A 57,671-nucleotide genomic window follows, 5' to 3' on the forward strand; every position below is an offset into this window, starting at 1 on the left:
GATCGCCCGAAGATGGCGTCGTTGTTCAAGACGATGAGTCCGGAATCGTTGACGTTGGATGATGCGTTGCGTCTGCTGAGCTTGCCGCGTGAAATCGGTTCGTATGAAGAGGTGGATGCGCAGACCGGTGAAGTGCAGACGGTTACCGTGCAGGCCAATAATGGTCGTTACGGTCCGTATTTGACGAAGACTGGTGCCGATGGCAAGTCGGATACGCGTTCGCTCGCTTCGGAAGATGAGATTTTCACGGTTGATTTGGATAAGGCGAAGGAACTGTTCGCCCAGCCGAAGTATGGCCGTGGGCGCGGTCGTGGCGCTGCCAAGCCACCGCTGCGTGAACTGGGCGTCGATCCGGAAACGCAAAAGCAGGTGACCATCAAGGAAGGCTTCTACGGCGCGTATATCACCGATGGTGAAACGAACCGTACGTTGCCGAAGCAGTATGCTCCCGAGTCGATCGAGCCGGCTGAGGCGTTCCGTCTGCTGGCGGAGAAGCGTGCGCAGGGTCCGTCGAAGAGGCGTGGACGCAAGGGTGCTGCTGGCAAGGGTGGTGCTAAGAAGACTGCTGCTAAGGGTGCTAAGGCTTCTGCTGATCAAGTTCGTGCCGATCGCCGTGCCAAGGTGCGCGAGTTGGCCGATAAGGGTTGGGCCAACACCCGTATCGCCAAGGAGATCGGTTCCACGCCGACCACGGTGAAGGCCGATGTGGAATGGCTCGCTGTCAACGAAGGCTACACCCGTCCCGCCGTAGTTCCCGCCCGGTGATGAACAGTCCGGTGGACTGTTCGTAGCAGTGAGCAGCGGTAGCGTTGCGAACGCCGCAATGTAGAGTGATGAATATGCAAGGCATATTCATCTCCTTTGAAGGTGTAGACGGCGTCGGCAAAACCACGCAGGTCGAACGGTTGCGTGCGTACGTTGAGGCGCAGGGGCGCGAATGCGTGGTCACGCGCGAGCCGGGCGGTACTGTGCTTGGTGTGGCGATTCGCAAGCTGCTGCTTGGCGGTGTGGAAGGTTCCGACGCGGATATTGCTCCGCGTGCGGAGGCGTTGCTGTTCGCCGCCGACCGTGCCCAGCATGTTGCCGAGGTGATTCGCCCTGCGCTGGAACGCGGTGCCGTGGTAATTACCGATCGGTACCTTGATTCTTCTCTTGCATACCAGGCTGGCGGCCGCGAATTGACGGCAGGTGAAATCCGCGACTTAAGTATGTGGGCAACGTGCGAGCTATTGCCGAATCGCACGTATCTACTGGATCTTGACCCTGTGCAATCGCATGCACGACTACAGCATGATGAAGATCGCATGGAATCTGCAGGAAACGATTTCCAACGTCGTACACGACAGGCGTTTCTTGACTTGGCAAAGGCGGAATCACAACGTTTCCGCGTGATTGATGCCAGCCAATCCATCGATGAAGTATGGTCGCATATTCAAGACGATTTTGCACAAATCAGCCAAACGAAAACTTTCCAATCGGAGGCCGCCCAGTGAGCGTGTGGGATTCGATTGTCGGCCAGCAGCGGGTTGTCGAACAACTCAAAGCCATCGCAAGTGGCGATCCGAAAGCCATTGCGCAATCCTGGCTAATCTGCGGTCCTCCAGGATCGGGCCGTTCCAATGTGGCGCGCGCGTTTGCGGCGGCGCTGGAGAGCCCCGATCATGGTCTTGGCGACGAGCCGACCAAAGCCGTGCAGCAGGTGCTTGCCGGCACTCATCCCGACGTGACCGTGCTTGCCACCAACAAAGTGACCATCGGCATCGACGAGGTGCGAGACATCATCACCACTTCCGAACAGATGCCGAGCACTGCGCCGTGGCGCATCATCATTATCGAAGATGTCGATCGCATGCTGGAACGCACCACCAACGTGCTGCTCAAGGAGATTGAGGAGCCGAGCGCGCACACGATTTGGCTCTTGTGCGCGCCGAGTGCGCAGGATGTGTTGCCGACGATTCGCTCGCGCACTCGCATCGTCAATCTTGCTGTGCCTTCCACGCAGGCAGTGGCCGCATTTCTGGAACAAAATGGCGGATTTGAGCCGAAAATCGCGGTACGTGCCGCACGCCTTGCAGAAGGGCATATCGGCATTGCGCGCTTGTATGCGGAGAATGAGCAGGTGATGTCTGACCGTGACGAGCTGATTGTGGGTGTGCTTGGATTGCGTCGCGCATCGGATGCGGTGCTGCTTGCCGGCAATCTTATCGACAATGCGAAAGTGCAGGCCGAAGCGGAGGTGAAGGTCAAGGCGGCAGAGGCGGAAGCTGATTTTCGTAGGATCAATGGGCTTGGGGCGAAGGATCGTATTCCTCCGAAACTGCGTGGCGCGTACAATGCGATCGCCAAAAAAGACGAGCTGAAGCGCCAGACTACGCGACTTACGCGTGATGTGCTTGACCGTGCGTTGAACTCGATTGCCAGTATTTACCGTGATGTGGCTGTGCTGCAGAACAATGCCGAGGATTCGGTGGGACTGATCAATTTGGAGAATCGTTCATCGATCACCGAACTGTCGGTGCGGCTTACGCGTGGGGGAGCGGTGCGGCGGCTGGAGGATATTGCCGTTGCGCGTCGCCGCCTGGCCGGCAATGGCAATCCCGTACTGGTCTTTGAAGCTCTCTTCTGCTCCCTCATCGCCAGCTAGGGCTAGCGGCGTTGGCACATACTGTTTTCCGAGGGCAGATTCTTCCAGCGGGTGGGGAAATGGTTGTTTGGCTGTATGATTCTGGCTTGCTATCGTGCGATAACTGCCGGCAAAATTGCAAAAATTGCGATTTAGCGCTGGCAGTTGGTGGATTCGCGGACGATGAGTTGCGGCGCGAGTGAGATGTGCGCGGGGCTGCCGGGGGCGTCGTTGAGTAGGCGTAGCGCTTCGGAGACGATTTGTTTGAACGGCGGGCGCACGCTGGTCAGCGCCGGCATGGTGGTGCGTGCAATCGGCGAATCGTTGTAGCCAACCACCAGCACATCTTGAGGCACGCGAAGCCCGAGCGAATGCAACGCCACCATCACACCGAATGCGATCGAATCGTCGGCACACACCACTGCCTCCGGCTGCACGAGTGGTTCGGAGAACAGTCGCATGGCGCAGTCGAAACCGCGTTGCACGCTACGATCGCCGAACTTGTTCCATTCGGCTTCGGTGTTCAAGTGGTGCGCGCGCACCTGCGTGTGGAACATGGCGAACAGTTCCGCCGATTCGAAGGAGATTTCCTTGCCGGCCATGTATGCCACGGATGCGATGCCACGTTCGGCCAAATGCCTGATCACGATTTCCATGGCGGCGTTTTCGTCGATGCTCACCATGGATGTGCGGGATGAGCATCGACGGCCGCCCACCTGCACAATCGGCAATGTGGAGGCGTAATGTTCAAGTTCCTCGGAAAGGTAGGCTCCCCAGGCGGGCAGTACGATCAGCCCGTCAACATGGCGGTCCACCAACGATTCGATGCGTTGGATCTGCGTGGCCTGATCGCCGCCGATGCCGAGCAGCAGTTGCTGCGAATCCACATCGATGACGGGTTCGATTTCGTCAAGCAGTTGCGCGCAGAACGGGTCGGTGGCGGTTGGAATCACCAGTCCGATGGTGTTGGTGACGGTGCTGCGCAATGCGCTCGCCGCATAATTGACCGAATAGTTGAGGTGTGCCGCGGCGGCTCTCACACGTCGTGCGATGTCGTCGTCTTTGGTGCGTTTTCCGGAAAGCACGCGGGAGACGGTGGCGATGGAGACGTTGGCCAGCGCGGCGACGTTCGTGATTGAACTGTTCGCCGAAGTAGCCGAAGCCGAGGCGTTGTCGGTTGTGCGTGCCATGCTCTCCTCCCAAAATCATTCGAAGTATTGGATTATTCGAATTGCTGCCGTGTCTCAATCGCGTATTCAGGAATAAAACAGCCACCCGTCGAATGCGGCAGGTGGCTGAAGCAAGTATCGCAATCATGCATATGGAATTGCGATCGCATTGCGATTTCGTAACTGAAGATTGTTGAATATCTTGCGAAATCCTCGAAAATCTTCAGAAAAGAAGATCACTCGGCGTTGACGAGGATGTTCAGCAGGTTGTCTGCCACGGTTTCGTCGTCGGCGCCCTGCACGTCGATGACCACGGAATCGCCCTGCTTGATGCCCAGGCCCATGATGGACAGGATGGAGCCTGCCGGAACCGGGTTGCCGCCTTCCTTGGCGATGGTGACGGTGCAGCCGGAGGCGGTGACGGCCTGGGAGAACTGTGCGGCCGGACGAGCGTGGATACCGACGGGATCGTTGATGACGGTGGTGCGGGTTGCCATGATGGACACTCCTTTGAGTCGTTATTGTTGATTGTTTTCTGTTGTGTTATTTGAAAGTCGTGCTGCTTGCCGAGTGAAATGCATCGGTGCGCCGCTGGTGATTACTATAGCACTTTTTCCACGAAACGCAGAAAACGTTTACTGGTTGTGTGTTGCGGTTTAAAGCGTGTATACTGTGGGCAGGCTGAAAATGATTTACCGGCAAAGACGGTGGAAATCATTGCGGTAACTCAACGCGCAAGGCAGGCGCGGAAATCACAAGAACACGTTCGGCTCGCGTTCCTTTCGCGAGCAAACAACAAACGCAAACGACAAAACAAGGAAACAGGTCAAAGGAGTTCACATGATCATCAAGGGTGTTGGCATTGGTCGCGGCGTTGCAGTCGGCCCGGTCATCCGTATGGCGCAGCCGCTGCCGGAACCGTCGGACGCCCCGCGTGCGGAAGGCATTGCCGCCGAAAGCGAAATCGCCCGCGTGGAAAAGTCCCTCGCACTGGTGAACGCCGACCTGAACCGTCGCGCCGAAGAGGCCGCCAATGGTGACGAAGGCGCCAAGCAGGCCGCTCCGATTCTGCAGGCCATCGCCATGTTCGCTTCCGATCCGTCGCTGGCCGAATCCATCAAGGGGCTGATCCAGCAGGGCAAGACCGCCGAACGCGCGGTGCTCGAAGGCTTCGCCGCGGTGGAAGACATGTTCCGCGCCATCGGTGGATATCAGGCCGAGCGTGCCGCCGATCTGCATGATGTCGGCCAGCGCGTGATCGCCGACCTTATGGGCGCTCCCGCACCGGGCCTGCCGCAGAGCGAAACCCCGTTCGTGCTCGTTGCCGAAGATCTTTCCCCCGCCGACACCGCGGCGCTCGACATGAGCAAGACCCTCGCCATCGTCACCTCGCAGGGCGGCCCGACCTCGCACACCGCCATCCTGGCCCGTGCCCGCGGCATCGTGGCGGTTGTTTCCGCAGCCGAAGCCGAGAATCTGACCGACGGCACCACCGTGGTCGTCAATGCGGCCAAGGGCGAACTGGTCGTCGACCCGACCGAAGAGGAGATCGCCGCAGCCGAAGCCGCCAAGTCCCGCGCGGCCGCAGCCAAGGAACTGCGCGGCAATCCGGGCTCCACCAAGGACGGCCACCTCATTCCGCTGCTCGCCAACGTGGGCAAGCCGGCCGACGCAGCTAAGGCGCTGGAATATGGCGCTGAAGGCGTTGGTCTGTTCCGTACTGAATTCCTGTTCATCGGCAACTCCGAGCCGCCGACCGTCGAAGAGCAGACCCGCGCTTACACCGAGCTGTTGAGCCAGTTCCCGGGCAAGAAGGTCGTGATTCGTATGCTCGATGCCGGCGCTGACAAGCCGCTGCCGTTCCTCACTCCGGAAGACGAGCCGAATCCGGCTCTCGGCCTGCGCGGTCTGCGCACCCTGCGCGCCCACATGGACGTGCTCGAAGGCCAGCTCAAGGCGCTCGCCGCAGCCGATGCCGCCACCGACGCGAACCTGTGGGTCATGGCCCCGATGGTTGCCGACCAGCATGAGGCTGACTATTTCGTGAAGCTTGGCAAGAGCTTCGGTCTGAAGTTCGTGGGTGCGATGGCTGAGGTGCCGTCGATCGCGCTTATGGCTGATAAGGTGGCCGACGTGGCCGACTTCGTGTCGATCGGCACCAACGATCTGACCCAGTACACGCTGGCCGCCGACCGTACGCTCGGTTCCGTTGCCAACTATCAGACCGCCTGGCATCCGGCGGTGCTGCGTGCCATCAAGATGATCTGCGACGCGGGCAACGCCAAGGGCATGCCGGTGGGCGTGTGCGGCGAGGCCGCTGCCGATCCGGACTTGGCCGTAGTGCTGGCCGGTCTTGGCGTGAACTCCCTGTCCATGACTCCGGTGGCACTCGACGACGTGCGTGCCTCCCTTGCCGAAGTCACCTTCGAAGAGGCTCAGGCCCGTGCCGAAGCCGCCCTCAACGGCGACTTCTACCACCCGGCCAACTGAGCCGTACTAGCTGTGCCTATCGCCTGTAACGCCTTGTTTTTCAAGCGATGTGAGGTCTGATAGGCCCTGTTTCCCGGACCGACCCCTGCCCGCGTGCCCCACAGGCTCGCCGCAGGGGTCGTTTCGTTATGTTTCGTTATGCCGTCAATTGAAACCTTGTATGAGTCAGACGCTTGAGGGATACTGGGTGCATGAAGATTTCCGCAGATTTCACCGTCATTCCCGACGCGTTTGCCAAGGCGGCGCCGCCTGAGAACTGCATCGACGGTACGCCGATTGTTTCCTTCCCCTTCTACATTGATGCGCTTGATCCTGCAGTGCAGTTCCTGCATTGGGAATTCGTTGATCCGGATTCAATTCCGGTATGCGGTTTCCAGTGGAATCATTGGTCCCTCGCGAACCTGCCCGTGGATGCGCTGATGTACGATTTCAACGATTCTCACGCGCTCGCGATTCCGGCTGATTTCTCGCGCACGGTTTCTGCGATGATTCCTGAAACGGTTCAGGGACGCACGTCCGCCGCCTCGCCGTTGCTGCAGGGCCGCAGCAGTGATCCCGCAGTGACGATGCGTTACAACGGTCCATATCCGCCAGATCAGGATCATGACTACTATCTGCATGTGTGGGGTACCACGGCTCCGCTCGCCGGCCTCAATCAGGGATTCTGGCTCAACGAAATGGAACGTGCGCTGCGTACTTCCGGTACAATCGTTGATCAGGGCGCTATTTTCCTCACTGGAAAAGCCTGATTTGTGAAAGAGGATCTCAAGTAAGGCCAGAAATTTGATTTCCGCAGCAATATAACGATATAAAGATGCGGAAATCAGAAATATATCCGACGAAAACGTATTGACAATAATCGAAAGGATTGCTGAATAATTATGGCGTGCACCACGATTTTGGTTGGCAAAGACGCAAGTTATGACGGATCGACCATCATCGCCCGTAATGAAGATAGTGCAAATGGTGAGTTTTGCCCGAAGCGCTTCATCGTAGTCAAGCCTGAAGATCAGCCGCGCAAGTACAAGAGCGTGCTTTCGCATGTTGAAATCGATCTTCCTGACAATCCGCTGCAGTATACGGCTGTGCCGAATGCCGATCTGAAGGAAGGCATTTGGGGCGAAGCTGGCGTGAACGAAGCGAACGTTGCCATGAGCGCCACCGAAACGCTCACCACCAATGAGCGTGTGCTCGGTGCCGATCCGTTCGTGGAACTCACGCCGGCCAAAGGCAAGGAAGGCGAAGAGGGCTATGAGCCGGAAGTCGCCGGTGGCATTGGCGAAGAGGATTTCCTTACTCTCGTGCTGCCGTACGTCACCACCGCCCGTGAGGGTGTGGAACGTTTGGGCGCTCTGCTTGAGGAGTATGGCACGTATGAGATGAACGGCGTTGCTTTCTCCGACGTCGACGAGATCTGGTGGCTGGAAACCGTTGGCGGCCATCATTGGATCGCCAAGCGTGTGCCGGACGAAGCGTATGTGACCATGCCGAACCAGCTGGGCATTGACGAATTTGATCTTGAAGATGCGTTTGGCGAGCAGGAGGACCACATGTGCTCCGCCGATCTGACCGAGTTCATCGAACGCAACCATCTTGACCTGTCGGTGGAGAATTCCACTCCGTTCAACCCGCGTGACGCGTTCGGCTCCCACTCCGATTCCGACCACGTGTACAACACTCCGCGTGCCTGGTACATGCAGCGTTTCCTTAACCCGTACGACGAGCAGTGGGATGGTCAGGATGCCGATCATAAGCCGGTTTCCGACGATATTCCGTGGGCTCGCCAGCCGGAACGCAAAATCACCATCGAAGATGTGAAGTATGTGCTGAGCTCCCACTATCAGGGCACTCCGTACGATCCGTATGGAAAGCTTGGCGACCAGCGCACCCGCCACATGTTCCGCCCGATCGGCATCAACCGTCAGAGCCAGCTTGCGGTGATGCAGATCCGCCCGTACCGCCCGCAGGTGAGCCGTGCGATCCAGTGGATCGCCTATGGTTCCAATCCGTTCAACACGCTCGTGCCGTTCTTCCCGAACGTCAACTCCACGCCGAAGTATTTGGAAGACACCACCACGCGCGTCACGTCCGAAAACTTCTATTGGGAGAACCGCATCATCGCGGCCCTGTGCGATTCCAGCTTCGCCGACACCGCCAACGCCGTGGAACGCTATCAGGAGAAGACTGGCGCGATGGGCCACCGCATGGTTGCCTCTACCGACGAGCAGATCGAACGTTTGGTGGGTGACGTGACCGACGAATTCGATGCGGAAGACGAAATCGGCGATGTTCAGCCTATGGAACCGGATGAAATCATCGAAGCCGTGCGCAACGGCGAAGCCCGTGAAATCCTTGCCGCAGCCAACGAGACCATGGCCGCGCAGCTCAAGGAGGAAACCGACAAGCTTCTTGATTCCGTGCTGTACACCGCCAGCATGAACATGAAGAACGGCTTCCACATGTCGGACTTCTAAAATCTCACTATTCGGCTCTCGTGACCACGTTGCGGGAGCCAATTATTTTCCGCAATACAACATCGTTAGAATGGCGTGCATTCCAATTTGAAGAAAGGAAACCCCAGTGACCAGCATTGAGGATTTCACCAGCCAGTACGGCTTGGTGCAGAAGATTGATGCGTTCGGCTATCTCGATTATTTGAAGAATGATCCGGATGCTCCACGCAAGCATGGCAAGGTCGTGCTCGTCACCGCCGATACTCCGCTGAAGGCGTCTCGCGGCGAGGGCAAGACCACCACCACGATCGCGCTGATCGACGCGTTGCGTGAGCGTGGCATTGATGCGGCCGCAGTGCTCCGTCAGCCGAGCATGGGCATTACCGCTGCCGGTTCCAAGGGCGGCGCTTCGGGCGGCGGCAAGGCTTCCCTGACCCACCCTGAGCTGATCGACTGGGGTCTGTGCGGCGAAATGGGCGCTATCGAAGCGGCCCAGAACCTGCTGGTTTCCTTCGCTGAGAAGGCCATCGACGACGGCAAGCTCGACGATATCGCCGTGCCGCGCGTTTCCGAAGTGCCGTCCCGTTCGCTGCGTCAGATCGCGGTGGACCGCGGCAAGGGCAATGTGGCCGAGCGTGTGGTGCTCACTCCGACCTGCGAGCTCATGCAGATCGTGGTGCTCTCCCGTTCCATGGATGAGATCGCCGAGCGCGTTGCCAAGATGATTGCCGGCACGAAGGACGGCAAGGCCGTTACGTTCGGTGAATTCGTTGATTTGTGGCGTATTACCGGCATTCTTTCCGATGCGGTGAAGCCGGCGAAGACGGAAACGGTGAATGGTTCTCCCGTGTATGTGCACGGCGGTCCGTTCGCGAACGTGTCGATCGGCATTCCGACGCTGGTTTCCGTGGAAATGGCGTGCGCCCTGCATGATGTGGTGATCGTCGAGGCCGGTTACGGTGCTGACGCGGGCGCTCAGAAGTGGCTTGACATTGCTTGCCGCGAGTATGGCGCACAGTGGCCGTCCGCCGCGATTGTGGTGACCCGCGCTTCCACTTGGCGTGACGATCCGGCGCTTGCCTGGCGTTACCCGTTCCACGTGCAGCGTTTGGAAGGTCTTGATATTCCTACGTTCCCGCTGATTAACCTGTGGGATGGCGAAGACGATCAAATTCCGGCGTTGCAGCAGACCGCCAAGGATCTGGAGTTCCGCGAGCCGATTATCGGCAACCTGTATCGCGATGGTGGCGATGCGCTCGCCCCGCAGCTTGACGCGTTCGTTGACGCGGTGGTGAATGGTTCCATGCCGGCCACGCCGCACAGCCACAAGGGTATGGCTCTGGTGGAGAACGTGCGTTGGGTTGCCGAAAATGCGTATGGTGTTCCGGCAGATCGCGTGATCCTGAAGGACGGTTTTGCTGAATCGCTTAATAAGGCGGTGGACCTGTGCGCCAGCGCCGGTATTGATTTCGGTTCGCTTGCACTGGTTGCGGTGAAGTCTCCGGCCACGATGACTGACAACGATTCCGCTCCGGCTGAAGAGCGTACGGTGACGTTGAAGAAGGTTGAAGTGCATTCCGGTGCCGGTTTGGTGCATGTGAATCTCACCGTTTCGCTGACCACGCCGATGCCGAAGATCGTGTGATAAACGAGTCGTAGCGTTCTGATCGCAACATTTTAGGGCGGTCACTTGCGTATATGCGTAGGTGACCGCCTTTTTGCACCTTAATTTCGGCGGTTTCTAGCGAACGTCGCAACGCCATGACCTCGAAGGAACGGAGGTAACTTCGTCAGAAGTTGCCGCCCCGAACCGTGAGGCGGGAAACACGGTGTGTTTCCCCGTAGGTGAGGTGAGAGGTTCGCAATATGGGCGAACCTCGAAGGAACGGTGGAAACTTCGTCAGAAGTTGCCGCCCCGAACCGTGAGGCGGGAAACACGGTGTGTTTCCCCGTAGGTGAGGTGAGAGGTTCGCAATATGGGCGAACCTCGAAGGAACGGTGGAAACTTCGTCAGAAGTTGCCGCCGTTCCAGCCCCAGTCGGTGGTGGCGGTGTAGCGGATGTACGTGCGGTCGGCCGGAATGCCCAGTTCCTTCTCCAACGCGGCCATGATCTGCTCGGTCAGCTTCTCCCAAGCAGAACCGGGCACGGAACGACCGAACACGTTCACCTCGACGTATGCGGCCGGCTTGGAATCGTCACCGCCGAAATAAATCGGCATATTGTCTTCAAACGGGCACATCAGCCAGCCTTCAGACTTGCCGGGAACGGCGGTGATCGCCTTGCCGTATGCGGACTTCAGCGCCTCGCGCTGCTCGGCGGTGGTGGAAACGGAAACATGAGTGTGGATGACTGGCATGATGCTCTCCTTAAATTGTTGGAATCAGCCTTTGCGGTTCACCTCCAGTCTAGGCGTCGAACGGCGCAGTCGGGGTGGCTGTGTGAGAAATTTTGGGCTTTGCCTGAACGGCTGCCAAGGTGGTCTGCGTGCGCGTGTTAAATATTCGTTGTGAGAAAACTGATTGAACAGCTTATGAAATTTGGCCTCGTTGGCGTGATCGCCTTCATTATCGACTGGGGCATTCTGAATCTTCTCGTCGGCGTATTCCGCATGCACAACGTGCTCGCCGCAACCATCTCGTTCATTATTTCCCTGATTTTCAACTACATTGCCAGCATGAAACTGGTGTTCAAGCACCGTGACGACATGGCCCGCTGGATGGAAATCCTCATTTTCGTGATTGGCGCGCTGATCGGCCTGTTCATGAACGACGCCATTATCTGGATCTCCACGTATGGCATGAACCATGATGCCTACGTGTCGCAGAGCACCGAATACCTGATCCGCACCAACGTCGGCAAGCTCATCGCCACCGCCGTGGTGATGGTGTGGAACTTCCTGACACGCAAATGGTTGCTCGACGATACGCACACCAACGCCATGAACCGTTTGCGCAAAGCCGACAACCGCCTCACGCCGGAAGAGCTGGAAGCCAAGTGGCAGAACAGCTTCTCGCACAAGCTTGGCATATGGTCGCTGGAACACACTCCCAACGGTTGGCCCAAGTAGTCCTGAATTCGGAAAATCTGCCTGCACAACCCGGAAATCTGCCCTGATCAAATCTGCCCTGATTCCCGACTCGCGCAGACGGCCGGACAGTCCTGAATATGAAAAGGCGGTGCTTACACCTATAAAGGTATAAGCACCGCCTTTTCGTATGCTCTGCATGCTTTACGTGCGAAAGGTCACACGCTTACGGTGGTAAGCATGGGCTGCTCGGTGGAGTCCTTGATCTGCTTGAAGCCGAACAGGGCGATCGCCAGCGAGGTGAGCGCCAGAGCCGTCACTACAATGAAACCACCGTGTGATCCCATACGGTCGATGAACTGGCCGGCAATCGCCGAGCCGACGGAACCGCCGATTGAGTTCATCGCACCCATCCAGGCCATGCCTTCGGTGAAGCGTGTGGGCGGCACCAAGTGCAGCATCAGCTGGTTGCCGTTCACCCACGTCGGTGCCTGGCATACGCCGATGAACAGGTAGATGATCATGATCACCCACAGATGTTTGGCGAACATGAACGAGCCGATGCCTAGATCGACCACGGCAAGGCAGAAGTAGAAACGCTTCCACAGCGGAATAGTCCAATTCTTTGCGCCATACACGAGCGCGCCGATCAGCGAGCTGAACGAGAAGCAGGCGAACACGAAACCGGTGTACTGCTTCATATTCGCTTCCGTGGCGAACGCGACGATCGAAATGCTGGCGGCCGACTGGAACGCGCCCAAACCGAACCACGTCACGCATACGGCGATTAGGCCCGGCCCCCAAATCGATTCCTTGCGCCCGGCATTCACATCGGCGGCGGCCTGATCCATGGCGGCCTGCACTTCCGCAGCCGTTTTGCCTTCGGAACGTGCGCGATCGCGAGCGTACTCAATGGCCGCTTCCGCCTGCAACGCCTTGGAACGGGCGGCTTCGCGCTCACGGTATTCCTTGCGGGTCATGCCCGCTTCGCGAGCCAGCTGCGTCTGCGATTTCGGCTCGGTGGAAAGTTCGGTGAGGAACATGAGCGCGCCGACCACCACACACACGCCAGTGAATGAGAATGCCAACAGCCCGGAAATCACGGCCAGTGTGGAGGCGAGCGGATTGCCGATCACCCACATGCATTCGTCGAACACGCCGGAAAGCGAAAGCGCGCGGTTGGTTTTCTCCGTGTCACCTTTAAGCAGCGTGGTCCAACGCTGACGGCTCATCGCGCCCCACGGCGGAATCGCCGCCATGAACGGTACGATACAGAACAGAATCCACGACGGCACTCGGGCGGTGATACAGGAAACCAGTGCGGTCGCCGCAATCATCCACACGATGATTGTCGGAATCGACACCTGACGCTGGCCGAACTTGTCAACCAGCTTGCCGAGCACCGGGCTCGCAACGGCCAGCGCGATCGCCTGCACGGCCGTCAGCGCGCCTGCCAGCGAATAATTGCCGTAATAATGCTGCACGGAAATCGTAATCGTCATGCCGACCATCGGGAACGGCATGCATGCGATCACTGAACCGACCGAAAATCGGGCGGTGTGCGGTATGCGAAGAAGCTCCGCGTACCCTCCGAAAAGATGTTGGCCGATGCTTTTGGCGCCGGCGAGGACTGAATTGGTCATGTTTTGCCGCTCCTTTCTGCTCACGGTTGGTGCTTGCGTCCGCTGCGTTGCGTTGCCGCGGACCGCTTGATATACCCTCGTTCTGTCTTGATTGTTTGCTCTCCAGCCCCAGTCTCTCACTTCAACCTTGCTTGAACGTCAATCGATTGACGTTCAAGCGTGTTGCATAGGGGGTGGAGACTGGTTGTGTGCCATTTTCTTGAACTAGACAACTTTATGCGGAGGTACTGTCGCAACACGCGGTGCATTGAGGTTGGCAGACATAATTCGATTGGCTATTTTGTAAGTACTCACCACACGTTCACTTGGTGGACGAAAAGATGTCCGGCGGGCGAAAGACGGTTGTTGCAAAATGGTTGCGCAACGCTTCCAAAGCTTGCGATTGCAGAATTTTCGTTCCATCGGTCAACGTCAGCAGTCCGGCAGCATCTTGCGGAAAGGCGGTAGGGATGCCCGCAACAACCATCCATTTCGTACGTCACGGCAAAGTCGAAAATCCAGGGCATTTGCTCTACGAACGACTGCCCGGATTCCACCTGTCGGAAGTGGGTGTGCGCATGGCGCAGGCGACCGCGCACTACATTGCCGTCAATCCACGACTCAACACAGTTTCCGCCATCTACTCGTCGCCGCTGGAACGCACGCGCGAAACGGCCGGCGAAATCCTCACCGCACTCAACGAAGTGCGTGAAACCCGTGGCGAGGAGCCGCTGAAACTCACCACCGACGAGCGCATCATCGAAGCGCGCAACGAATTCCGCGGCACGCGCATCGGCTACGGCGAAGGCGCACTCTGGAAAAACGGCAACTGGAAGCTGGTACGCAACCTGTGGAAGCCAAGCTGGGGTGAAAGCTACCAGTCGATCGCGCATCGTGTGCAAGCGTTCGCCCTCGAAAAAGTGGGGGAGCATCCCGGCGAGCAAATCATCGTAGTCAGCCATGAATCGCCCATCTGGAGCTACAGGCACATGCTGGAAACCGGGCACCCGGAACATAATATGCTGCTACGCCATACGGCACTCGCCTCCATCACTTCCATTACGTACGATTGCGATACACGCAAAGTATTGTCGATCGCTTACGTCGATCCCGCGGCCGACGTGAAATAGCGCATAATGCGGCATGGAATCGCCGGATTGGAAACTTTTGACCGAGACACGCGACAATGAGTGCGGCGGTTGTTGAAAGAACGGGGATTCCATGCAATCATGGAAGGGCTGGATGCTGTTGGGTCCAGTGAGGAAAACAAAATGTCGAAGCTGCAAAGGGGCACGCATGGCTTTCACTATCAACAACGGAGCGCTTTATCAATTATTCGATAGGCCTCATATGAAAATTGCCATCGAAAGCTGTGTTGGAGTGGTGGAATTATGGCCGCTGCAAACCGTTCAGGAGATGGAGAATGACGCAAAGTACACGGAAGATCTGCAAGTAAGATTCTCCTGCACCATGGCAAGGGCAATGCTGCGATTGTCCCACGGGATTAACCCGTCCGTGGCGGAAGCCGTGTACGAGGGAATGGACGAGATTCCGGGTTGCGATCCGGAAATTGTGCAAGCGCTCACGCGGGCCAATCAGGCATACGATGTGATGCGCAATTATTCCGAAACCAACAATGCCGACCTGTTCTTCGAAGCGGCCGACATTCTGGGCATCTTCATCGACGCCCATGTCGAGACGGAAGTCCGCAATATACTGCAAAAGATCGTGGAGTACATTCGGCAGAGCGTCAGCCTGGGCTTCGACGGCGGAGCGCTGGAAGATGTCAACTACTGCTACGCTTTCACCACGACCCCAAGGACGCTCACCGGGCGATTCCTCGCGGCGCTCGCGGTGGGTGACGGTCTGATGAATCTCATGTGCGAAGGCATTGACGATGTGGACGAACAGACCGTGCGCGTGCTGCCGGTGATGCTGTACATCAACGAGTTGTGCGAGCAGATGGCTGTTCCGCCGATCTATGTCGGCGACGTGACCTTGTCTCGAATGGTTGCGCTGCGTAATGCTGTGCGTGAGGCGGGCAGGGCAACGCCACTCGAGGAGAATTCCTTCTGCGACAACACATTCACCATAACCGCGGACAATGTCATTCCGTGCGCGGGCATGGAGTGGGATCATCATGCGGAGTGCCTGCGTTGGGATCCGAAGAGGGCCGAGCAGGAAGCCAAAGATGAGGATGAACGTAAGAGCAAGGAAGCGCTCGCTGAAAAGTTCAATTTGATGACGGACGCTATGAAAAGTATGAGCTACATGGATGATTCCGATGATTCTGGTGATTCAGGCGAAGGTGCGGATGCTGCGTGACGTGGGCAATCCGAGATAATCCGAATTAGTGGGAATTATCGATATAGGAATAAGAAAATCCCGGCACTTGCGATTGCGGTGCCGGGATTTTCTTTATGTAGTACTGATTATTGCAAGTTCGGTTCTTAAGTTCAGTGCTGAACAGGCATATTTCGTCAGTGCTGTATGTTGCCGTACGCGGTAGGATCGTCGGAATCGTCGGAATCGTCGGATCCGTACGGGGTCTGGCCCTGCGAATCGTTGCCGAACGTGGGGCGATCGAACTGCGTCTGGTCAAGCTGGGTGGACTGTTCCGGAACCGTAGGCAGCGGAGGCATGCTCGGCATGGAAGGGGCTTCGGGTGCCGGGGCTGCATGCGGAGTTGCCGGGGCGGCCGGAGTGTACTGGGCGGCTGGAGCGGCTGGCATCGCAGGTGCTGCGTACTGATCGGTCGGAGTTCCGTAAGGAGCGCCATACGGGTTGCCGTACGGAGTGTTGGTGGCTGCCGGGGCTGGGGTCGGAGCGCCATACGGGTCTGCGGTGGGCATTGCCGGAGTCGGCGCAGGCATTGCAGGTGCCGGAGCGGCTGCCGTATACGGATCAGCGGTTGGCGTCGGAACAGCCGCTGCGTACGGGTCGGCGACCGGTGCCGGAGTGCCGTTCGGGGCGTATTGTGCGGTTGCGGTCGGTGGCATGCCCGGGGCTGGGGCGTAGCCGTTGCCGGCTGCCGGATCGTCGAAGCGTGCGCCGGCTGGATCGGTCTTCTTGGCCATGAGCACAATGAGCACGATCGACGTGGCCAGGCATGCGATGAAACCGATGATCAACAGGAGTATGCCGGCTACGCCAGTCGAGCTCGATCCGCCACCGATTACGGAAATGGCGCCAAGTCCCGTCATGACGAGGCCGACGCTCAGCAGAACGCCACCGATGAAGTCAATCGCGTAGAGGATGACCAGCGTGGTGCCGGCCTTGTTGGTGTCGTGCAGGCGGCGAACGGAAAGCGCAAGGGATGGAACAATCGTTGCCAGTGCCCAAATGGTGTTGACGAAGCTTCGCATTCCATTGGCTGTATTGCTGTCGATGATGGCGCCCAACACCGCGAAGATGACGGCAAACGCGATCTGGATGATGAATGTGCACAGAACCCACCACCAGAATTCGCCGCGGGAGGCGCGGCCCTTGAACGTGGCGTACTTTTTCCAGAAGCGGATGAACGCCTCGCCGATGGTGCAGTTGTAGGCCGGCTGGTCGAGCGGAGCGGTCAGTGCGAAGAAGCTGCCGGACCCCTGTGGCTGAGGTTGCGGTGCGCCGTATTGCGGCTGCTGCTGGTTGTATCCGGCCGCATTGCCGTATTGCGGTGCGCTGTATTGAGGCGCGCCATACTGCGGTGCCTGCTGGCCGTAATCATTCTGACCGTAGGAGCCGTAACCGCCATATTGCTGGGCCTGCTGCGGGTTCTGCGGATTATATTGGTTGGGGTCCGTCATTAGATTACCCTTTCGGAAAGTGAATCGACATCAAAAAAGTGAAGTCGATTAACACAATACTCTTGCATCGCCAAAAATACCGAAAAATATTGCAGTGTGGGACAATCCCGACAGACCCCGCAAAAATCCCCTTTGACGTGGGGCATCTTCTGACGCGTTGGGGAAGTCCGTCGATGGCGCGGCTCATGCCCAGCATGGTGTTGTAAGGATTGGTGGCTGCGATCATCGGGTCAATTAGCTGCAGGATGTTCATGACCGCGAAAAGCGAGTTGGTGCGTGGGACTGGATGGCACGTCCGGTTTGCGGGGCACAATGGAGCTTATGACTGAAGCTGAAAACACCAAACCAGAACTTCCTGAGCATGTTCGCGTGCGTTTCTGCCCGTCCCCGACCGGCATTCCGCACGTCGGCATGGTCCGCACCGCACTGTTCAACTGGGCTGAGGCCCGCCATACCAAGGGCACGTTCGTGTTCCGTATTGAAGATACGGACGCCCAGCGCGACTCCGAGGAAAGCTACAACCAGATCATCGAAGCCCTGAATTGGCTGGGCATCGACTGGGACGAGGGCATCAACGTGGGTGGCCCCGACGGCCCGTACCGCCAGTCCGAGCGTGGCGACATCTACAAGGATGTCGCAGCCAAGCTGCTTGAAGCCGGCTATGCATACGAATCCTTCTCCACTCCGGAAGAAATCGAAGCCCGCAACGTGGCCGCCGGCCGCCCGAAGGCTTTCGGTTACGACGGCTACGACCGTGATCTCACCGAAGAGCAGAAGGCCGCCTTCCGTGCCGAAGGCCGCAAGCCTGCCCTGCGTATCCGCATGCCCGATGAGGATGTCGCGTTCGACGATCTGATCCGTGGCCGCATCGAGTTCAAGGCTGGTTCCGTGCCGGATTACGTAATCGTGCGCCCGAACGGCGATCCGCTGTACACGTTGACCAACCCGGTCGACGACGCCATGATGAACATCAACGTGGTGCTGCGCGGCGAGGACCTGCTGAGCTCCACCCCGCGTCAGATCGTGCTCTACCGTTACCTGATCGAGCTGGGCGTGGCCAAGGAAATGCCGCTGTTCGGCCACATGCCGTACGTGATGGGCCAGGGCAACAAGAAGCTTTCCAAGCGTGACCCGGAATCCAATCTGTTCCTGCATCGCGACAACGGTTTCATTCGCGAAGGCCTGCTGAACTACCTGGCGCTGCTGGGTTGGTCCATCGCCGCCGACCGCGACGTGTTCTCCATGGAAGAAATGATCGAAAAGTTCGACGTGCGTGACGTCAAGGCCAATCCGGCCCGTTTCGACCTCGACAAGGCCATTTCCATCAACGCCGAGCACATCCGTATGCTTGAGCCGCAGGACTTCCTGAACCGTGCCGTGCCGTACCTGAACCGCGATGGCGTGGTCTCCGCCGATTCCTGGGATGCGCTGACCGATCGCGAGCGTGAGGTGCTGTCCGCTTCCGTGGAGCTCGTGCAGCCGCGCGTGCGCCTGCTGGGCGAGGTCGCCGGCATGGTGGGCTCGCTGCTCTCCACCGAGGGCTACATCGAGCCTGATGATGACGCCAAGAAGCAGTTGAAGGATTCCGCTCCGGCAGTGCTCGACGCCGCCATTGCGGCGCTTTCCGACGTTGCTGAAGATGATTGGAAGACCGACTTCCTGCATGAGACACTGAACAAGTCGCTGATCGAAGATGGCGGTTACAAGCCGCGTCTGGCGTTCGGTCCGGTGCGTGTGGCCATGAGCGGCCGTCGCGTGTCTCCGCCACTGTTCGAATCCATGGAGATTGTTGGCAAGGAGATCACCGTCGCACGCTTGCAGGGCTTGCGCGAGCACCTGTGATGCGCTGATGGTGTGATTTTGCCGATCGCATGACTGTCGACCCGCTGGAATGTTCCGTTCCAGCGGGTTTGTTGTTCTGGGATGCTGTTTAAGAATGGCGGAAAATGGCGCGACACGCCGTGACTTGCGCACTCCTACGGATTCGCGTATATTTATCACTCGTTGCGGTTCGCGGCTCAGCTGAGAATCACAGCAATAACTCAAGCCCCCGTCGTCTAGCGGTCTAGGACTACGCCCTCTCACGGCGCCAACACCGGTTCAAATCCGGTCGGGGGTACGACGGACAACTTTTCGAAGTTGCCACGCCTGCCAAATTGGGATGTGGTGTAATTGGCAACACAGCTGATTCTGGTTCAGCCATTCTTGGTTCGAGTCCAGGCATCCCAGCCAATGACCCTCGCAGATGCGAGGGTTTTTTGTTTTTCGCAAGCATGTCTGCCAGTACAACATAGTCCAAGAAAATTGCACTACCCTAGGAAGCATGACTGAATTGCAGAACGCAGCAAAAGCCGCCGCCACGCGACCGCGCATCCAACCGGCGGAAGAAGGCGACGATCGCCCGCTTTCCGTATCCGCGCGACTGGGACGATTGCAATTCCACCAATCCGGCAAATTCCGCGTTCTGCAGCTTGCCGACATTCAAGACGGGCCGAAAGTCAGCAAAGACACCGTCAAACTCATCGAAGCGTCACTGGATGCCACAAGGCCGGATATCGTCATCTTCACCGGCAATCAGATCGCAGGATATGATCCCGCATACGCGCAAACCACGCGCAAACGTCGTTGGAGCGCTGCCGCGGGGATTTCCTCCAAAACCGCTTCATCCAAGTCTTCCGAAGCGTCAGAACGGTTCGAAGCTGCGCTGGAACGCACCTGCGCATCCGTGCGCGCCACTGTCGAACAGCTCGTGCGTCCGCTTGCCGATCGCGGCATTCCGTGGGCGGTGACATTCGGCAACCACGATTTTCAATGCGGGCTCAGCAATGCGGAAATCGAAAGCATTTGCAGGGAATTTCCCGGATGCGTGAACCCTGAGCCTACGGGAGGCGAGAGCGGCCTCGGGGGCGCAAATTCTGCAAATTCTGTGGGAAGCATGGATTCTGCGGAAGATGCAGGTTTCGTGCAACTCCGGGCGGAATCGTATTTGCCGAATCAGCGCGTATTCGCTTGCGAGCCGGGCACCTTCGCATTGCCGGTTGCCGATGTGGACCATACGATGTCCGTGCTGGGCTTGGTATTGCTGGATTCAGGCGATTACGCACGTTCCGGCGGGTACGGAAGCCCGTCCGCGGAGGCGTTGCGATTTCTTGCCGAAGTGCCGGAAATGATGGCCACGCAATCTCAGAAACAGGCAGGATCGCACGAAACCGCGCAATCGCAGGAAAAGGCAGTGCCGTGCATGGTATTTCAGCATTTTCCGGTGCAACAGTATTACCAACTGTTGAAGCCGACTGCGGCGAATGCGGCGCGTGCGATTGAAGGCTACCGCAATTTCGCTGGAAAACATTACGTTTTGGATGAGGAAAAAACGCTTCCCGGCAGTTATCTGGGGGAGGGTGTCAGCTGCCCGGATGCCGACAGCGGTGAATTCGCGATATTGGAACAGCATGACTATTTTGCGATTTCCGCGGGGCATGATCACCGCAACGCATTCGTTGGAACAGTGCCGGTTTCGCGAGAAATGGCCTCGGCTGATGCGCAGACGGCGGCTTCGCCAGGCAAGGTTGGCGGTCTGACGATGATCGCGTCGCCCACCAGCGGTTTCGGATCGTATGGTCCGGTGCCGCAGAAGCGGGCCGCGCGGCTGATCGAGTTCGACATCCGCCATCCGTACGAGCCGCGTACGCAGCTGCTTGAATACGGCGAATTAGTGGGCAAACCGAGCGCGGGCAAGGCGTACGCGTACGGCATGACCAGTGAATCGAAGCCCGAATCCGAAGGCGTGGATCTGCTGCATCGGCCGACATGGTGGAGCAAACTGTTGACTTGGCTGCGTAAGAAGTAGCTGAAAAGAGCGAAATGACAAATCCTGCAAGGAAATGGCAAAACTTGCGGAAGGCAGGAAATAGCAAAACCGTGTCCTGCATGCATCGCGGAACACGGTTGAGAGGCTGTATATTGCCCGTCAGCGACCGGAAGAAGCCTTAATCAAGGCGTCGGTCAAATACTTGCCGGCAGCCATAACCAGCGGGGCGTAACGGCGTCCGGGATTGGACCCCATACGACCGTCCGGGCCGGAAATCGAAATTGCGGCAATCACCTGACCGGAAGCATTGCGAATCGGCGCGGAAATCGAGCATACGCCCTCATCGCGCTCGTTGACCGACTCGGCCCAACCGCGCTTGCGCACGGCGGTAAGCTTGGCCGCGGTGAACTTGGCGTGACGCAACCCCTGATGCAGGCGTTCGGAATCCTCCCAAGCCAGCAAAATCTGGGCCGCGGAACCGGCCTCCATCGACAGCATCGCACCGACCGGAATGGAATCACGCAAACCGGAAGCGCGCTCCACGGCGGCGATGCACACGCGCATATCGCCCTGACGGCGGTAAATCTGCGCGGATTCGCCAGTGCGATCCAGCAACGTCTGCAAAATCGGCGCGGCTGCGGTCAGCAAACGATCCTCGCCGGCAGCAGCGGCCAATTCCGCAAAACGCGAGCCAAGCACGAAACGACCATGCTGATCACGCAACACAAAACGGTGACGCTCCAACGCAATCGCCAGTCGATGCGCGGTCGGTCGGGCCAAGCCCGTCGAGGAAACCAGCTGTCCGAGCGTTGCCGGACCGGATTCAAGCGCGTCAAGGATTTTGACGGTCTTGTCAAGCACACCCACACCGGAATGAATCTCATTGCTTTGAGAAGACGTCGTGTGGTGGGTCTCAGCTGGAAGCTCAGTCTCATCCGACTGCGATTCAGGCATGGTGGTGCTTGTATTCGAAGAAGTCATAAGAGGGATTATGCCATCTCACATATTGAAATGCAAAATGTACGCAATGTCGGACTGCGGTAGAGCAGGTATTTTAATCTTTACTCAGTTATGGAAAAAGCTGGAAAAAAATCTGAATTTTCAACGATTTTGTAGGTACATACGGGGAGATATGCCACAATCGCGGCGATTTTGACATGATCTGGAGTGAACTTGGCGCATATGTGATGTGTGCGTTGCATGCAAGTATCTCATATACCGGCATAAACGCGTTCGAACCAGGCTCGAACACCATAGGCTTATAGCACGAACAACGCGGGTTGGCAATACCGCGAGGAAAAAGCGAGGAAAAATTCGAGGAGGTCCCACAATGGGAACGACATTGGCCGAGAAGGTCTGGGCCGATCATTTGGTACGCAAGGGTAGCGATGGGGCTCCCGACTTGCTGTACATTGATCTGATGCTCATGCACGAAGTCACCAGTCCGCAGGCGTTCGAAGGCTTGCGACTGGCCGGACGCAAGCCACGTCACCTTGACCAGCTGATCGCAACGGAAGATCACAACACGCCGACTGCCGACATCGACCGCCCGAATCCGGATAAGATCTCCGCGCTGCAGCTAAGCACGCTCGAAAAGAACTGCAAGGATTTCGGCGTACGTCTGTGCCCGCTGGGAGACGCCGATCAGGGCGTGGTGCACGCGTTCGCGCCGGTGCTGGGCCTGACGCAGCCGGGCATGACGATCGTGTGCGGTGACTCGCACACCTCCACGCACGGCGCGTTCGGTGCCATGGCCATCGGCATCGGCACCTCCGAAGTCGAACATGTTATGGCAACGCAGACCCTGAGCCTGAAGCCGTTCAAGACCATGGCCGTGAATATCGAAGGTGAACTGCCGAAGGGCGTCACCGCAAAAGACATTATTCTTGCGATTATCGCGAAGATCGGCACCGGTGGCGGCCAAGGGCACGTCATTGAATATCGTGGTGAGGCCATCAAGAAACTGTCGATGGACGCACGCATGACCATCTGCAACATGTCGATCGAAGCGGGCGCTCGCGCCGGCATGATCGCGCCGGACGAAGTGACGTTCGAATATCTGAAGGGACGCCCGCACGCGCCGGAAGGTGAAATGTGGGACAAGGCCATCGAATACTGGAAGACGCTGAAAACCGATGACGACGCCGTATTCGACAAGGAAGTGACCATCAAGGCCGAAGATCTCGAGCCGTATGTGACGTGGGGCACCAACCCGGGTCAGGGCATCAAGATTTCCGGCGTGGTGCCGGATCCGGCTTCGTTCAACGATGAAACCGAGCGCACCGCGGCCGAGCGTGCCATTGCCTACATGGGCTTGACGCCGGGCATGCGCATCAAAGACATTGCCGTGGATACCGTGTTCATCGGCTCCTGCACCAACGGACGTCTCGAGGATCTGCGTGTGGCCGCTTCCATTATGAAGGGGCATCACAAGGCCGAAAACATTCACCGCGTGCTCGTGGTGCCGGCCTCCTCTCGCGTGCGTTTGCAGGCGGAAAAGGAAGGACTTGACAAGATCTTCAAGGACTTCGGTGCCGAATGGCGTAACGCAGGCTGCTCCATGTGCCTGGGCATGAACCCCGACAAGATGGTGGCCCGCGAACGTTCCATCTCCACTTCGAACCGCAATTTCGAAGGTCGACAGGGCAAGGGGTCGCGTACGCATCTGGCGTCGCCGGCGGTCGCCGCCGCAACGGCCATCCGCGGTACCATCTCGTCTCCGGCTGATCTGTGAATCGTTGAGAATGCTTGAAAACCTGAGAAATCTTGGATTTCCGGCATTCTGTGAATCGTTACATCGAAAGAAATAGTGAAATGGAAAAACTGACTACTCTTACCGGCGTGGCCGTGCCGCTTCGCCGTTCCAATGTCGATACTGACCAGATTATTCCAGCCGTGTTCTTGAAGCGCGTGCAGAAGTCCGGTTTCGACGACGCGCTGTTCTATGCGTGGCGTCGCGATCCGGAATTCGTGCTCAACCAGCCGGAATACAAGCGGGGCAAGATTCTCGTTGCCGGACCGGATTTCGGTATCGGATCTTCTCGTGAACATGCCGTGTGGGCATTGCATGATTACGGCTTCCGCGTGGTGATTTCGTCTCGTTTCGCCGACATTTTCTACGGCAACACCGCGAAGAACGGCGTGCTGGCTGCGATTATGCCGCAGGAGTCCGTTGAGTTGCTGTGGAAGCTGCTTGACGAGGAGCCGGGCCGTGATATGACGGTGAGCCTGGAGGATCGCACGGTGACGTGCGGCGACGTGACGCTGCCGTTCGAAGTGAACGACTATACCCGTTGGCGCCTGATGAACGGCTATGACGATATCGATCTGACGTTGCAGTATGAAGACGATATTGTGACATACGAGAAGATGCGTGCCGAAAAGTTCCCGTTCAAGCCGAAGACGCTGCCGGCGAAGCGTGAGCCGGAGCAGTTGATCGCGTCCGCGCGCGAAGGCGAATACCCGGATTGGCAGGGCCCGCTTGCCGATCGCGGCATCATCTGAGTTGGCGTCTGGCTAGGTGCGCGGGCTGTTTGCGGGGTGATTCCTCCAGTGGGTGGAAGGAACACCCCGCTTGCGTTGTTGCGCGGGCTGTTTGCGGGAGGATTTTTCCAGTGGGTGGAAGAATTGGGACGTCGGGATGATTGTTTGCGGGAGGATTCTTCCAGTGACTGGAAGGATTGGGATGTTATGTGATGCGTGAGCGGGAGGATTCTTCCAGTAGGTGGATGTTTTTGGACTTTGAGACGGTCCGTAGCGGGGTGATTCCTCCACTGGGTGGAGGTTTTGGGACGATTAGGGGACTCATATTGTCCGGATTCTTCCAGTGACTGGAAGGATTGGGACGTTGGGATTGCTGATTATGTGAGATTTGCGCGGGTTTTGCATATGAGACGCGCTATGGTGGGCTTATTGTTTCGTGCTTTCGTAGCTTTCGGAGAGAAAAATGAGCCAGGGTTTTGCGCCGTTTTATGATGTCAATCGCACGTATGAAGACAACTATTTGCAAGGGCCGTTCGGCGCGTTTGCCGAAGTGTTGCGGGCTGATGCGTCCGATTCTGCGGGATCGGTCACGTCTGTTGTTGCTGAGGTTGCGTCCGATTCCTCCAGTGAGGTTCAGGGCGTTCAGACCATTCAGGCCGCTCAAGCGCAGGAATTCCTTGGTTTTCGTGTGAATCTGCCGTTCGGTATTCCAGCTGGTCCGCTGCTGAATGAGCGTTTCACCACGGCCGCTTTCCGTATGGGCTTCGATCTGGCGGTATACAAGACGGTTCGTTCCCGCGCATGGGGCTGCAATGCGTTCCCGAACGTGCTGGCCGTGCATCCGCGGAATGCCGATGGTTCGCTGGTTCCGGGCAGTGCCGAACTTGACGAGGGTGTGCTTGCCGATACCCGTTATGAGCTTCCGATTTCGATTTCCAACAGTTTCGGCGTTCCCTCCCGTGATCCCGACGAATGGCAGCCGGACATGCAGAAGGCAATCGCCGCAGCCGGTGACGGCCAGCTGCTGGTGCCGAGCTTCCAAGGCTCCCGCGTGGAGGGCATGGATCGTGAAGCGTATATCGCCGATCATGTCACCACCGCGCATTTGGTTGCCGAAACTGGCGCTGGCCTGATGGAAATGAACACCAGCTGCCCGAATGAGGGACATAATCGTCTGTTGTGCCACGATCCGCATTTGGTCGGCGAGATTACGGAAGCGGTGAAGAACGAAATCGGCGATCGTCCGCTGATCGTGAAGCTCGCATACATTCCGAATGATGCCGATCTGGAAATTATGGTGAAGGAAACCGCCGGCCATGGCGCGGTGCAGGGTTTCTCCACCATTAACACAATCTCCGCGAAGCTGGTGGATGCGAACGGCAATCAGGCATTGCCAGGCGCGGGGCGTGACCGTTCGGGCGTATGTGGCAATGCGATTCGTGGTGCAGGTCTCGATATGGTTGGCCGCCTGAATGCGATTCGCGAGAAGCTGGGTCTTGATTTTGCGATCGTTGGCGTGGGCGGTGTGATTCGTCCGGAAGATTACAAGGCGTACCGCGAGGCTGGTGCAAACGCGGTGATGAGCGCTACGGGTGCCATGTGGAACGCCCGTTTGGCGCAAGACATTAAAGCCGCACTGTAGTCACAGGTTCAATTGCGCCTGATTTGCGCTCTGTTGCGTTTCACCGTCCTTTTTTTCCCATTCGCTGGAAGGATTAGTGCAGCACGGGGGTAGCTGTCCGTCCTGATTCTTCCAGTGACTGGAGGGTTTTGCCCGCTGAGATGCAGTTTGGTGGGATGATTCTTCCAGTGACTGGAGGTTTTTGGACGGTGGAGGGGCTTGTATCGGGAGGATTCTTCCACCGACTGGAAGTTTTTGCCCGCTGGGATGCGGTTTGGCGGGTGGATTGTTCCAGTGGCTGGGAATTTTGGTCGAAAGTCGAACGAAATTGGGAGACACTGCGCTGAACGCGGCATTTCACGAGCCCACTACATGCCTTATGGCAAACTGAGGGTTAGTGTGTTTCAAGCTTGAACCGTATAAGGGAAGCGAAAGAGGTTGAGCGTGTCTGACAACAACAACGACATTCTGCACGTCGAAGGTGGCAAGCCGCTGAACGGCACCATCAAGGTGCGTGGCGCGAAGAACTTCGTGAGCAAGGCCATGGTGGCGGCGCTGCTCGCCCCGGGTACGTCCGTGTTGAAGAATGTTCCGGAGATTCGCGACGTGCATGTGGTCTCCGACTTGCTGCGTCTGCATGGCGTGGACGTTACGGTGGATGGCGATCACGGCGTGGTCACGATCGACGCCACGAATGTGCAGCTTGCCGATGTGGCCGACGTGGATACGCTGTCTGGTTCGTCGCGTATTCCGATTCTGTTCTCCGGCCCGCTGCTGCACCGTTTGGGTGAGGCGTTCATTCCGGCTCTCGGCGGATGCAATATTGGCGGTCGTCCGATTGATTTCCACCTGGAAACGTTGCGCAAGTTGGGTGCCAACGTCGATAAGGAACATAAGGACGGCATTCATATCACCGCTCCGAACGGTTTGCATGGCGCGAAGATTCACCTGCCGTACCCGTCGGTGGGCGCTACCGAGCAGACGTTGCTTGCCGCCGTGCTTGCTGAGGGCAAGACGGAGCTTTCCGGCGCTGCCACCGAACCTGAAATCATGGATTTGGTGTGCGTGCTGCAGAAGATGGGCGCGATCATTTCCGTGGATGTGGACCGTACGTTCCGCATCGAGGGTGTGAAGGAGCTGAAGGGCTATACGCACACTTCGCTGACCGACCGCATCGAGGCCGCTTCCTGGGCTTCCGCGGCATTGGCCACGCATGGCGACATTTTCGTCAAGGGTGCTACGCAGCCTGAAATGATGACGTTCCTGAACGTGTTCCGCAAGATTGGTGGTGAGTTCGACATTACCGATAACGGCATTCGTTTCTGGCATCCGGGCGGCGATTTGAAGCCGGTCGCGATCGAAACCGACGTGCATCCGGGCTTCATGACTGACTGGCAGCAGCCGTTGGTAGTGGCGTTGACGCAGGCGAAGGGCCTGTCGATCGTGCATGAAACGGTGTATGAGAATCGTTTCGGTTTCACGAAGCCACTGGTGCAGATGGGTGCCACGATTCAGCTGTATCGCGAATGCCTCGGATCGCTGCCATGCCGTTTCCAGCAGCGCAATTACAAGCATTCCGCGGTTATTTTCGGACCGACCCCGCTGACCGGCCGCGATATTGACGTGCCGGATCTGCGTGGCGGCTTCAGCCATCTGATTGCCGCGTTGGCGGCAAAGGGCCCGTCCAATGTGCAGGGCATTTCGCTGATTGACCGCGGTTATGCCGATTTCCGTGGCAAGCTCGAAGCTCTCGGCGCAGATTTCGACTGATTTGTTGCTTGATTTATCGCTGATATAGCTTGATTGGCTTGGTAAGGCCGGTGTTCACAACAGTGGGCACCGGCTTTTTGCTTACATATTGCCGTTGCTCGTTCTCAAAAACTTAGTAATTCAGTGTATAAATTATTGAACTTAATTTAGGGGGTTATGGCGCATAATAGTGATGCAAAAAGTTTTATTGTTTTTGAAAATAATGTCGATTTTCGGCAGAGATTCTTTCGGAATGGCATTATGATTGTCGATATCGAATGGCGTTTGCAACGAGGTGAACAGCCGAAGATATAAGGGTTTCCCTCATCGTTATTGTGTTTACTGCATGTCCAGACGGATTCTAGGGATAGTCGCAACATCTTCGTCGTCAATCGTCCTCCAGCCTATCCACCAGTTCCGCCTTTTTCGTATATTCCGTGTTTTTGTATTTCGTGTGTGCGTCGTGCATGAGCGCAATCGTTCCAACCAAGCGGAATGGGTGGTGGCAGAATGGAACGCATGGCATCCAAAGGAAAACCCTCGCCGCGTTCCGCGGTCAAACCGTTAAGCGACGAACAAGTCGCAAAGCTCGCACAGCGTCACCATCTCGTTGACCCAACCCACGACTTTCCATGCGGGCCGCGCAAAGCCAATGAAGCCGAAATCGCGGCGCAGAATCCGAAAGCGACCCATCGTCTGCTCACCGGATGCGACATCGTATTCCGCAACCGCACCAAACTCAAGGCGTGGGGCATCGAACACGTGCCGGAAACCGGTCCGTTCATCACCGCGGCCACGCACGTCACCATGTTTGACGTGTTCGTGCCCATGATCTCCATGTTCCATCAAGGCCGCCGTCCGCGCTACATGGCCAAAGCCGAAATGGCCTCGTGGCCGCTGATCGGCAAATGGTTCCAACTGGTAGGCATGCAGCCCGTGCAACGCCGTTCGGGCAAGGCGAAAGCCATCGAGGAAACCTCCGTGGAAATCCTTACCTCCGGCCGACCCCTAACCGTATGGCCGGAAGGCACGGTAACGCGCGATCCGCAGAAATGGCCGATGAGCATGAAAAACGGCGTGGGCATGATCGCGCTTGAGGCTTCGCGCCGACTCGGCTACCAGATTCCGCTGTATTGCGCGGTAACGTGGGGCGCGGCAAGCATCAACCATTGGTGGCCGTGGCCGCGTAAAAACGTGGTCATGTGCTACGACGAGGCGCTTGATTATGCGGATCTGCTCGCCGATTGCGATTCCTGGGGTGAGGAAGTGCCGGAGGATCTCGCCAACGAACTTACCCGACGCATCCGCGTGCGTATGACCGAAGTCATGGCCGAAATCCGCGGCGAACAAGCCCCCGATGGATATTGGGATTATCGTACGATGAGCCGAGTGAAGGACTGAATCGAAGAAGGCCGAATCGAAAAAGACCGCACACGCGATTGCTGAAATGCGGTAATCGAAATACTGCCAGCCGATTGCGCATACGTATGGCGCGTATTGCGGCATATATCGCGGTGTGCGTAGCCGGCGGTAGCATAGGAAAAGCAATTTTTGAGCCAAGACTCCGGGTTATGAATGATGCCCGGAGTAATGCAAGGAGCAAATATGACGAACGTGACGGTACTGGGCGCAGGAGCTTGGGGAACCGCTTTCGGTCAGGTGCTTGCCGATGCAGGCAACAATGTGACTATGTGGGCCATCGAACCGGAGATTGTGGAAGGCATTCGCGACCACCATCACAACGGTGTTCGCCTGCCCAGCGTGAAAGTGCTGCCAAGCAACATGACCGCCACCGGCGACCGTGCCGAAGCCGTAGCCAACGCCGACATTGTGATCGTGGCCATCGCCGCACAGTTCGCCCGCGTCGCGCTCGTCGAATTCAAGGACCTGATTCCCGAAACCGCACTCGTCGCCTCGCTGATGAAAGGCATCGAACGCACCACCGGCAAGCGCATGGATGAAGTCGTTATGGAAACGCTTGACCTGCCGGCCGACCGCTTCGCCGCGATTTCCGGACCGAACCTGAGCAAGCAGATCGCTGACCGCGAGCCGGCCGCAACCGTGGTCGCCTGCGAAAATCTCGACAATGCGCGCAAGATCGCAGCCGCTTGCACCACCGACTATTTCCGTGCGTTCGTAACCCGCGACGTGATCGGCTTGGAAATGTGTGGATCGCTGAAGAATGTGGTCGCGCTGGCCGTGGGCATGGCCCGCGGCGCCGGCTACGGCGAAAATACCGCCGCCATGATCGAAACCCGTGGCCTGGCCGAACTGACCGCCCTGGGCGAGGCGGCAGGCGCCGATCCGAAGACGTTCGCCGGTTTGGCTGGCGTGGGCGACCTGATCGCCACCTGCGGATCCCCGTTGAGCCGCAACTACACGTTCGGATCCAACTTGGGCAAGGGATTGAGCGTTGAGGAAGCCACCAAGGTGAGCAACGGCGTGGCCGAAGGCGTGCCGACCACCGATGCGGTGGTGGCGCTCGGCAAGCAGTACGGCGTGCCCACGCCGCTCGCCACGGCCATGAGCCACGTGCTTTCCGATGGCATCTCCTGCGCGCAGATGCTGTCCGAACTTTTCGGCGAAGGCATCAGCGAAGAATAAGCTTTCCGCAACATCGCGATTGCAGATAAGACCGCACTTTCAGGTGCGGTCTTTTTATTTTTCGAGGCATGCGATTGCGTAAAACGTCAATCGGAATGTGTCAATCGTCAATCGCCATATATTTCGGCAATAATAGTAAATCTGTATAAAAATAGTCTAATCGTGATTAGACAAAGCGATTAAGCTCGGTTTTTTCAGGTTGCAATCGCATCATTCCAACGTTTGATTCCGTATTCTATGATTCATGAAAATAGGACATGAGTGACGGGCGTGTGTAATTATGGTTCGTCGTGTGTGGGCTGTGGGGTGCGGTTTGTATACTGAACTGCGATATTGCGAATGCGTGGTATCGCGGGCGAACAGAAGTGCGAACCGGCGCGATATTGCGAAGACAGACAGTACAGACAGTATTGGCAGACGGTATTGGGCGCGCGTGCGTTCAACGGACCAACTGATGGAGCATAAGACAAAGATGGCAAAACAGCGCATTGTGGTGATGTATGGCGGCAAAGCCGACGAGCATTCGATTTCCTGCATCTCTGCGGCGGGCGTGCTGCGCGCGTTGGATACTGACAAGTTCGAAGCCATTGAGGTGGGAATCACCAAGAACGGCGAGTGGATCGTAGGCGGCGAGGATCCACGCAAGTGGAACATGAGCGAAGGCCTGCCGATGGTGGAGAAGACGGATTCCTCCAAAGATGTGGTGCTGGATGTGGCACTCGGCCAGGATGGTTTCTTCGCTCGTGAAGATGACGGCACGCTGACTTCGCTTGGCCACGTGGACGCCGTGCTTCCGGTATTGCATGGTCCGTACGGTGAGGATGGCACGATTCAGGGCCTGTTCGAAATGATGAACGTGCCGTACGTTGGCTGCGGTGTGCTCGCTTCCGCCGCTTGCATGGACAAGCATTATACGAAGGTATTGCTGGCTGCGGCCGGTATTCCCGTGGCTCCAGGCATCACGTTGGATGTGCGCGATTATGATGCCGCTTCCGAATTCGCCGCCGAGGCGGACGAGATGCTTGCCGCGGTGCAGCAGGCCGGATTGCAGTACCCGCTGTTCGTGAAGCCGTCCCGCGCCGGTTCCAGCTTCGGCGTGACCAAGGTCGAACATGAGGGCGATGCGGCCGAGCTTGCCGCCGCAGTGTTCGAAGCGTCCCACCATGATTGGCGTGTGCTCGTGGAACAGGGCATCGACGCGCGCGAAATCGAATGCGCCGTGCTCTGCCCGAAGGCCGGCGAGGCTCCGCAGGCCAGCTGGCCGGGCGAAATCGTGCTTGACAAGCGTGCCGAGGGCGACGACCAGTTCTATGATTTCGACAGCAAGTACGTGAACTCCGACGCAAGCCATGTGGAAGTGCCCGCAAGCCTGCCGGAAGAAACTCTGAACCGCGTGCGCGAAACCGCCAAAAAAGCGTTCATCGCAGTCGACGGCGCCGGCCTGAGTCGTGTCGACACCTTCGTGACGGCCGACGGCGAAGTGATGGTCAACGAAATCAACACCATGCCGGGCTTCACCCCGATTTCCATGTATCCCAAGGCATGGGAGGCAACCGGCGTGAGCTACACCGATCTGATCACCACGCTGATCGAGGGCGTGCTGCGCTGATTTCGATTGGGTGGTTGCTCGCTTTAGTCTGATTCGATTTGCATGAGACTGGCATCAATGCTGACACTGCGTTGGTGCCAGTTGACATATTTCACCAATTTACCTGCAGTTTGGGAAAATTTAGTTTTTCCGATTCAAAATAAACTGCATATTTACTGTAAGGTCAGTATCGCGTTGATTTGAGGGCTTATCTTCTTTCTTGTTGTTATGAACAAGGCATAAGAAAGATATTGATTTCCATGATTTCTCTGCGCAAACTGGCTGCCGGCTCCCTTGCTGCCGTTCTGGCTTTCTCCATGGCCGCCTGCGGATCGGACAGCACGGATTCCTCAGCTGATTCCACTTCCGGCAAGGCCGTAAAGGTTGATGAAAAGTCCGCAAAGGCTACTTCCTTGGCTGATTTCGGTACGATGGACGATTTGGTTGCCGCCGCCGAAAAGGAAGGCCAGCTTAACGTCATCGCACTTCCTCACAACTGGTCCAACTATGGTGAGGTCATCAACGGCTTCAAGAAGAAGTATCCGAACATTAAGATCAACGAGCTGAACCCGAACGCCTCCTCCAAGGAAGAAGTGGACGCAGCCAAGACTAACAAGGGCACCGACGCTGCCCCCGACGTGTTCGACCTCGGCTTGGCCGTGGCTTCCACCAGCACCGACAACTTCGCCTCCTACAAGGTGCAGGCCTGGGATAAGATTCCGGATTCCGTGAAGAATGCTGACGGCAAGTATTACGCCGACTACACCGGCATCATGTCGATCGGTTGGAACGCCGACAAGTACGGCGACATCAACAGCCTTGACGATCTGATGGATCCGAAGTTCGCCGGCACCGTGGCGCTGAACGGCAAGCCTGCCGAAGCCGGCGCCGCATTCAACGGTTACCTCATGATCAACCAGCTCGCAGGTGGTGACATCAACGACTTGCAGCCGGGCCTCGACTACTTCAAGAAGCTCAAGGATGCTGGCAACCTCACCACCGTTGACGTGACCGACGGAACCATCGATTCCGGCCAGACCGGCGTGGTGATGGACTGGAGCTACAACCAGGCCTCCTATCAGAAGAGCCTCAAGGAGAAGGGCGTGAACTGGAAGTTCAAGACCTTCAAGAACGCCCAGGTGGTCAGCTACTACAACCAGGCCATCAACGTGGACGCTCCGCACCCGGCCGCAGCACGCCTGTGGGAGGAATACTTGTACACCGCCGATGCTCAGAACGAATGGTTCAAGGGCGGCGCCAATCCGGTGCTCCTCGACTCCATGAAGGAGGACGGCACGGTTGACCAGGACACCCTGAAGACCGCCATCACCATCGAGGGCGATCCGGTGACCTATACAAACGATGATTCCACTCGCATCACCGAATGGCTCCAGAACAACTGGGACAAGACCATCGGCAACTGATTGGCAACCGCTCGCAAGCAACGCAAACGAGCTGGATCGCAATCGAAAATAATGCAATCTAAGGCCGGTAGACCGGCGGACACGACGGGCTGAAGCAAGTTCCCCGACGTCTTCTGCCGTAACAACCGGCCTTGAAGCATGTCTCCCGCAATAGCGGAATCCCACAATCCTATGCAATCTCACCGCATATCAATCGTATGAAAGCACGCATGCAACCATGACTGCAGCAATCACCCCCAAAGCGGGAGTCATCGGCGGGCGTAACGCACGCGAAGCCCGCGGAACTCGAGGAAACGGCCCCTCCGCAACCTCCGATTTCGCCACGCATCGCCGCGAAATCGGTACATTCGTCGTGACCATCCCGTTCTTCGCCTACACCGCCTGCTTCCTGCTTGCGCCTACCGTTATCGTGATTGTCGGCGCATTCCGGAACGTCGACGGCGGATTTACCCTCAACAACTTCAGCAAACTCTTCGAAGCGAACACCATCGCCGCGTTCGCCACCTCCATTCTCGTTTCCGTGATCTCCGCACTCATTGGCGCGGTCGTGGGTGCGGTTGCCTCGTATGCGCTGGTGATTGGCAGCAAACCGAACGGACTGCTGCGCCGCATGGTCAGTGCCATTTCGTCGGTGCTCGCACAGTTCGGCGGCGTGATGCTCGCTTTCGCCTTCATCGCCACCATCGGTATCAACGGCGTCGGCACCATGCTGATCCGTCAGCTGACCGGACTGACCGTCAATCCGAACTGGTTGAGCTCCCTGCCTGGCCTAATCACGGTCTACTGCTACTTCCAGATTCCGTTGATGATTATCATCTTCCTGCCTGCGGTCGATTCGATTCGTCCGCAGTGGCGTGAGGCTTGCGAATCGCTCGGCGGTAACACATTCCAGTATTGGACGCGCGTTGCGGGGCCGATACTGGTTCCGCGTTTCATTTCCGCATTGCTGTTGCTGTTCGCCAGCGCGTTCTCCGCATATGCGACGGCCGCCGCATTGTTCTCACAGCGTTCGATTCTGGTGCCGCTTATGATTCAGGGCGCCATGCGCAACGAAATGGATCCGAATCAGCAGGGATTCGCGCAAGTGCTCGCCTTCGCGATGATCATCGTGGTTGCTCTGGTGATGATGCTGAGCCACGCTGTGGAAAAGAAGGCCGGACAATGGCAGTGAATCATACTGAAGCAATGCCCCCGCAGCTGCGTGCCGCCCGCGTGCGCAAGCAGCGCGTGATCAAGGCGATTATTCTCACGTTCACGCTGCTGTTCCTGTTCGTGCCACTGGTGTCTATGTTTGTGTTCACCATTCGACACCCGCTTTCCGGCAAGTGGAGTTTGGATCCGTGGATTGCGATTCTCACCGGCGATGGCAGCGCGCTTGGTGCTGACTTGTCCACATTGTGGAGCGGTCTTGGATCGTCCATGGGATTGTGTGTGGTGACTGTGGTCATCATGCTGCTGCTCATGGTACCCACCATGGTGATCGTGCACATTCGCTCCAAGCAGCTGGAACGCGCCATCGAATGGGTGGCCACCCTGCCGCTGACCATCCCCGCCATCGTGCTCGTAGTCGGCCTGGGGCCGATTTACCGTTGGCTCAGCGCCGACGTGCTCAGCACCAACCCGATCTGGCTGTGCTTCGCGTACGTTATTCTGGTGATGCCATTTGCATTCCGCGCGCTCGCTGTGGGCCTCAACTCCATTGACGTGAAAACGCTGTGCGAAGCATCCCGCTCGCTCGGAGCCTCCTGGCCGCGAGTGTTCTTCCGTGTGCTCATCCCCAACCTGTGGCAGTCGATCCTCTCTGCATCGTTCATCTCCATCGCCGTGGTGCTGGGCGAATACACCGTCGCATCGCTGCTTGGACGCATGAACCTGCAGGTGGCGCTCTACCAGCTTGGCCAATCCAACTCCCAAATCTCCACCGCCATGTCGCTGCTGGCACTACTGTTCGGCGTGATCCTGCTGGTAGCCCTCGATCTTATTTCCGACGCACTGCGTAAATCCAAAGAAAGCAACGAATCATGACTCTCGCTGATCAGAAAGCAACCATCGCACGCACTTCGGAAGCGTTCGTAAACGCCAATCCGAGCGCCGAAACCGTAACCCGAGCCGCACGCGAAGTCCTCAACGACTCCGCGGAACGCGGCGGCGGCGTGCAAATGCTTAATGTAGACAAAATCTACCCAGGAGCCACCAACAAGGCGCTCGACAACTTCAACCTAGAAATCAATCCTGGTGAAATGGTCGTGCTGCTCGGCGGCTCCGGCTGCGGCAAATCCACCGCGCTGCGTTCCCTCGCAGGCTTGGAAGACATCCAGGCCGGCCGTATTCTCGTCGGCGGCCAAGATGTGACTGGCGTGCCCGTCAACAAGCGAAACATGGCCATGGTGTTCCAGGCGTACTCGCTGTTCCCACACATGACCGCTCTGCAGAACGTGGAATTCGGGTTGGAAATCCGCGGCATGGGCAAGACGGAACGCCGTAAGCAGGCCATGGAGAAGCTGGAACTCGTAGGTCTTGCCGATCAGGCTGGCAAATACACGCAGCAGATGTCTGGCGGTCAGCAGCAGCGTGTGGCGCTCGCCCGCGCACTGGCCGTGAACCCCCGAGTGCTCCTGCTCGACGAGCCGCTTTCCGCACTTGACGCCAAAGTTCGTGTGCAGCTGCGCGACGAAATCCGCCGCATCCAGCTCGAAGCCGGCACCACCACCGTGTTCGTGACCCACGATCAGGAAGAAGCGCTCACCGTTGCCGACCGCATCGGCGTGATGAACCACGGATGTATCGAACAGATCGCCGACCCGCAGACACTGTACCGCCGTCCGGGCAGCGAATACGTGGCCACCTTCATTGGCCTGACCAACCGACTCCCAGGCATCACGAATGGTGAGGAAGCCGTGGTGTTTGGCCAGCGCGTGCCGTTGCTCGAAGCCTCCAAGCGCGACGCCTCCACCGTGCTCGTGCGACCGGAAAACCTTGTGATCACTCTAGCCGCAAACGATGGCAACATGGTAGGCGAGCATGGTCGCGTCGACATGGTGCACTTCCTCGGTGCGCTCGCCCGCGTTGACTTGACGGTTGCCGCAGGTGTGGGCCACCTGCCCGTCACCGTGCAGCTGCCGGCCAATGAGCTTCCTGCCGGCCTGACGGTTGGATCCGAAGTGGTGGTGGCTCCGCGTCCGATCGCCGCGCTCGCCGTATGAGCTGTTTCGTTGCGGACGCCCATGACGACGGTCATGAGATTGTAAGCTGATATTCAGCATTCCTGTACTAAGGTGCTGAATATCAGCATTTTCGTATATGCACCCCGTGCACGTCGTCGCAAAGGCAAATATGACGTTTCCGCAGTACCCCCAATATCCGCAGCGGCCGCAACAACCGCATACGCAGCAGAATCCACAACAGCCATCCCAATATCAGCAACAACCGCAGTATCCGCAGCCACAAGCCAATCCCTACGAACTGTGGCTCAGGCGCGTGAAAAGCGTGTTCTCCCGCATCGGCGCAGGCATGTGCCTGATGGTGGTGATCTGGTATGCGCTTGCAACGGTGCTTTCCGGCATGCTCTATCAGGTACTGCACACCACGAATCTGCCGAATTGGGCGGTGTATGTGGCATCGGATACCCCTTTGTATCTCGTGGCCATGCCGCTCGCGGTACTGATTATGGGCAAATCGTCGGTCATTGAAACACGCAAGTTCGACATGAAGCCGGGCCAATTCTTCAAACTGCTGGTCATGTGCTTCCCGCTCATGTATGTGGGCAGTCTCATCGGCAATATGTTGGCGTCGCTGCTGTCCGGAGGCAAAGCCAGCAATTCGGTGAGCGATCTGGCCATGCAATTCGACGTGTGGAACGTGGTGTTCCTCGTAATTCTCGGACCGTTGTTCGAAGAATGGATCTTCCGCAAGGAACTCATCAGCCGCACGCGCAAATACGGCGAAAAAACCGCGATCGTGTTCTCCGCGCTGTTCTTTGCTCTGGTGCACATGAACCTGTTCCAGTTCTTCTACGCATTCGCATTGGGTCTTATGTTCGGCTACGTGTACGTGCGCACCAGCAAACTGCGTTATTCGGTGGCCATGCACATGATCGTCAACTTCATGGGTGGCGTGGTTGCGCCGTGGGTGGTGACGAACATTGACATCGACAGTCTGATGAACGTGCTGACCAGTGCGGAAAACGGCGACGGAACGGCCATGATGCAGTGGATGGGCCAGAATGCGACGGGAATGATGATATTCGGCATCTATATGCTGCTATATTACGGTCTGATCATCGCGGGCATAGTGTTGCTTATCCGCAATCGCAAGAACTTTGAATTCTATACCGCACCGGAAGAACTGCCTCGCGGCGTTCGCACGAGCACGGCAATACTGAACGTCGGTGTAGTTACTTACATTGTAGTGACGGTTATTATTACGTCAATCAATCTAATGATGCAATAATTTCAGTATAAAAAAGTGCCGCATGTGGACTACTGCATGCGGCACTTTATATATATGGGTCAACCGCGATTTCTTATGTTCGCGAGGATATTACGATTCTTTGTTAATGGCGCGATTCTCAAGAAAATCAGCATTGGCGATGGAACGTGCCACGGCGTTGATCATGTCGGGAAGCAACGATTCCGGCTTGGCGTACGCGCACACTTCGACATTGATGCCGTAAGGGGAGTAGCCGGTCAGTCTTACTTTCGGAGGGAAGCGCGGATCGGCCAAATCGGCGGTATCGCGCTGCACGGCCTGAACCACCTGACGGGTCATCTCGTCGATGTCGGTACCGGCCTTGGCGGTAAACGGCACACGAACCAGCATTTCGTTGGACGGATTGAGTTTTTCCAGTGACGCGGTGTTCAGAATCGAATTCGGAATGATCTTGATGTTGCCATTGCGCTCGCGCACTACGGTCTGACGCCAGTTGATATCTTCGACCACGCCATCGGTGCCCGCCACATTCACCAGATCGCCCGGCTGGATTACACGGCCAAGCATCAGACCGAAACCGCCGATGATGTTCGCGATCGTATCTTTCATACCGAGCGACACCGCAAGACCACCAATGCCGAGCGCGGTGAAAATCGTGGTCGGATTAATGCCGAACACCGGCTGCAGCACAGTGCCCACAGCCAACGTCCACACCACCGCGCGCAGAATATTGATGAAAATCGAAGCGTTCGGCACTTGCGAACGGTCCAGCACTTTACTCACGATTCGGGTAAGCGCCTTGTCGATAACGGCCGCAAGCAGTGCAACGACAATGAGCAGAATGATTTTTCCGGAATTGGTTTTCAGCCAATCCACAACGATTCCAATCGGTTCCATAGTGTTCTGAAGCGTCCCTTCATAAGTTTGATTCGCATGCATTACTGGTGCGCGCGACTTGCGTTCGCTGCGTCTGCGATGCGTGTTCGCAACTTGTGTTCGCACATATCCTACAGTGCGTGGCTGAGTCGGTTTGAGCGTGGGTGTGCGGGGGCGTGCGCGAGAACATGTGGGAATGCGCGTGGTGACATGTGTCCGGAGCCGTGAACGGACTAAAGTTGAGGCATGGGCAATGTTGTGGATTATGTGCGCCGCGAGTTCCGCGGGTTTGGCGAATTGGCGTTCAGCAATGTCGATTCCTTGGTGCTTTCCGAGCTTTCCTACATGCGATTGCCGGGCTTGGTTCCAGCATTCGGCGAGGCCAAGTCGGTGGCGACCGTGCCGATCCGTGACTTGCTGCGCGCCGAAAGCTACGATGAGATGTTTGTTTCGAATTCCTCTGAAATGAATGATTATCGGCTTTCGTTGCTGCGCGCGGTTTGCGAATCGCCGCGATTCCGCGGGTTGCGGGTGGGGGAGTATGACGAACGTTTGGATGAGGGCGAGCAGCAGCAATTCGCTGCGATGACCTTCGATTTGGGTGCCGATTTCGGCTTATATGTTGCGTTCCGTGGCACTGACGGCACGCTCGTCGGTTGGAAAGAGGATTTTAATATGGCGGTGCGCTGCCCAGTGCCGTCGCAAGAATCGGCATATCGATATGCGGACTCGATTCTGGACAGGACGGAACGTTTCCTCTCGGCGAAAAAATCACCCGACATTATGATCGGCGGGCATTCCAAAGGCGGCAATATGGCGGTATATGCGGCCATGCAAATCACGCAAAGCGATATTGAAGCGACCGACGAACGCGCGCAACGGCTCGGACTGCTGCCGGCGCTCGGAGGAAGCGTGCCGGGACGCAACTGCAGAATCTCCCGCATCTTCTCGCATGACGGTCCTGGAATGTCTCAAGTCATGGTGCATAGCCGCGCATATCAGGCAATCGCGGCACGAATCGACAAAACCGTGCCGGAATCCTCCATTATCGGCATGCTGTTGCAATCGCAAATCAAACCAACCTTCGTCAAAGCCGACGCCATAAGCATTCTGCAGCATATGGGATCAAGCTGGCAAGTGACGCAATCCGGCGAATTCGAGCAGGCAAGCGAGCTGACAGGCGGTGCGCAACTCATCGGCAAAACCATTGACGGATGGTTCGACCGCGTAAGCCAGGAACAACGGGAACGGGCCATCAACCAGATATACGACATCTTCGCAGCCGCGGGGTACGGTAATATCGCTGATCTGGTGGCGCATTGGACGGATTCGCTGCCGAAAATCGTGGCAGCCGCCAGAGGTACCGACGTGCAAACGCGCGAACTCATCAAAGACGTGTTCAAGGCGATTCCAGCCAGTGCGGCGAAAGTCGCTGTCGGGGAACTGCGCAACGACAAGGAGGGGGATGCGTGATGGGCAATATTATTGACTATGCGCGCACGGAAACGCGCAGTTTCGAGGCATTGCCGTTCCGCGAGGCCGACGCATTGGTGTTGGCGCAGCTTTCGTACGACGAAGTACCGGAATGCGTGCTGCGATTGGACGATTTGGTAGCGAAATACGGTACGTTGCAGGCGCGTGCGAAGCAATTCGATATTCGGCGTCCGATCGCATCGTTGCGTATGCTGCGCAAGCCCCCGTTTGGCGGCGTGACGATTGCGCGTGCCGATGACGAGCTGAACCACGACAAGCCCGTGGCCGACCATGATGTGGAGAACGTGGGATTGGTCGATCCGCAGGTGACGCACGACTTCTACCATGCTGTGGCGGCGAATCCGCGGTTTTCCGACGTTGAGATGAGCGCGTATTGCGAGCAGTTCGATGGTGGTGCGCAAACGCAGTTCGCGGCAGTGACTTTCCGGCTGCCGTCGGGAACGCTGGTTGTGGCGTTTCGGGGTACTGATGATTCGCTGGTCGGATGGAAGGAAGACTTCAACATGGCCTTCCAATACCCGGTTCCAGCACAGGTTTCCGCAGCTGAATACCTGAAAAAAGTCGCCTCGCTGTGGGATGGGCCGATACTGCTGACCGGTCACTCCAAAGGTGGTAATCTGGCCGTATATGCGGCCATGAACGCCGAAGACGAGATCAAGGACCGCGTTGAACGCATTTACTCGCTCGACGGGCCGGGTTTCCCCGAAGAAGTGGTGAAAAGTTTCGAATATGCGAGCGTGAGCGACCGCATTGTGAAAATCGTGCCGGACTCCTCGGTGGTGGGCATGGTGTTTGAAACCCCCGAACGTTGCGTGGTGGTGAAATCCGACGTGGACGGCATCATGCAGCATTTCGCCTTCTCGTGGCAGATGCACGGGGGTGAATTCGCCAAGGCCGAAGATGTGGCCGACAGTTCGGTGGTGTTCAACAAGTCGCTGAACGGCTGGCTTGCGGGACTTTCCAAAGAACAGCGTGAGCATGCGGTCGACGCGCTGTTCTCCGTGCTTGAGGCTTCCGGGGCGGGCAGTATTTCTGCGATCGTGGCGGCCGGTCCGAAAGTGATTCCTGAAATGCTCGGCACATATGTTGGCTTGAGCAGTGCGGATCGGCGCAACATCAATCAGGCGTTGGTGATTCTGTTGCAGGCGGCGCTCGCTCGCAATCCGAAAGTTCAGCGAAAGTGAAGCGCGAATGAGGCGTGAGTACTGTGCGAACGTGGGCGGGCACTGTTCGCGTAGCGTACTTGTGTTGTAAGCGTGAATTCGTATACGACATTTGCCGAAATTCGGTCTAGACAACTTGTACAATAAAACGTGGTTATGAGGCAACATGACTAATTATTAGGGGGTACTGATGCCACGACCACGTAGGGATTCGGAAATCCTGCCAGCAAAAGATCGTCTCGAAAACGCCTTCTGGGAGCTGCTTTCGGAACGCGAGTACAACAAAATCACCGTCACCGACATCGTGCGCACGGCCGACGTGAATCGCAATTCCTTCTACTATCATTTCTCCGGACTGCCGGAATTGGCCGACTCCGCCATTCTGCACGCCGTCGAAGACACGCCAATGCCGGGCGTGCCAGGGCGGGATTTCAATCCTGACACCGAATGGCGCAAGCACGTCACCGCGTTGCTGCGCGATCCCGAACAGCGTCAGCGTCTCGACCGATTGGCCTTGCTGGCAGGTCCGCACAGCTCGCCGGAACTCGTTTCGTCACTCAAGGAATTCGGGCGACTCACCATGATTTCCGTACTTGGACTGGATGCCGACAACCTCGATCTGAAAACCGATCTCATGCTCGATTTCACCGTCGGAGGCATGCTGGCCGTACTGCAGCGCTGGCCGAAACTGCATGAAAAACTGCCGCTCGACACCGTATTCAACGAGGACGTCGCCGTACTCGCGGCGGGCATGTTCATGTCAATGTCGAAAGCGGACATGCTCGAATACTGGCGCAGGATCTTCAGCGAAGGATTCGTACCCGGCATGGCGATTTCGCAACAGCAGCCGCCGTCTACCAAGTGACCGTCGAAAGCCGGCTGTGATAATCCAGTGGTAGAAACGATATAGCGGCGTTTTTCCGCGGATTGTTCCGTGGAAAAACGCGAACGTGCGAAATGAACGAACGACGGGGAGGTTGTCCATGATCAACGAAGCTTACAAGGCCATGCTCGGCGGAAAATCCGTGATCCGCGAGCTGAGCGAATACGCGACCGCGCGCGGTGCCGAAATCGGCTACGAGAACGTGTTCGACTATTCGTTGGGCAATCCGAGCGTGCCCTGCCCGCAAAGCTTCACCGACGAAATGATCGCCCTGTACCAAGAGGCGGAACCGGTCGCGTTGCACGGATACTCGCCGTCGCTGGGCATTACCTCGGTGCGCACGGCCATTGCGGAAAGCCTCAACCGCCGTTTCGACATGGACTATACGACCGACTACATCTTCCCGACCACGGGTGCGGCCGGTGCGCTGGCCCACGCACTGCGCGTGGTGACCAAGCCTGGAGACGAAGTCATCACCTTTGCCCCCTACTTCCCTGAGTACCAGCCGTATGTCAACGGAACCGGCGCGCACCTGACCGTGGTGCCGGCCGACACCGAAAACTTCCAAATCAACTTCGAAGCGTTCGAACATGCGCTGAACCCGGGAACCGCGGCGGTGCTCATCAACACGCCGAACAATCCTTCCGGAGCCGTCTATTCCGCCGAAACGCTGACCCGACTGGCTGAAATCCTGCGCGCCAAGCAGGTCGAATACGGGCACGACATCTTCCTGATTTCCGACGAACCATACCGTGAAATCGTGTTCGATGGGGGTGTGCAGCCGTACCCGAGCAAGTTCTACGACAACACGCTCTCGTGCTACTCGTACTCCAAGTCGCTGTCGCTGCCGGGCGAGCGCATCGGCTACGTGGCGGTGAACCCGCGCGCTACCGATGCCGAACTGATCGTGCCGATGTGCGGGCAGATCAGCCGCGGAACCGGCCACAACTGCCCAGGATCCAGCGTGCAGCTGGCCGTGGCCAAGGTGGTGGACGAAACCAGCGATCTTTCCGTGTACGAGAAGAACATGAACCTCTTGTATGACGCGCTGGTGCGCCTCGGATTCGACGTGGTGCGCCCGGGAGGCACGTTCTACATCTTCCCGAAGGCGCTTGAGGATGATGCGAATGCGTTCTGCATGAAGGCCAAGGATTACGACCTGATTCTCGTGCCATCCGACAGTTTCGGCGTGCCCGGCTACTTCCGTATGGCGTACTGCATCGATACGGAAAAGGTGGAGCGTTCCATCGCCGCATTCGAAAAGTTCGTGCACGAAGTCTACGGCCGCTGAGCCCTGTGTGCGCTCGCTGGAGGAATTCGGACGCAAATAAGCCAAAGGGGTGTGTATCTGCCTTATATATGGCAGAAACACACCCCTGTCCGGAGCTATCTCGCTTATATATGGCAGGTCGGTTGGCTAAAACAGCCAAAAACGTACCCCCGAAGTGCTGTTTTGCTGAGGACGTCTGCCATATATAAGCGAGATAGGCGTTCTTAAGCTGTGTGGAGTGTCCGTTTCTGCAGAATCGGACGTTCATAGGCTGGTTTTTGGTGTTTGGATGTCCGTTTCCGGTGAATCGGACAGTTGGGCTGCTGTTTTTGGGTTCTGTTTGTCCGTTTCTGTGGAATCGGACATTCAAAGCACTCTCAGTGGGTGGCGATTTCGTCGATCTTGGTGACGTGGCCGCCGAACTGGGCGCGCATGGTGGAGACGACGCGCAGAATGTCGTCCGCGCCGCCGCGGGAAGTCTGGCGGGCATACAGCGCGGCCGCGGTGGAGGGTGTCGGCACGCCCAGTTCGAGCGCAGCCTCGATCATCCACTTCGCCTCGCCGGATTCGTTGGCCACCGGCGGCATGGATTCCAGCGTCGGATCGGACTTGAACGCGATCGCCAGCAAATCCAACAGCCAGGACTGTACCACGGAACCGTCTCGCCATGAAGTCATCACGGCCGCCGGATCCTTGATGAGATCGGACTTCACCATAGTGGCGAAACCCTCGCCGAACGCCTGCATCATGCCGTATTCGATGCCGTTGTGCACCATTTTGGCGAAATGGCCGCCGCCGACCGGGCCTGCGAGCACCAGTCCGGAATCGCCTTCAGGCTTGAGCGCTTCGAAAATCGGGCGAGCGCGTTCGAAATCCTCTTCGCTGCCGCCCACCATAAGCGCGTATCCGCGGTCAATGCCCCATACGCCGCCGGAAACACCGCAATCCATGAAATGGATGCCCCTCGGCTCAAGTTCGGCCGCGTGGCGCGCGTCATCGGTGTAACGGGAATTGCCGCCATCGATGATCATGTCGCCGGGTTCCAGCAGCTCCGCCAATTCGTTGATGGTGCTGTCGGTCGCCTCGCCTGCGGGCACCATCACCCACACGATGCGCGGCGCGGTGAGCGCTGCCACCATCTCTTCGAGGCTTGCCACGGTGCGATCCGATTCGGGGGAGCGGTCATATCCGACCACCTCGTGCCCGGCCGCCGCGATGCGCTTCGCCATATTGCCACCCATTCGGCCCAGACCGATCATTGCCAGCTGCATGATGTTCTTCTTTCTACGGTTTTGTTTGATATGGAATTTGATTGGGATTGGTGCCATCCACCCGCTTTCAGCATCTTCCGCAACGCAGAAAAGAAGATGCGGAAAACGAATGGACGGCAAGTTTTTTGTATTTCAGATATGTTTTTTCAGATATGATGCGCGCGAATCGCAATCGCAATTCGTGTGCGAAGTGTTGCGTCAAAGCACCAGCGAAAGCAGCATGACGCAACCCAAGCCGGTGACCGACAGAATCGTTTCCATCAGCGACCAGGTCTTCAATGTCTGACCGACGGTCATACCGAAGTATTCCTTGACCAGCCAGAATCCTGCATCATTCAGGTGCGAGAAGAATACGGAACCTGCGCCGATGGCGAGCACCAGCATCGCCAGATGCGTCGGGCTCATGCCGGTGGCGAGCGGCACCATAATGCCGGATGCGGTGACGGTGGCGACGGTTGCGGAGCCGGTTGCCAGGCGGATGAGCACGGCGACCAGCCAGCCTGCGATCAGCGGATTCATGGCGGATTCGGTGATCGAATTGGCGATCACGTCGCCAATGCCGGAATCGACAAGCGTCTGCTTGAAACCACCGCCGGCGGCGACGATCAGAATAATGCCGGCGACGGAGCTGAACGACTGCCCGACCATGCCATTGACCGCGTCGCGAGTGAACTTCTGCATGTAGCCGAGCACAACCATCGCGAAAATCGTGGTGATGAGCAGAGCCACCAGCGGAGTGCCGATGAAGGCGAGCGCGCGTCCCCACACGGTTTCGCTCTGGCCGGTCAGATCCACGATGGAAGATGCGAGCATAAGCACGACCGGCAGCAGGATGACGGCGATTGCGGAAGTGAAAGACGGGCGGTTTTCCGCGGATTTCGGGGCTTCTGCCTCAGCAGTGTTTTCTGGGGCCGCGATCGGCACCCACTTGGCGGCGAGCTTGCCGAACAGCGGGCCGGAGATGATCACGGTCGGAATGGCGACGATCAGGCCGAGCGCCAGGGTGATGCCAAGGTTTGCGTTCAGTGCGCCGATGGCGGTCAGCGGGCCGGGGTGCGGCGGCACGAATGCGTGCAGGGTGGACAGGCCTGCGAGGGCTGGAATGCCCAGCAGTACGACCGGAGCTTTGGCGCGGCGGGCGGCGAAGAGCACCACCGGAATGAGAATGACCACGCCGACTTCGAAGAACATCGGAATGCCGACGATGAACGCGATCAGTGCCATGGCCCACGGCAGACGCTGCAACGGCGTCTTGGACATGATGGTGTCGACGATGGTGTCGGCGCCGCCCGACTTGAACAGGATCGTGCCGATGATCGAGCCGAATGCGATAAGCAGGCCGACGTTGGCGATGGTGGAACCGACGCCGGACGTGAAACTGTCGAATGCCTTGTCGTATTCCACGCCCGCGCACACGGCCATCGCGAATGAGCCGGCAAGCAGGGAAAGGAACGGATGCACTTTGCATACCGCGATAAGGAGAACGATGATGGCGATGCCGATGATCGCCGCAGCAATAAGGTTCATGAATCCTCCTCGATTCATGGGGTTGGCTTGCTAGATTTGTCCGATTCTGGAGATTCGGACATATGGAAGCCCATTTTGGGTGCGTACATGTCCGTTTCCGGTGAATCGGACAGTTGGGCTGCTGTTTTTGGGTCCTGTTTGTCCGTTTCTGTGGAATCGGACAAACATGCACCGGTTTTGGGTTTTGTCTGTCCGTTTCTGCCGAATCGGACACATGCGGACTGGGGAATGGTGGGTTAGGCGGCCTGGGTTGCGGTTTGGGCGGCTACCGTCGCGGCTACGGTTGTCGCGTAGGCGTTCAGCGCTTTGATGGCACGGTCGACCATTTCGTCGACGCTGCCTTCGATGGAGATTTCCACGCCGTTCTCTTCGGGGGCAAGCGGCTCAAGAATGGCGAACTGGCTTGGTAGTAGCGCGGGCGGCATGAAATGGCCCTTGCGTTCGCTGAGCCTCTGCTGAATGAGCTTGTGGCTGCCGTTGAGGTGAATGAAGAATGTGGGCACGTCTTTGGCGAGTACCTCGCGGTAGCTGCGCTTTAACGCGGAGCTGGACACCACGGTGTTTTCGCCGAGCGCCTCGCGTGCCACCATCCAGGAGTTGATGACGTTCAGCCATGGCCAGCGGTCCTCATCGGTGAGTGGAATGCCGGCTGACATTTTGTCGATATTTGCCTGCGGGTGGAAGTCGTCGCCTTCCGCGTACACGTATCCGAGTCGTTCATGGATGGCTTCTGCGACGGTGGATTTGCCGCATCCTGCAACGCCCATCACCACTACGTGAATGCTCATGTTGCTCTCCTTGCTATTGACGATCCTGTGCCGCTCCGCACCAGGAATAAGACTACTATAAACCGTAAAAGTAGTATCAGTCAAATAAAAAGTACTATGAATTGGAAAAATCGTGTGACTTGCTATGCTGAAGATAGTGCAAAATGGCGGTAAATCACGCAATCGCAGATACGCAATCATCTGCGATTGGTGATTGCCGTGCGTGTCGCAGAATACGTGAAACATACCGTGAAACAAAGCAGGCATGGTGTGAAGTGGACAAGGGAGGAGCGATCGATGGCTGAAGGCACGGTAATCGCAGAAAATACCGTCGGTGAGCTGATGCAGGATTCGGTGAGTCGAACGCTCGCCATCGAAATGCTTGACGGCGTGTGGAAGGCTGGCGAAAGCCTTACGTTGGAAGCCTTGCAAAGTCGTTTCGGTATTTCCAGAACCGTGGCGCGAGAAGTCGCGAAAACACTGGAATCCATGAATGCGGTACTCGTCAAACGTCGCATCGGACTTGTTGCACGTCCATTCGGCGAATGGCAGGCGCTCAACCATCAGGTGATCGAATGGCGTCTCCACTCCACGCAACGCGAACGGCAGCTGTCATCCCTCACTGAGCTGCGACTGGCCGTCGAACCGGCTGCAGCAGCTTCCGCCGCACGTCTTGCCCCCCTCGACGTCAAGGCGAAATTCCCCGTGTATGCGGCGCGAATGCGGCAGATCGCCGAAGCCAACGAGGAAGGCGAAGCCGGGCTTGCGCAATTCCATGATCTTGACGTGGAATTCCATACGCTGATTCTGCATGAAAGCGGCAATGAGCTGTTCGCCGCGCTTTCCGACACCATCGCCACCGTGCTGCGTGGTCGCGTGGAACTCGGCAAATACCCGATGAAGCCGAAGTCCGACGCACTTGACGCGCATGATGCCGTAGCCGACGCGATCGCCAAGGGGGAGCCTGAACGTGCACGCAGCGCCATGCTCGACATCGTCGACGAAGTGGCACGTGCCCTCAATTTCTTCTGATTTTCGCGCCAAACTTGCTTTCTTCAGTGAAAAAATCGCAATTGCGATTACTATGCGGCCGACTCTTGCCATGCGCGACTTTTCAGACGTAAGGCGACATCGGAAATACGGCATGAAGGCAGCTCTGCCAACGTTTCTTTCGGTGAATATGAAGATGCCGGGGAATGCCCCCGGCGGCTTGGAGCCTTCCTTGTTGCCAAGAGAAAGCTTCACTATTGCAGCAAAATTCGCATGCAGAATCAATCAGTCTTGGTGATTGGATTTGCATGCGCAGTTGCAAGCAAGTGTTACTTTACGCTACTTGCGGGTGGGGTCTTTTTGCAGGAGAAGGAAGATGAGGGCGACGATCAGCAGGATTGCGATCGAAAGCACGCCCACCGAAGCGTTGCCGGTCAGCGACGTGGTGGTCGCAACGAGGAAGGTGCCGATAATCGAAGCGGTCTTGCCGAAAATATCATAGAAACCGTAATATTCGTTGGCACGATTCTTTGGAATGATCTTGCCGTAATACGAGCGCGACAACGCCTGAATACCGCCTTGGAACAGGCCTACGAGAATCGCAAGAATCCAGAATTCCGTTGCGGAACGCAAGAAGAACGCGGCGAACAACACAATGCAGATATAGGCGACCACAGCCGTGGTGATCATGGTTTTCGCGCCGAAACGACCGGCAAGCTTGCCATACGCGATCGCGCTCGGGAATGCCACGAACTGCGTGACCAGCAGCGCCATTACCAGATGCGTAGAGTCGATGCCCAGCTGCGTGCCGTATGAGGTGCTCATGGAAATCACCGTGTTCACCGCGTCTATATAGAAGAAGAACGCAATCATGAACATCCACAACGGCTTGTTCCTGCGGATTGCACGAAAAGTGGAGCCGAGCTCTGCGAATGTGCCGCGGATGGCCTCACCGGTCTGACCCGCGGTAGCGCGGTAGTGCACCTGCTTATAGCTGGTGAGCAGCGGAATGGTGAACGCCACCCACCACAATGCGGTGATTACGAACGAAGCGCGCGTGCATGCCACCGTGGACCATCCAAGCAACGACGGACCGCCGAAAATCAGCGCGATACAGGCGATAAACGGAATCGTGGAGCCAATATAGCCCCATGCGAAACCATGCGAGGACACGCGGTCCATACGTTCATTCGACGTGATATCGACCAGCATGGAATCGTAGAACGTGAGCGAACCGTTCAGGCCGACCGTGGCGAGAATGCACACCACCAAGAAAACGAGCCAGCTGAGCGGCAACGCCATCGCACAGCAGGCGACCACGCCCGTCAGGAAGAATCCGGTAAAGAACTTCACCTTCATGCCCTGCACGTCGGCCATGGATCCAAGCACAGGCATCATCACCGCGATGATCAGCGACGCGATGGTCTGCGCGTACCCCCATGTCGACACGATATTCGATTGGCCGGCGGACTGCAGCAGCGAGTTTGCGTAGATTGGCACGACTGCGGTCGACAGCATCACGAATGCGGAATTGCCGACATCGTAGACGATCCACTTCTTTTCGCGGGTGGTAAGTTTTGCGTTGGGGTCCGGCATATGCTCTGGGGCAGTCTCTGAGGCCATGTCGGACGTAGGTGCGGATGCGGGCGCTGTTGCGCGTTCGGACATGATTGTTGACTCTTTCGAATAAACCGTCAATTCACTATTGTATATATTACAGTTCATCTTAAGCGGCTGTAAGGGGAGCGCTCTGCCGTTACGCATGAACATTGCATGAACATTGCGACTGATGTGTGATCGACATAAAAAATCTGAAATATCGAAATGCTGCAAATAATACTGGGAATACTGAAATGACGGAGATGAACATGTGCAGATTGTAGATTGCACCATCTGTATGTTGATGTCGTATGTTGATGTCGTGAAAAACGTTCGCAGAACGGTATATTGGAACGTGTCAAAATACTGGGAAAACACGAACTAAGTTTGCTGTGTGTGACTGCCGCCGCGCTGTTGCGTCGGCATATTTCTGCGAAGAGTCGAGGAGTCTGTATGAGTGGGGAAGTTCCGGACATGCTTGGTGCGAACGCTGAAATATTGCGCTCGATATTGAGCCAGCCATTGCCTGACACGCTTGACATGATCATCTGGCGTGGCGTCACGAACTCCGCGCAAGCGTCGCCATTCGAACGATTCGCGGCACGACTTTTGGTGGAAGCCGGTGCTGCGGGCATCCGAGACATTGCTGCCGAAAACGATTTTGATGTGATCCGACTGAGCACGACGAAACGATTCTGGCTGCGCTGCAACGGCAACGATCTTTCCAATGAACAATTCAATGTTGTGCAGGCGGTCGAATCGGCGCTTAACCGCATCGACTATGCCGACGACGAAGCGCGCAGGGCGGTGCACGGAGGTATGCCGGAAGCGTGCATCGACGAAAACTTCTATATTGCGAAATCGCAACAGTATCTGCGAAACGTGTCGGGTGCGATCGTGGCAATCGACGGTCTGCAGGAAGGTGAAAACAACTTCCGTAGAATGAGGGGTACGGAAGGGGCGCGCGGCGGAAATTGGGATATCAGCACCAGATTCGCCAATGTTTGCGAAAATCTCGAATTGCCTTTCCGCTTGCATTACCGATTTGACGTCGATGCGTCCAGCGGCGTGATGGTAGTGCGTTTCAGCATACCGAACACGGCGATCATGCCGGTTGCGTCGCAATATCGCGACGGATTCGCCTCCGCGTATGCCGTGCGATTGGCGGGCATGCTTGCGTGGGCGGCGTTCTCGTCAAGCGTACGACTGACGCAAGTCGATCTGACCGGTTGCGTGGGGGATGCTGACGGCATTCCCGTGATTTCCATGGGATTCGATCGCGTGCCATTCATGATGGGTGCGCTGCCTGCCATGAAAAACGGACAATGCGACGTGGTTCCGTTGGATGTCGATCCGCTGGCGCTGCTCAATTTGCTGCGCCCGGTGCGTTATGTGGGTTTCTTTGATGGGAACCGTGCCCTGACGCCAATCACACCGCTGGCAACGTCAGCCGTATTCTTGGAGAAACGTGTTTCCGAATGGCAGGATCAACGTGCGCTGCCTGAAGGATTGCGGGGATTCCTACGTGCCGACCGTGCCTGCGAACTTGACGTGATGCATGACGAATCGCCGGTTTCCACCGATGATGTGAACGCGATCATGGAAGAAAACGAAGGATCCCCCATGGTCGCCGAACTCCAATTGGAAGCCGCGTTGGCGCAACTTGGCGAAAGCGGTGAAGCAGGTGGGGTGTGCGAAGCGGGCGGAACTGACGAGACAGGCGTAGCGAAAATTGGCGAAAATGGCGAAATTCCGCTCTACTGCAGCCGTCCAGGCGTGCGACTCATCATCTCCCTGCTAGACGGCGACGAACACACGCGCTACTGGAAACTGCCGGATGCTGTAGTCGACGTACACCAGAATCTTGGGGAACTCGCCAAAAACAATGGCGACTATGAGCGCGCGGAACGTGAGCTGCGCGCCTGCATCAAACTTGCCCCAACCAGCGTACGTTTCTACGAGGAACTATCGCAGGTATACGCAAGAACCGACGAATACGGCAAAGCGGCCGACGTGCTCATCGGCGCGTTGAAAATCGCAGTGCTGCCTATCGATTGCGAAGTACTCTACTATCGACTTGGCTACGCATTGTGGCAGTTGGGACGTCTGCCGGAAGCGCTCGCCTGCTATGCGATGATGGTCAACGGCGGCACGCCATTCCGTACGGCCGCGCGCGATGAGGCCGAAGAAGTGAGTAGGCAGATGGGATTGCCTTCGCCGGATATGAAATATGGGGATGCGTGCGATGCGCTGCGATCCGGCGGCGTGCCGGTTGCGCCGGAAGGCAAGGTGTTAGATACGATTGCCCGCGCCGCGATTTGCCTGACGGATGCTGGTTTCCCGCTACTGGCTCAGGATGCGGCTTGGATGCTTGGAATGCGCGATGGCGGTGATGTGATCGGCGCGGTTGCGATGAGCCTGCGTTTTGGAGCCGAAGGGCGTTCGAAGAACTAGCGCGACGACGCCGGGTGGGGTGTGCTGGGCGGTTTGACTGGCTGGCGGCTCGGGCTATGACTGGCTGGCGGCGTCTATGCGCGGGGCAAATGGTGGTTTGGATGTGCTGTCTGCCGACCTGACGCATGTTGACCAGACAGCGGCATTCCGGGGAATTTAAGGCGATTGCTATCCACAAATTTGCGATTGGCTGGGGCTGGTTGTATAGTTGAGAAGTTGTGTGTTCTGCCTTGCATTCAGTTGCGGGGCATCGAACGCGCAGACTTGCAAGTCAATAGTAATTATAGGGAGTCCATTATGGCAGCTCGTTGCGCAGTGTGCGGCAAGGGACCGCAGACCGGTTTCACCGTTTCGCACTCACATATTCGCAATAAGCGCACCTTCCGCCCGAACCTGCAGCCGGTTCGCACCACCATCGACGGCGAGAACGTTCGCGTTCGCGTTTGCGTCAAGTGCATCAAGGCTGGCAAGGTTCAGCGCGTTGAAGCGTGAATCGCGAAATAACAGCTTGAAACCCCGGTAGACCAATGGTCACCGGGGTTTTGCTTTATCTTGATCCCGCCAGGGCTTTAAGCGTTCGGATTTCTCCACTCGATGGAGAAATCTTCCCGCTTACAGTGGCGTTTGCGTCCGTATTCCTCCAGTAGGTGGAGGAATACTCCCATTGGTTGGCTGGTTTGCGTCCTGATTTCTCCAGCGACTGGAGCTTTTTGCCCGCTAAGGGGCTTGTGGACGGGGTGATTTCTCCAGTGGGTGGAGGTTTTTGCCCGCTGAGGGGCTGGTTTGCGTCCGTATTCCTCCAGCGAGTGGGGAATTTGGGCGGTTTGAGTCGTACCCAGTGGTAGAAGCCGCATCTGTCGGCATAACTGGGGAGAATGGTGCGTTATGAGCACCACACTGGAAACACCGATTTCATCAATCGAGAGCAACCGCCGCAGAGTCGGCGCGCTGAAATCGCTTGGTGTGGTGTCAGTTGGCGACGCCCTGACCTATTATCCGTTCCGCGTAACCGATCCGGTTCCTGCGCGCTCACTGCATGAAGCGAAAATCGGGGAGAAAATGGCGTTCGCCGCGCATGTGCTCGAAACGCGCGTTTTCCCCATGGCACGTCGAGGCTTCCGCCTGATCGCAACAGTCACGGACGACGATTTCGCAGCGCGTCGCAACACCCCAAAATCGTTGGCGTCGCTGGTCTTCTTTTCGTATCGCAAATCGTATGTTGACTGGGTGCAGCGCAAACTGCACGCGGGAGCGCTGCTCGTCGTCGCAGGCGAGCCAAGCGTGTACGACAATCGTCTGCAATTCACGCATCCCGACCTGCTCACCATCAATCCCGTGCAATCGCAGTCGGAAAACGGGGAATGGAACGACGGTTTCGGCGATCCTGCGAATCCGCCTCTCGGCAATCTGAAATACGATGCGCAAACGATCGACGAAGCGCTGAAACGAGTTTGCCGTCCACGACCGGTATATCATGCAACTTCGCGAATTTCCAGCGAACATATTCATGAATCGGTATTGAAATATATGGATGCGTTGCGCGGAGCCGAATATTTGGTAACGCAAAATGCAGGGAATTTCTTAGATAATCCTACGCAAGAAGGGGATTTTGATATTCCCCAAATTGATCGAGAAATACAGATTAAAGTACTCGGTAATGCTATTCCCGATATTATTCCGGAAGATTTTCGTGAGGAATATGGGCTTATGCATCGTGCTGAGGCATTCATGGCGATTCATGATCCGGTTGATCGCAAGAATTTCGATAACGCCTTGCAAACGTTGCGATATGAGGAAGCGCTGATCTGCCAGACCGCGCTCGTCAAATCACGCGATGCATCGCGCAAATCCAAGGCTACCGCATGCCCTGAAACGCGGTTGAAAGACGATTTCATCGCGTCGCTGCCATTCGCCCTTACGAACGGCCAACAGCAGGTCATCGCCGATATTTCCGCCGATATGGCGCACGATTACCCCATGCAACGATTGCTGCAAGGCGAGGTCGGTTCCGGTAAGACCGTGGTCGCGGTTGCTGCCATGATGCAGGCCGTCGGATCAGGCGGCCAGGCCGTGCTTGTAGCGCCAACGCAGGTTCTTGCCGAACAGCATTATGCGAGCATTTCCACAATGGTATCCAAACTGGGAAAAAGCGACGCAAATTCGAGTGATAATCAGAAAAATCTAGATGATGCCAATGCGCGGCGAAGCAATAAACGGTCCGCGCAAAGTTCGAAAGATGGGGAATTCGACGCAAAAACAATTCACAATAATGCTGTGGATAAAGGTGTACAACTTGCAGACCTTCTTGATTTGGCCGCATCTGATGATGTGGAAACCGGATTTTCCGGCAAAGGAAACGATATATTTGGCACAAAAGATGGGGAGATTCCTGTATTTCTTCTCACGGGAAGTATGCGACTTGCCGAACGTCGTCGCGTGCTCGCAGCAGCCGCATCGGGCATGCCCTGTATCGTCGTGGCGACGCACGCCGCATTTTCCAAGAGTTTCCAGGCGCCAAACCTCACCTTGGCGGTGATCGACGAACAGCACCGCTTCGGTGTGGAACAGCGCGAATCGTTGAATTCCAAGGGTTCTACGGCGCCTCATCTGTTGGTCATGACGGCCACGCCGATTCCGCGCACCGCAGCCATGACCTGGTTCGGCGATCTCGACATTTCCTCGCTGACCGAACTTCCCGGCGGCCGCAAGCCGATTCGCACATTCGTGGTGCCGGAAGACAATGCGTCGTTGATGGGTGAAATGTTTGCCCTGATTCGCAAGCGCATCGACGCGGGGGAACGTGCCTACGTGGTCTGCCCGCGCATTGACGCCGATGCCGAAGATGCGGACGGCGCGCTGGCGGCGTCAGCGGCTTCAGGCTCGGAAACCGCAGGTTCGTCGGCCGCGGCTTTTGACGACGCCTACGATCTTGGCGAAGACGACGACCGGCGCGCACAACGCCCCCCGTTGCATTCCGTGGCGGAAATCGTGGAGCGTCTGCAATCGCTGCCGCAGTTCAAAGGCATTCGATTCGCCACGTTGACCGGGCGTGACGATGACACCACAAAATCGCAGGTCATGGCCGATTTTGAATCCGGCATAACGCCGATTCTGGTGGCGACCACGGTGATCGAGGTCGGCGTGGACGTGGCGAAAGCCAGCTGCATCGTGATTTTCGATGCGGACCGGTATGGGCTTTCGCAATTGCACCAGTTGCGTGGGCGCGTCGGCCGAGGCGGCACCGATTCGGGGGCTTTCCTGATTTCGCGTGCGCCCGCGGACAGTGATGCCGCCCGCCGTCTTGACGTGATTCAGGGCACGTTGGATGGTGCCGAAATAGCGCAGGCCGATTTGGAATTCCGCGGCGCCGGCGACGTGCTCGGCGACGCGCAATCTGGCGGAAAGTCAGGTTTGAAGCTGCTTCGTGTGGTTAAGGATGTGAAGATTATTGAGCATGCGCGGGTTGAGGCTACGAGGCTTGTCGCTCAGGATCCTGATTTACTCGAACATGTGCAGTTGGCCGGGGCGGTGCTTGATTTCACGCGCGGCAATGAAACGTTCCTGACCAGTAATTAGTTTGGTGCGATTAATTAATCGCCTGGCACGCTAGAGTGGTGCGTATGCGCGTAATTTCAGGACGATTCAAAGGCGTTGCATTGACCACGCCGAAAGCGGGCACTCGACCGACCACCGATCGCACCAAAGAGGCGATTTTCTCGCATCTCGATTCATGGGGAGTGTTGGACGATGCCCGCGTGCTCGATTTGTTTGCAGGAACCGGCGCTTTGGGCATCGAAGCATTGAGCCGTGGCGCACGAGAGCTGGTGGCGGTGGAATCATCCGCTCCGGCGGCCGCATTGATCGCGCAGACGCTGACCGCGTTGAAACATAACCGTTCGTGGGAACATGGCATGAGTGCCCGCGTGGTGAAGGCGCGCGCGGAAAAATACGCGGCTTCAGCTTCGGCCGTTGAACCGTTCGACATGGTGTTCATCGACCCGCCGTACGCCTTCGAAACGAATGATTGCAACCATCTGCTCGCCGATCTTGCCAGCCGTGAACTGACTTCCAGCAACACGGTGATCATGCTGGAACGATCCACCCGTTCCGAAGAGCCCACGGCTCCAGAAAACTGGGAAATCACCGATCGGCGCGATTATGGCGAAACCGCCGTCTACTACATTGAACCCAGCGAGCCAATCTCAGATAACGGTCAGCAATAATCGCAAGAAAAAACTTGCGATTATTCCGCGTAAAAACAAGCGTTTAAAAGCTAGCGTTTGCGCGGATGGGCGGCGGAAACCTCCCAACCGAGCGCCATCAAGGTCTTGCGATCGGCCTTGTCGAGCTTGGCGCAATCCAACGCTTCGATCAGGTCGGGACGCAACTCATTGGTTTTCTCGAGCGCCTCATCGCGGCGGAAACGATCCACTTTCGCATGATTGCCGGAAAGCAGCACGTCCGGAACCTTGATGCCACGCCATTCCGCGGGCTTCGTGTACTGTCGGTGCTCCAACAGCGCGTTCTCGCCCGTATACGATTCCTCAACAATCGAAGCGGCATTGCCCATAAAACCGGGCAGCAGCCGCGTGATCGCCTCCAACATGACCGACACTGCGACCTCGCCGCCGTTCAACACGTAATCGCCGATCGAATATTCGCGCACGTCAATGCCTTGCGCGCGGTAATACTGCGGAATGCGCGCGTCATACCCTTCGTAACGGCCGCAGCCGAACAGCAGATGATCGGCATGGCTCAGTTCCGTCGCATCCTGTTGTGTGAACAGCGGGGCGGAAGGATTCGGAAAAATCAGCACAGGACCTGCGGAAGATTGTGCAGTGTCGGAATCTGCAGTATCGCAAGAATCGCCAGTATCGAAGGAATCCGCAGAATCCTCAATATTTTCCGTATTTTCGATTACCGCAGGCTCAAGCTGCAGCAGCTCGTCGAGGCATTCGCTCCACACTTCCGGCTTCATCACCATGCCTGCGCCACCGCCGACAGGAGTGTCGTCGACGGAATGATGTACGTCGTGCGTCCAGTCGCGCAGATTGTGCGCGGTAACCTCCACAAGCCCTTTCGACTGCGCTTTGCCGAGCAGACTGAGGTTCAGCACTTCAAAATATTCCGGGAAAACAGACACGATATCGATCTTCATAATGTTCAGAATACCGGGATGCCTGCCAAGTGGCAGGAAACATAAAAAGTGGGCACTGGATTCCAATGCCCACTTGAATGGATATGTGATCGAAAGCGCGTAATCATGAATGCTTACGCAGGATCGCAAACGATCACAGTCCCGGAATAAGACCTCCAGGCGGATCGAGGGTCAGATAGCCCTCTTCGAGGTCGATGTCCGGCACGAGCTCGTCCACGAATGGCACAAGCGCGCTGTTCTCAACCACAACGCCGTCGGCATCCTTCACCGGATTGGCGAGACGAATCTTCAGCAGCCATTGGGCCACTTCTATCACGTCAACGACTTTGCCGACCA

46 protein-coding genes and 2 tRNA genes (2 of these 48 cut by a window edge) are annotated in these 57,671 nt (G+C 57.2%); 35 read left to right on the forward strand and 13 right to left on the reverse strand.

Going from position 1 to position 57,671, the window contains the following annotated elements:
- From topA to BBPC_RS00855, 3 genes are all read left to right on the forward strand, one after another.
- On the forward strand, positions 1–765 hold the final stretch of the coding sequence (gene topA / locus BBPC_RS00845; RefSeq protein ID WP_004220265.1) for a type I DNA topoisomerase. 2,292 nt of this gene lie to the left of the window's left edge; the window shows 765 of its 3,057 coding nt (coding positions 2,293–3,057); its start codon lies beyond the left edge, outside the window; its stop codon occupies positions 763–765.
- Positions 766–839: 74 nt separating this feature from the next.
- Complete coding sequence (gene tmk / locus BBPC_RS00850) at positions 840–1,493, forward strand: dTMP kinase (protein ID WP_033524235.1); 654 nt, start codon at positions 840–842, stop codon at positions 1,491–1,493.
- Complete coding sequence (locus BBPC_RS00855; protein ID WP_004220263.1) at positions 1,490–2,644, forward strand: DNA polymerase III subunit delta'; 1,155 nt, start codon at positions 1,490–1,492, stop codon at positions 2,642–2,644. The genes tmk and BBPC_RS00855 overlap by 4 nt, the downstream gene beginning before the upstream one ends.
- 131 nt (positions 2,645–2,775) lie before the next feature.
- On the opposite strand, the gene BBPC_RS00860 is transcribed toward BBPC_RS00855, so the two are convergent.
- Entirely contained in the window at positions 2,776–3,813 is a 1,038-nt protein-coding gene (locus tag BBPC_RS00860; RefSeq protein ID WP_004220262.1) for a LacI family DNA-binding transcriptional regulator, read from the reverse strand.
- Positions 3,814–4,028: 215 nt separating this feature from the next.
- Positions 4,029–4,289: an HPr family phosphocarrier protein gene (locus tag BBPC_RS00865; RefSeq protein WP_004220260.1), complete on the reverse strand. Its 261-nt coding sequence runs from the start codon at positions 4,287–4,289 to the stop codon at positions 4,029–4,031.
- A gap of 343 nt (positions 4,290–4,632) precedes the next feature.
- On the opposite strand from BBPC_RS00865, the gene ptsP reads away from it, so the two are divergent.
- The 4 genes from ptsP to BBPC_RS00885 all read left to right on the forward strand — a co-directional run bounded on the left by ptsP (position 4,633) and on the right by BBPC_RS00885 (position 10,380).
- Positions 4,633–6,282 (forward strand): phosphoenolpyruvate--protein phosphotransferase, encoded by a 1,650-nt coding sequence (gene ptsP, locus BBPC_RS00870; protein WP_004220258.1) that lies wholly within the window; start codon positions 4,633–4,635, stop codon positions 6,280–6,282.
- A gap of 191 nt (positions 6,283–6,473) precedes the next feature.
- On the forward strand, positions 6,474–7,031 hold the full coding sequence (locus BBPC_RS00875; protein ID WP_004220257.1) for a YbhB/YbcL family Raf kinase inhibitor-like protein: 558 nt from the start codon (positions 6,474–6,476) through the stop codon (positions 7,029–7,031).
- A gap of 132 nt (positions 7,032–7,163) precedes the next feature.
- Positions 7,164–8,756: a C69 family dipeptidase gene (locus BBPC_RS00880; RefSeq protein WP_004220256.1), complete on the forward strand. Its 1,593-nt coding sequence runs from the start codon at positions 7,164–7,166 to the stop codon at positions 8,754–8,756.
- A 106-nt stretch (positions 8,757–8,862) separates the two neighbouring features.
- The gene (locus BBPC_RS00885) at positions 8,863–10,380 is read left to right on the forward strand and encodes a formate--tetrahydrofolate ligase (protein ID WP_004220253.1); all 1,518 of its coding nucleotides are present in this window, start codon (positions 8,863–8,865) and stop codon (positions 10,378–10,380) included.
- A 365-nt stretch (positions 10,381–10,745) separates the two neighbouring features.
- Here BBPC_RS00885 and BBPC_RS00890 read toward each other — a convergent pair whose 3' ends face one another.
- The gene (locus BBPC_RS00890) at positions 10,746–11,093 is read right to left on the reverse strand and encodes a phenylpyruvate tautomerase MIF-related protein (RefSeq protein WP_004220252.1); all 348 of its coding nucleotides are present in this window, start codon (positions 11,091–11,093) and stop codon (positions 10,746–10,748) included.
- Positions 11,094–11,267: 174 nt separating this feature from the next.
- On the opposite strand from BBPC_RS00890, the gene BBPC_RS00895 reads away from it, so the two are divergent.
- Positions 11,268–11,804: a GtrA family protein gene (locus BBPC_RS00895; RefSeq protein ID WP_004220250.1), complete on the forward strand. Its 537-nt coding sequence runs from the start codon at positions 11,268–11,270 to the stop codon at positions 11,802–11,804.
- Between the two features lie 176 nt (positions 11,805–11,980).
- Here the strand turns inward: BBPC_RS00895 and BBPC_RS00900 are convergent, their stop codons facing one another.
- Positions 11,981–13,405: an MFS transporter gene (locus BBPC_RS00900; protein ID WP_004220249.1), complete on the reverse strand. Its 1,425-nt coding sequence runs from the start codon at positions 13,403–13,405 to the stop codon at positions 11,981–11,983.
- 449 nt (positions 13,406–13,854) lie between these two features.
- Here BBPC_RS00900 and BBPC_RS00905 point away from each other — a divergent pair, with 449 nt between their 5' ends.
- Complete coding sequence (locus BBPC_RS00905; protein WP_004220248.1) at positions 13,855–14,514, forward strand: histidine phosphatase family protein; 660 nt, start codon at positions 13,855–13,857, stop codon at positions 14,512–14,514.
- A 166-nt stretch (positions 14,515–14,680) separates the two neighbouring features.
- Positions 14,681–15,709 (forward strand): hypothetical protein, encoded by a 1,029-nt coding sequence (locus tag BBPC_RS00910; protein ID WP_004220246.1) that lies wholly within the window; start codon positions 14,681–14,683, stop codon positions 15,707–15,709.
- A 155-nt stretch (positions 15,710–15,864) separates the two neighbouring features.
- On the opposite strand, the gene BBPC_RS00915 is transcribed toward BBPC_RS00910, so the two are convergent.
- Positions 15,865–17,178, reverse strand: coding sequence for a DUF805 domain-containing protein (locus BBPC_RS00915; protein ID WP_004220245.1), 1,314 nt, complete (start codon positions 17,176–17,178; stop codon positions 15,865–15,867).
- A gap of 321 nt (positions 17,179–17,499) precedes the next feature.
- On the opposite strand from BBPC_RS00915, the gene gltX reads away from it, so the two are divergent.
- From gltX to BBPC_RS00935, 4 genes are all read left to right on the forward strand, one after another.
- A complete protein-coding gene (gene gltX, locus BBPC_RS00920) occupies positions 17,500–19,020 on the forward strand; it encodes a glutamate--tRNA ligase (RefSeq protein ID WP_033524189.1) in 1,521 nt (506 codons plus the stop codon).
- A gap of 204 nt (positions 19,021–19,224) precedes the next feature.
- Positions 19,225–19,297, forward strand: a tRNA-Glu gene (locus BBPC_RS00925).
- A gap of 38 nt (positions 19,298–19,335) precedes the next feature.
- Positions 19,336–19,410, forward strand: a tRNA-Gln gene (locus BBPC_RS00930).
- Between the two features lie 91 nt (positions 19,411–19,501).
- Positions 19,502–21,025, forward strand: a complete 1,524-nt coding sequence (locus BBPC_RS00935; protein ID WP_033524190.1) for a metallophosphoesterase — start codon at positions 19,502–19,504, stop codon at positions 21,023–21,025.
- 120 nt (positions 21,026–21,145) lie between these two features.
- Here BBPC_RS00935 and BBPC_RS00940 read toward each other — a convergent pair whose 3' ends face one another.
- The gene (locus BBPC_RS00940; RefSeq protein ID WP_022244563.1) at positions 21,146–21,967 is read right to left on the reverse strand and encodes an IclR family transcriptional regulator; all 822 of its coding nucleotides are present in this window, start codon (positions 21,965–21,967) and stop codon (positions 21,146–21,148) included.
- A 349-nt stretch (positions 21,968–22,316) separates the two neighbouring features.
- Between BBPC_RS00940 and leuC the strand changes: the two genes are divergently transcribed.
- The 12 genes from leuC (at position 22,317) to BBPC_RS01000 (ending at position 37,904) form a co-directional block, all read left to right on the forward strand.
- Positions 22,317–23,720, forward strand: coding sequence for a 3-isopropylmalate dehydratase large subunit (leuC, locus tag BBPC_RS00945; RefSeq protein WP_004220236.1), 1,404 nt, complete (start codon positions 22,317–22,319; stop codon positions 23,718–23,720).
- An 80-nt stretch (positions 23,721–23,800) separates the two neighbouring features.
- Positions 23,801–24,490: a 3-isopropylmalate dehydratase small subunit gene (gene leuD / locus BBPC_RS00950; protein WP_004220235.1), complete on the forward strand. Its 690-nt coding sequence runs from the start codon at positions 23,801–23,803 to the stop codon at positions 24,488–24,490.
- A 442-nt stretch (positions 24,491–24,932) separates the two neighbouring features.
- Positions 24,933–26,111, forward strand: coding sequence for a beta/alpha barrel domain-containing protein (locus BBPC_RS00955; RefSeq protein ID WP_004220231.1), 1,179 nt, complete (start codon positions 24,933–24,935; stop codon positions 26,109–26,111).
- A gap of 423 nt (positions 26,112–26,534) precedes the next feature.
- Positions 26,535–27,860: a UDP-N-acetylglucosamine 1-carboxyvinyltransferase gene (gene murA, locus BBPC_RS00960; RefSeq protein ID WP_004220229.1), complete on the forward strand. Its 1,326-nt coding sequence runs from the start codon at positions 26,535–26,537 to the stop codon at positions 27,858–27,860.
- A gap of 498 nt (positions 27,861–28,358) precedes the next feature.
- Complete coding sequence (locus BBPC_RS00965; protein WP_033524191.1) at positions 28,359–29,240, forward strand: lysophospholipid acyltransferase family protein; 882 nt, start codon at positions 28,359–28,361, stop codon at positions 29,238–29,240.
- Positions 29,241–29,444: 204 nt separating this feature from the next.
- On the forward strand, positions 29,445–30,443 hold the full coding sequence (locus tag BBPC_RS00970; protein ID WP_033524192.1) for an NAD(P)H-dependent glycerol-3-phosphate dehydrogenase: 999 nt from the start codon (positions 29,445–29,447) through the stop codon (positions 30,441–30,443).
- 472 nt (positions 30,444–30,915) lie between these two features.
- Complete coding sequence (locus BBPC_RS00975; protein WP_033524193.1) at positions 30,916–32,052, forward strand: D-alanine--D-alanine ligase family protein; 1,137 nt, start codon at positions 30,916–30,918, stop codon at positions 32,050–32,052.
- A gap of 239 nt (positions 32,053–32,291) precedes the next feature.
- On the forward strand, positions 32,292–33,455 hold the full coding sequence (locus tag BBPC_RS00980; protein WP_004220219.1) for an ABC transporter substrate-binding protein: 1,164 nt from the start codon (positions 32,292–32,294) through the stop codon (positions 33,453–33,455).
- A 217-nt stretch (positions 33,456–33,672) separates the two neighbouring features.
- Entirely contained in the window at positions 33,673–34,626 is a 954-nt protein-coding gene (locus tag BBPC_RS00985; protein WP_004220218.1) for an ABC transporter permease, read from the forward strand.
- On the forward strand, positions 34,617–35,480 hold the full coding sequence (locus tag BBPC_RS00990) for an ABC transporter permease (RefSeq protein ID WP_004220216.1): 864 nt from the start codon (positions 34,617–34,619) through the stop codon (positions 35,478–35,480). Before BBPC_RS00985 ends, BBPC_RS00990 begins: the two co-directional genes overlap by 10 nt.
- Positions 35,477–36,658 carry an ABC transporter ATP-binding protein gene (locus tag BBPC_RS00995; RefSeq protein ID WP_004220214.1) on the forward strand — a complete coding sequence of 394 codons (1,182 nt, stop codon included), beginning with the start codon at positions 35,477–35,479 and terminating at the stop codon, positions 36,656–36,658. Before BBPC_RS00990 ends, BBPC_RS00995 begins: the two co-directional genes overlap by 4 nt.
- Before the next feature lie 130 nt (positions 36,659–36,788).
- Positions 36,789–37,904, forward strand: a complete 1,116-nt coding sequence (locus BBPC_RS01000; protein ID WP_022244602.1) for a CPBP family intramembrane glutamic endopeptidase — start codon at positions 36,789–36,791, stop codon at positions 37,902–37,904.
- Between the two features lie 90 nt (positions 37,905–37,994).
- Here the strand turns inward: BBPC_RS01000 and BBPC_RS01005 are convergent, their stop codons facing one another.
- Positions 37,995–38,780 (reverse strand): mechanosensitive ion channel family protein, encoded by a 786-nt coding sequence (locus BBPC_RS01005; RefSeq protein ID WP_022244603.1) that lies wholly within the window; start codon positions 38,778–38,780, stop codon positions 37,995–37,997.
- Between the two features lie 225 nt (positions 38,781–39,005).
- On the opposite strand from BBPC_RS01005, the gene BBPC_RS01010 reads away from it, so the two are divergent.
- The 4 genes from BBPC_RS01010 (at position 39,006) to BBPC_RS01025 (ending at position 43,590) form a co-directional block, all read left to right on the forward strand.
- On the forward strand, positions 39,006–40,232 hold the full coding sequence (locus BBPC_RS01010) for an Mbeg1-like protein (RefSeq protein WP_004220209.1): 1,227 nt from the start codon (positions 39,006–39,008) through the stop codon (positions 40,230–40,232).
- On the forward strand, positions 40,232–41,437 hold the full coding sequence (locus BBPC_RS01015; RefSeq protein ID WP_004220207.1) for a DUF2974 domain-containing protein: 1,206 nt from the start codon (positions 40,232–40,234) through the stop codon (positions 41,435–41,437). Before BBPC_RS01010 ends, BBPC_RS01015 begins: the two co-directional genes overlap by 1 nt.
- A gap of 169 nt (positions 41,438–41,606) precedes the next feature.
- Positions 41,607–42,281, forward strand: a complete 675-nt coding sequence (locus BBPC_RS01020) for a TetR/AcrR family transcriptional regulator (RefSeq protein WP_004220206.1) — start codon at positions 41,607–41,609, stop codon at positions 42,279–42,281.
- Positions 42,282–42,399: 118 nt separating this feature from the next.
- Positions 42,400–43,590 carry a pyridoxal phosphate-dependent aminotransferase gene (locus BBPC_RS01025; protein WP_004220205.1) on the forward strand — a complete coding sequence of 397 codons (1,191 nt, stop codon included), beginning with the start codon at positions 42,400–42,402 and terminating at the stop codon, positions 43,588–43,590.
- A 356-nt stretch (positions 43,591–43,946) separates the two neighbouring features.
- On the opposite strand, the gene gnd is transcribed toward BBPC_RS01025, so the two are convergent.
- The 3 genes from gnd to BBPC_RS01040 all read right to left on the reverse strand — a co-directional run bounded on the left by gnd (position 43,947) and on the right by BBPC_RS01040 (position 47,155).
- The gene (gnd, locus tag BBPC_RS01030) at positions 43,947–44,840 is read right to left on the reverse strand and encodes a phosphogluconate dehydrogenase (NAD(+)-dependent, decarboxylating) (protein ID WP_033524194.1); all 894 of its coding nucleotides are present in this window, start codon (positions 44,838–44,840) and stop codon (positions 43,947–43,949) included.
- Between the two features lie 198 nt (positions 44,841–45,038).
- Positions 45,039–46,367 carry a GntP family permease gene (locus tag BBPC_RS01035; RefSeq protein WP_004220202.1) on the reverse strand — a complete coding sequence of 443 codons (1,329 nt, stop codon included), beginning with the start codon at positions 46,365–46,367 and terminating at the stop codon, positions 45,039–45,041.
- Between the two features lie 236 nt (positions 46,368–46,603).
- Positions 46,604–47,155, reverse strand: a complete 552-nt coding sequence (locus BBPC_RS01040) for a gluconokinase (RefSeq protein ID WP_033524195.1) — start codon at positions 47,153–47,155, stop codon at positions 46,604–46,606.
- A 276-nt stretch (positions 47,156–47,431) separates the two neighbouring features.
- Between BBPC_RS01040 and BBPC_RS01045 the strand changes: the two genes are divergently transcribed.
- Positions 47,432–48,166, forward strand: a complete 735-nt coding sequence (locus BBPC_RS01045) for a FadR/GntR family transcriptional regulator (RefSeq protein ID WP_004220198.1) — start codon at positions 47,432–47,434, stop codon at positions 48,164–48,166.
- Between the two features lie 297 nt (positions 48,167–48,463).
- Here the strand turns inward: BBPC_RS01045 and BBPC_RS01050 are convergent, their stop codons facing one another.
- Positions 48,464–49,747 (reverse strand): MFS transporter, encoded by a 1,284-nt coding sequence (locus BBPC_RS01050; protein WP_033524238.1) that lies wholly within the window; start codon positions 49,745–49,747, stop codon positions 48,464–48,466.
- Between the two features lie 429 nt (positions 49,748–50,176).
- On the opposite strand from BBPC_RS01050, the gene BBPC_RS01055 reads away from it, so the two are divergent.
- The 4 genes from BBPC_RS01055 to rsmD all read left to right on the forward strand — a co-directional run bounded on the left by BBPC_RS01055 (position 50,177) and on the right by rsmD (position 56,400).
- Positions 50,177–52,177 carry a tetratricopeptide repeat protein gene (locus BBPC_RS01055; protein ID WP_004220194.1) on the forward strand — a complete coding sequence of 667 codons (2,001 nt, stop codon included), beginning with the start codon at positions 50,177–50,179 and terminating at the stop codon, positions 52,175–52,177.
- A gap of 297 nt (positions 52,178–52,474) precedes the next feature.
- Positions 52,475–52,669 (forward strand): 50S ribosomal protein L28, encoded by a 195-nt coding sequence (gene rpmB, locus BBPC_RS01060; RefSeq protein ID WP_003807649.1) that lies wholly within the window; start codon positions 52,475–52,477, stop codon positions 52,667–52,669.
- Between the two features lie 393 nt (positions 52,670–53,062).
- A complete protein-coding gene (locus BBPC_RS01065) occupies positions 53,063–55,753 on the forward strand; it encodes an ATP-dependent DNA helicase RecG (protein ID WP_004220193.1) in 2,691 nt (896 codons plus the stop codon).
- A gap of 44 nt (positions 55,754–55,797) precedes the next feature.
- Positions 55,798–56,400 (forward strand): 16S rRNA (guanine(966)-N(2))-methyltransferase RsmD, encoded by a 603-nt coding sequence (rsmD, locus tag BBPC_RS01070; RefSeq protein WP_004220192.1) that lies wholly within the window; start codon positions 55,798–55,800, stop codon positions 56,398–56,400.
- 50 nt (positions 56,401–56,450) lie between these two features.
- Here rsmD and trmD read toward each other — a convergent pair whose 3' ends face one another.
- Complete coding sequence (gene trmD, locus BBPC_RS01075) at positions 56,451–57,335, reverse strand: tRNA (guanosine(37)-N1)-methyltransferase TrmD (protein ID WP_004220191.1); 885 nt, start codon at positions 57,333–57,335, stop codon at positions 56,451–56,453.
- Between the two features lie 133 nt (positions 57,336–57,468).
- Positions 57,469–57,671 carry the end of a ribosome maturation factor RimM gene (rimM, locus tag BBPC_RS01080; protein ID WP_004220190.1) on the reverse strand. Its footprint extends 385 nt past the window's final position, so the window shows 203 of its 588 coding nt (coding positions 386–588); its start codon lies off the right edge, out of view; the stop codon is at positions 57,469–57,471.

The sequence above is a fragment of the Bifidobacterium pseudocatenulatum DSM 20438 = JCM 1200 = LMG 10505 genome, assembly GCF_001025215.1.
GTDB lineage: Bacteria > Actinomycetota > Actinomycetes > Actinomycetales > Bifidobacteriaceae > Bifidobacterium > Bifidobacterium pseudocatenulatum.

Coding starts and splice junctions, on each gene's coding strand:
- BBPC_RS00910 (WP_004220246.1), top strand. CDS start 14,681: ATGGCTTTCACTATCAACAACGGAGCGCTTTATCAATTATTCGATAGG.
- BBPC_RS00880 (WP_004220256.1), top strand. CDS start 7,164: ATGGCGTGCACCACGATTTTGGTTGGCAAAGACGCAAGTTATGACGGA.
- BBPC_RS00965 (WP_033524191.1), top strand. CDS start 28,359: ATGGCATCCAAAGGAAAACCCTCGCCGCGTTCCGCGGTCAAACCGTTA.
- trmD (WP_004220191.1), bottom strand. CDS start 57,335: ATGAAGATCGATATCGTGTCTGTTTTCCCGGAATATTTTGAAGTGCTG.
- BBPC_RS00865 (WP_004220260.1), bottom strand. CDS start 4,289: ATGGCAACCCGCACCACCGTCATCAACGATCCCGTCGGTATCCACGCT.
- gnd (WP_033524194.1), bottom strand. CDS start 44,840: ATGCAGCTGGCAATGATCGGTCTGGGCCGAATGGGTGGCAATATGGCG.
- BBPC_RS00890 (WP_004220252.1), bottom strand. CDS start 11,093: ATGCCAGTCATCCACACTCATGTTTCCGTTTCCACCACCGCCGAGCAG.
- BBPC_RS01045 (WP_004220198.1), top strand. CDS start 47,432: ATGGCTGAAGGCACGGTAATCGCAGAAAATACCGTCGGTGAGCTGATG.
- ptsP (WP_004220258.1), top strand. CDS start 4,633: ATGATCATCAAGGGTGTTGGCATTGGTCGCGGCGTTGCAGTCGGCCCG.
- BBPC_RS00875 (WP_004220257.1), top strand. CDS start 6,474: ATGAAGATTTCCGCAGATTTCACCGTCATTCCCGACGCGTTTGCCAAG.
- BBPC_RS00975 (WP_033524193.1), top strand. CDS start 30,916: ATGGCAAAACAGCGCATTGTGGTGATGTATGGCGGCAAAGCCGACGAG.
- leuC (WP_004220236.1), top strand. CDS start 22,317: ATGGGAACGACATTGGCCGAGAAGGTCTGGGCCGATCATTTGGTACGC.
- BBPC_RS00955 (WP_004220231.1), top strand. CDS start 24,933: ATGAGCCAGGGTTTTGCGCCGTTTTATGATGTCAATCGCACGTATGAA.
- rsmD (WP_004220192.1), top strand. CDS start 55,798: ATGCGCGTAATTTCAGGACGATTCAAAGGCGTTGCATTGACCACGCCG.
- BBPC_RS01065 (WP_004220193.1), top strand. CDS start 53,063: ATGAGCACCACACTGGAAACACCGATTTCATCAATCGAGAGCAACCGC.
- BBPC_RS00900 (WP_004220249.1), bottom strand. CDS start 13,405: ATGACCAATTCAGTCCTCGCCGGCGCCAAAAGCATCGGCCAACATCTT.
- BBPC_RS00935 (WP_033524190.1), top strand. CDS start 19,502: ATGACTGAATTGCAGAACGCAGCAAAAGCCGCCGCCACGCGACCGCGC.
- BBPC_RS01015 (WP_004220207.1), top strand. CDS start 40,232: ATGGGCAATATTATTGACTATGCGCGCACGGAAACGCGCAGTTTCGAG.
- BBPC_RS00895 (WP_004220250.1), top strand. CDS start 11,268: ATGAAATTTGGCCTCGTTGGCGTGATCGCCTTCATTATCGACTGGGGC.
- BBPC_RS01000 (WP_022244602.1), top strand. CDS start 36,789: ATGACGTTTCCGCAGTACCCCCAATATCCGCAGCGGCCGCAACAACCG.
- gltX (WP_033524189.1), top strand. CDS start 17,500: ATGACTGAAGCTGAAAACACCAAACCAGAACTTCCTGAGCATGTTCGC.
- BBPC_RS00905 (WP_004220248.1), top strand. CDS start 13,855: ATGCCCGCAACAACCATCCATTTCGTACGTCACGGCAAAGTCGAAAAT.
- BBPC_RS01035 (WP_004220202.1), bottom strand. CDS start 46,367: ATGAACCTTATTGCTGCGGCGATCATCGGCATCGCCATCATCGTTCTC.
- BBPC_RS01025 (WP_004220205.1), top strand. CDS start 42,400: ATGATCAACGAAGCTTACAAGGCCATGCTCGGCGGAAAATCCGTGATC.
- BBPC_RS01005 (WP_022244603.1), bottom strand. CDS start 38,780: ATGGAACCGATTGGAATCGTTGTGGATTGGCTGAAAACCAATTCCGGA.
- BBPC_RS01010 (WP_004220209.1), top strand. CDS start 39,006: ATGGGCAATGTTGTGGATTATGTGCGCCGCGAGTTCCGCGGGTTTGGC.
- BBPC_RS01040 (WP_033524195.1), bottom strand. CDS start 47,155: ATGAGCATTCACGTAGTGGTGATGGGCGTTGCAGGATGCGGCAAATCC.
- BBPC_RS01050 (WP_033524238.1), bottom strand. CDS start 49,747: ATGGCCTCAGAGACTGCCCCAGAGCATATGCCGGACCCCAACGCAAAA.
- BBPC_RS00990 (WP_004220216.1), top strand. CDS start 34,617: ATGGCAGTGAATCATACTGAAGCAATGCCCCCGCAGCTGCGTGCCGCC.
- tmk (WP_033524235.1), top strand. CDS start 840: ATGCAAGGCATATTCATCTCCTTTGAAGGTGTAGACGGCGTCGGCAAA.
- BBPC_RS00860 (WP_004220262.1), bottom strand. CDS start 3,813: ATGGCACGCACAACCGACAACGCCTCGGCTTCGGCTACTTCGGCGAAC.
- BBPC_RS00940 (WP_022244563.1), bottom strand. CDS start 21,967: ATGACTTCTTCGAATACAAGCACCACCATGCCTGAATCGCAGTCGGAT.
- BBPC_RS01020 (WP_004220206.1), top strand. CDS start 41,607: ATGCCACGACCACGTAGGGATTCGGAAATCCTGCCAGCAAAAGATCGT.
- BBPC_RS00985 (WP_004220218.1), top strand. CDS start 33,673: ATGACTGCAGCAATCACCCCCAAAGCGGGAGTCATCGGCGGGCGTAAC.
- BBPC_RS00915 (WP_004220245.1), bottom strand. CDS start 17,178: ATGACGGACCCCAACCAATATAATCCGCAGAACCCGCAGCAGGCCCAG.
- BBPC_RS00995 (WP_004220214.1), top strand. CDS start 35,477: ATGACTCTCGCTGATCAGAAAGCAACCATCGCACGCACTTCGGAAGCG.
- leuD (WP_004220235.1), top strand. CDS start 23,801: ATGGAAAAACTGACTACTCTTACCGGCGTGGCCGTGCCGCTTCGCCGT.
- rpmB (WP_003807649.1), top strand. CDS start 52,475: ATGGCAGCTCGTTGCGCAGTGTGCGGCAAGGGACCGCAGACCGGTTTC.
- BBPC_RS00980 (WP_004220219.1), top strand. CDS start 32,292: ATGATTTCTCTGCGCAAACTGGCTGCCGGCTCCCTTGCTGCCGTTCTG.
- BBPC_RS01055 (WP_004220194.1), top strand. CDS start 50,177: ATGAGTGGGGAAGTTCCGGACATGCTTGGTGCGAACGCTGAAATATTG.
- BBPC_RS00970 (WP_033524192.1), top strand. CDS start 29,445: ATGACGAACGTGACGGTACTGGGCGCAGGAGCTTGGGGAACCGCTTTC.